The organism is Paraburkholderia sp. SUR17, from assembly GCF_029536165.1.
In the GTDB taxonomy this organism is placed as follows: Bacteria; Pseudomonadota; Gammaproteobacteria; order Burkholderiales; family Burkholderiaceae; genus Paraburkholderia; species Paraburkholderia kururiensis.
The window spans coordinates 2,183,557-2,239,990 of the sequence record NZ_CP120509.1 but is presented as its reverse complement, the minus strand read 5'-3'; the positions used below and the strand labels follow the sequence as shown (position 1 = coordinate 2,239,990).

Annotated in this window: 52 protein-coding genes (2 of these 52 running past the window's edge); 26 read left to right on the top strand and 26 right to left on the bottom strand. The window is 65.5% G+C overall.

Going from position 1 to position 56,434, the window contains the following annotated elements:
* The 3 genes in view from rbbA to P2869_RS27290 are tightly spaced (at most 9 nt apart) and all read right to left on the bottom strand, a layout consistent with a single transcriptional unit that may run on beyond the window.
* Positions 1-2,340: the 5' portion of a ribosome-associated ATPase/putative transporter RbbA gene (gene rbbA / locus P2869_RS27300; RefSeq protein WP_277598543.1), read on the bottom strand. The gene continues 447 nt to the left of window position 1, outside the view; only the first 2,340 of its 2,787 coding nucleotides appear in the window; its start codon is at positions 2,338-2,340; the stop codon falls past the left edge of the window.
* A 9-nt stretch (positions 2,341-2,349) separates the two neighbouring features.
* Positions 2,350-3,423, bottom strand: a complete 1,074-nt coding sequence (locus P2869_RS27295) for an efflux RND transporter periplasmic adaptor subunit (RefSeq protein WP_126879131.1) — start codon at positions 3,421-3,423, stop codon at positions 2,350-2,352.
* On the bottom strand, positions 3,420-5,003 hold the full coding sequence (locus tag P2869_RS27290) for an efflux transporter outer membrane subunit (RefSeq protein ID WP_277598542.1): 1,584 nt from the start codon (positions 5,001-5,003) through the stop codon (positions 3,420-3,422). The genes P2869_RS27295 and P2869_RS27290 overlap by 4 nt, the downstream gene beginning before the upstream one ends.
* Before the next feature lie 218 nt (positions 5,004-5,221).
* Between P2869_RS27290 and P2869_RS27285 the strand changes: the two genes are divergently transcribed.
* From P2869_RS27285 to P2869_RS27270, 4 genes are all read left to right on the top strand, one after another.
* On the top strand, positions 5,222-6,109 hold the full coding sequence (locus P2869_RS27285; protein WP_277598541.1) for an extracellular solute-binding protein: 888 nt from the start codon (positions 5,222-5,224) through the stop codon (positions 6,107-6,109).
* Complete coding sequence (locus P2869_RS27280) at positions 6,106-7,998, top strand: ATP-binding cassette domain-containing protein (protein ID WP_277598540.1); 1,893 nt, start codon at positions 6,106-6,108, stop codon at positions 7,996-7,998. The genes P2869_RS27285 and P2869_RS27280 overlap by 4 nt, the downstream gene beginning before the upstream one ends.
* Positions 7,999-8,141: 143 nt before the next feature.
* On the top strand, positions 8,142-8,468 hold the full coding sequence (locus tag P2869_RS27275; protein ID WP_033351106.1) for a DUF4148 domain-containing protein: 327 nt from the start codon (positions 8,142-8,144) through the stop codon (positions 8,466-8,468).
* 157 nt (positions 8,469-8,625) lie between these two features.
* Complete coding sequence (locus P2869_RS27270) at positions 8,626-9,330, top strand: hypothetical protein (protein WP_277598539.1); 705 nt, start codon at positions 8,626-8,628, stop codon at positions 9,328-9,330.
* A gap of 13 nt (positions 9,331-9,343) precedes the next feature.
* Here the strand turns inward: P2869_RS27270 and P2869_RS27265 are convergent, their stop codons facing one another.
* Positions 9,344-10,378 (bottom strand): LysR substrate-binding domain-containing protein, encoded by a 1,035-nt coding sequence (locus P2869_RS27265; RefSeq protein ID WP_277598538.1) that lies wholly within the window; start codon positions 10,376-10,378, stop codon positions 9,344-9,346.
* A 199-nt stretch (positions 10,379-10,577) separates the two neighbouring features.
* Here P2869_RS27265 and P2869_RS27260 point away from each other — a divergent pair, with 199 nt between their 5' ends.
* From P2869_RS27260 to P2869_RS27215, 10 genes are all read left to right on the top strand, one after another.
* Positions 10,578-11,645 (top strand): ABC transporter substrate-binding protein, encoded by a 1,068-nt coding sequence (locus P2869_RS27260; RefSeq protein ID WP_277598537.1) that lies wholly within the window; start codon positions 10,578-10,580, stop codon positions 11,643-11,645.
* Positions 11,646-11,709: 64 nt separating this feature from the next.
* Complete coding sequence (locus P2869_RS27255; protein ID WP_277598536.1) at positions 11,710-12,795, top strand: ABC transporter ATP-binding protein; 1,086 nt, start codon at positions 11,710-11,712, stop codon at positions 12,793-12,795.
* Positions 12,782-13,654 (top strand): ABC transporter permease, encoded by an 873-nt coding sequence (locus P2869_RS27250; protein WP_277598535.1) that lies wholly within the window; start codon positions 12,782-12,784, stop codon positions 13,652-13,654. Before P2869_RS27255 ends, P2869_RS27250 begins: the two co-directional genes overlap by 14 nt.
* A 15-nt stretch (positions 13,655-13,669) precedes the next feature.
* Positions 13,670-14,467 carry an ABC transporter permease gene (locus P2869_RS27245; protein WP_017775212.1) on the top strand — a complete coding sequence of 266 codons (798 nt, stop codon included), beginning with the start codon at positions 13,670-13,672 and terminating at the stop codon, positions 14,465-14,467.
* Entirely contained in the window at positions 14,464-15,624 is a 1,161-nt protein-coding gene (locus P2869_RS27240; protein WP_277598534.1) for an FAD-dependent oxidoreductase, read from the top strand. Before P2869_RS27245 ends, P2869_RS27240 begins: the two co-directional genes overlap by 4 nt.
* Positions 15,625-15,631: 7 nt before the next feature.
* Positions 15,632-16,000: a (2Fe-2S)-binding protein gene (locus P2869_RS27235; RefSeq protein ID WP_277598533.1), complete on the top strand. Its 369-nt coding sequence runs from the start codon at positions 15,632-15,634 to the stop codon at positions 15,998-16,000.
* The gene (locus tag P2869_RS27230; RefSeq protein ID WP_277598532.1) at positions 15,990-17,396 is read left to right on the top strand and encodes an NAD(P)/FAD-dependent oxidoreductase; all 1,407 of its coding nucleotides are present in this window, start codon (positions 15,990-15,992) and stop codon (positions 17,394-17,396) included. Before P2869_RS27235 ends, P2869_RS27230 begins: the two co-directional genes overlap by 11 nt.
* Positions 17,389-18,585, top strand: coding sequence for an FAD-binding oxidoreductase (locus P2869_RS27225; RefSeq protein WP_277598531.1), 1,197 nt, complete (start codon positions 17,389-17,391; stop codon positions 18,583-18,585). The genes P2869_RS27230 and P2869_RS27225 overlap by 8 nt, the downstream gene beginning before the upstream one ends.
* Positions 18,586-18,761: 176 nt before the next feature.
* Positions 18,762-19,115 carry a RidA family protein gene (locus P2869_RS27220; RefSeq protein ID WP_277598530.1) on the top strand — a complete coding sequence of 118 codons (354 nt, stop codon included), beginning with the start codon at positions 18,762-18,764 and terminating at the stop codon, positions 19,113-19,115.
* Between the two features lie 114 nt (positions 19,116-19,229).
* Positions 19,230-19,907 carry an MgtC/SapB family protein gene (locus P2869_RS27215; RefSeq protein ID WP_277598529.1) on the top strand — a complete coding sequence of 226 codons (678 nt, stop codon included), beginning with the start codon at positions 19,230-19,232 and terminating at the stop codon, positions 19,905-19,907.
* A gap of 26 nt (positions 19,908-19,933) precedes the next feature.
* Here the strand turns inward: P2869_RS27215 and P2869_RS27210 are convergent, their stop codons facing one another.
* Together P2869_RS27210 and P2869_RS27205 are read right to left on the bottom strand one after the other, a co-directional pair.
* Positions 19,934-21,346 (bottom strand): CocE/NonD family hydrolase, encoded by a 1,413-nt coding sequence (locus P2869_RS27210; RefSeq protein ID WP_277598528.1) that lies wholly within the window; start codon positions 21,344-21,346, stop codon positions 19,934-19,936.
* 123 nt (positions 21,347-21,469) lie between these two features.
* Positions 21,470-23,086, bottom strand: coding sequence for a phospholipase D-like domain-containing protein (locus P2869_RS27205; RefSeq protein WP_277598527.1), 1,617 nt, complete (start codon positions 23,084-23,086; stop codon positions 21,470-21,472).
* A gap of 337 nt (positions 23,087-23,423) precedes the next feature.
* On the opposite strand from P2869_RS27205, the gene P2869_RS27200 reads away from it, so the two are divergent.
* Positions 23,424-24,251, top strand: a complete 828-nt coding sequence (locus P2869_RS27200; RefSeq protein ID WP_277598526.1) for a type II CAAX endopeptidase family protein — start codon at positions 23,424-23,426, stop codon at positions 24,249-24,251.
* Positions 24,252-24,648: 397 nt separating this feature from the next.
* On the opposite strand, the gene argC is transcribed toward P2869_RS27200, so the two are convergent.
* Positions 24,649-25,578 carry an N-acetyl-gamma-glutamyl-phosphate reductase gene (gene argC / locus P2869_RS27195; RefSeq protein WP_277598525.1) on the bottom strand — a complete coding sequence of 310 codons (930 nt, stop codon included), beginning with the start codon at positions 25,576-25,578 and terminating at the stop codon, positions 24,649-24,651.
* Between the two features lie 130 nt (positions 25,579-25,708).
* Here argC and P2869_RS27190 point away from each other — a divergent pair, with 130 nt between their 5' ends.
* The 4 genes from P2869_RS27190 (at position 25,709) to P2869_RS27175 (ending at position 30,070) form a co-directional block, all read left to right on the top strand.
* On the top strand, positions 25,709-26,593 hold the full coding sequence (locus P2869_RS27190; RefSeq protein ID WP_277598524.1) for a LysR family transcriptional regulator: 885 nt from the start codon (positions 25,709-25,711) through the stop codon (positions 26,591-26,593).
* 23 nt (positions 26,594-26,616) lie between these two features.
* Entirely contained in the window at positions 26,617-26,889 is a 273-nt protein-coding gene (locus P2869_RS27185; protein ID WP_277598523.1) for a hypothetical protein, read from the top strand.
* Positions 26,890-27,387: 498 nt separating this feature from the next.
* The gene (locus P2869_RS27180) at positions 27,388-29,436 is read left to right on the top strand and encodes a c-type cytochrome (protein WP_277598522.1); all 2,049 of its coding nucleotides are present in this window, start codon (positions 27,388-27,390) and stop codon (positions 29,434-29,436) included.
* A gap of 223 nt (positions 29,437-29,659) precedes the next feature.
* Positions 29,660-30,070 carry a group II truncated hemoglobin gene (locus P2869_RS27175; protein WP_126879180.1) on the top strand — a complete coding sequence of 137 codons (411 nt, stop codon included), beginning with the start codon at positions 29,660-29,662 and terminating at the stop codon, positions 30,068-30,070.
* Positions 30,071-30,156: 86 nt separating this feature from the next.
* Here the strand turns inward: P2869_RS27175 and P2869_RS27170 are convergent, their stop codons facing one another.
* The 15 genes from P2869_RS27170 to P2869_RS27100 form a co-directional block, all read right to left on the bottom strand.
* Positions 30,157-30,708 (bottom strand): hypothetical protein, encoded by a 552-nt coding sequence (locus tag P2869_RS27170; protein WP_156125729.1) that lies wholly within the window; start codon positions 30,706-30,708, stop codon positions 30,157-30,159.
* Positions 30,709-31,080: 372 nt separating this feature from the next.
* A complete protein-coding gene (locus P2869_RS27165; RefSeq protein WP_126879109.1) occupies positions 31,081-32,046 on the bottom strand; it encodes a type II secretion system F family protein in 966 nt (321 codons plus the stop codon).
* A gap of 47 nt (positions 32,047-32,093) precedes the next feature.
* Entirely contained in the window at positions 32,094-33,071 is a 978-nt protein-coding gene (locus P2869_RS27160) for a type II secretion system F family protein (RefSeq protein ID WP_199540751.1), read from the bottom strand.
* 15 nt (positions 33,072-33,086) lie between these two features.
* On the bottom strand, positions 33,087-34,454 hold the full coding sequence (locus P2869_RS27155) for a CpaF family protein (RefSeq protein WP_017775226.1): 1,368 nt from the start codon (positions 34,452-34,454) through the stop codon (positions 33,087-33,089).
* 21 nt (positions 34,455-34,475) lie between these two features.
* Positions 34,476-35,729: an AAA family ATPase gene (locus P2869_RS27150; protein ID WP_277598521.1), complete on the bottom strand. Its 1,254-nt coding sequence runs from the start codon at positions 35,727-35,729 to the stop codon at positions 34,476-34,478.
* Between the two features lie 42 nt (positions 35,730-35,771).
* The gene (locus P2869_RS27145) at positions 35,772-36,245 is read right to left on the bottom strand and encodes a TadE/TadG family type IV pilus assembly protein (protein WP_277598520.1); all 474 of its coding nucleotides are present in this window, start codon (positions 36,243-36,245) and stop codon (positions 35,772-35,774) included.
* On the bottom strand, positions 36,242-36,787 hold the full coding sequence (locus tag P2869_RS27140) for a TadE/TadG family type IV pilus assembly protein (RefSeq protein WP_277598519.1): 546 nt from the start codon (positions 36,785-36,787) through the stop codon (positions 36,242-36,244). Before P2869_RS27140 ends, P2869_RS27145 begins: the two co-directional genes overlap by 4 nt.
* Before the next feature lie 8 nt (positions 36,788-36,795).
* Positions 36,796-38,025 (bottom strand): pilus assembly protein TadG-related protein, encoded by a 1,230-nt coding sequence (locus tag P2869_RS27135; RefSeq protein WP_277598518.1) that lies wholly within the window; start codon positions 38,023-38,025, stop codon positions 36,796-36,798.
* Between the two features lie 42 nt (positions 38,026-38,067).
* Positions 38,068-38,388, bottom strand: a complete 321-nt coding sequence (locus P2869_RS27130) for a hypothetical protein (protein WP_277598517.1) — start codon at positions 38,386-38,388, stop codon at positions 38,068-38,070.
* 26 nt (positions 38,389-38,414) lie between these two features.
* On the bottom strand, positions 38,415-40,370 hold the full coding sequence (locus tag P2869_RS27125; RefSeq protein WP_277598516.1) for a type II and III secretion system protein family protein: 1,956 nt from the start codon (positions 40,368-40,370) through the stop codon (positions 38,415-38,417).
* A 126-nt stretch (positions 40,371-40,496) separates the two neighbouring features.
* Entirely contained in the window at positions 40,497-41,333 is an 837-nt protein-coding gene (gene cpaB, locus P2869_RS27120) for a Flp pilus assembly protein CpaB (RefSeq protein ID WP_126879103.1), read from the bottom strand.
* A 36-nt stretch (positions 41,334-41,369) separates the two neighbouring features.
* A complete protein-coding gene (locus P2869_RS27115; RefSeq protein WP_277598515.1) occupies positions 41,370-42,806 on the bottom strand; it encodes an ATP-binding protein in 1,437 nt (478 codons plus the stop codon).
* A gap of 77 nt (positions 42,807-42,883) precedes the next feature.
* On the bottom strand, positions 42,884-43,432 hold the full coding sequence (locus P2869_RS27110; protein WP_017775235.1) for a prepilin peptidase: 549 nt from the start codon (positions 43,430-43,432) through the stop codon (positions 42,884-42,886).
* A 46-nt stretch (positions 43,433-43,478) separates the two neighbouring features.
* Positions 43,479-43,643: a Flp family type IVb pilin gene (locus P2869_RS27105; protein ID WP_233425742.1), complete on the bottom strand. Its 165-nt coding sequence runs from the start codon at positions 43,641-43,643 to the stop codon at positions 43,479-43,481.
* Positions 43,644-43,850: 207 nt separating this feature from the next.
* Positions 43,851-44,033, bottom strand: a complete 183-nt coding sequence (locus P2869_RS27100; protein WP_017775237.1) for a Flp family type IVb pilin — start codon at positions 44,031-44,033, stop codon at positions 43,851-43,853.
* Between the two features lie 1,283 nt (positions 44,034-45,316).
* Between P2869_RS27100 and P2869_RS27095 the strand changes: the two genes are divergently transcribed.
* The 5 genes from P2869_RS27095 (at position 45,317) to P2869_RS27075 (ending at position 50,269) form a co-directional block, all read left to right on the top strand.
* Positions 45,317-46,561: a glycosyltransferase family 87 protein gene (locus P2869_RS27095; RefSeq protein WP_277598514.1), complete on the top strand. Its 1,245-nt coding sequence runs from the start codon at positions 45,317-45,319 to the stop codon at positions 46,559-46,561.
* A gap of 4 nt (positions 46,562-46,565) precedes the next feature.
* Positions 46,566-47,873: a glycosyltransferase family 87 protein gene (locus P2869_RS27090; protein ID WP_277598513.1), complete on the top strand. Its 1,308-nt coding sequence runs from the start codon at positions 46,566-46,568 to the stop codon at positions 47,871-47,873.
* A gap of 170 nt (positions 47,874-48,043) precedes the next feature.
* Complete coding sequence (locus P2869_RS27085) at positions 48,044-49,123, top strand: glycosyltransferase (protein ID WP_277598512.1); 1,080 nt, start codon at positions 48,044-48,046, stop codon at positions 49,121-49,123.
* A gap of 17 nt (positions 49,124-49,140) precedes the next feature.
* Positions 49,141-49,884, top strand: coding sequence for a class I SAM-dependent methyltransferase (locus P2869_RS27080; RefSeq protein WP_017775241.1), 744 nt, complete (start codon positions 49,141-49,143; stop codon positions 49,882-49,884).
* Positions 49,871-50,269, top strand: a complete 399-nt coding sequence (locus P2869_RS27075) for a GtrA family protein (RefSeq protein WP_277598511.1) — start codon at positions 49,871-49,873, stop codon at positions 50,267-50,269. The genes P2869_RS27080 and P2869_RS27075 overlap by 14 nt, the downstream gene beginning before the upstream one ends.
* Before the next feature lie 10 nt (positions 50,270-50,279).
* Here the strand turns inward: P2869_RS27075 and P2869_RS27070 are convergent, their stop codons facing one another.
* The gene (locus P2869_RS27070; RefSeq protein ID WP_277598510.1) at positions 50,280-50,978 is read right to left on the bottom strand and encodes an endonuclease/exonuclease/phosphatase family protein; all 699 of its coding nucleotides are present in this window, start codon (positions 50,976-50,978) and stop codon (positions 50,280-50,282) included.
* 227 nt (positions 50,979-51,205) lie between these two features.
* Positions 51,206-51,367 (bottom strand): DUF1328 family protein, encoded by a 162-nt coding sequence (locus P2869_RS27065; RefSeq protein WP_017775244.1) that lies wholly within the window; start codon positions 51,365-51,367, stop codon positions 51,206-51,208.
* Positions 51,368-51,804: 437 nt separating this feature from the next.
* On the opposite strand from P2869_RS27065, the gene P2869_RS27060 reads away from it, so the two are divergent.
* Both P2869_RS27060 and P2869_RS27055 read left to right on the top strand, forming a co-directional pair.
* The gene (locus tag P2869_RS27060) at positions 51,805-53,721 is read left to right on the top strand and encodes an AAA family ATPase (RefSeq protein ID WP_277598509.1); all 1,917 of its coding nucleotides are present in this window, start codon (positions 51,805-51,807) and stop codon (positions 53,719-53,721) included.
* 119 nt (positions 53,722-53,840) lie between these two features.
* On the top strand, positions 53,841-54,209 hold the full coding sequence (locus tag P2869_RS27055) for a BON domain-containing protein (RefSeq protein ID WP_017775246.1): 369 nt from the start codon (positions 53,841-53,843) through the stop codon (positions 54,207-54,209).
* Between the two features lie 167 nt (positions 54,210-54,376).
* Here P2869_RS27055 and P2869_RS27050 read toward each other — a convergent pair whose 3' ends face one another.
* Together P2869_RS27050 and P2869_RS27045 are read right to left on the bottom strand one after the other, a co-directional pair.
* Positions 54,377-55,840 (bottom strand): catalase, encoded by a 1,464-nt coding sequence (locus P2869_RS27050; protein ID WP_277598508.1) that lies wholly within the window; start codon positions 55,838-55,840, stop codon positions 54,377-54,379.
* Positions 55,841-56,024: 184 nt separating this feature from the next.
* Positions 56,025-56,434: the 3' end of an alpha/beta hydrolase gene (locus tag P2869_RS27045; protein WP_277598507.1), read on the bottom strand. 412 nt of this gene lie beyond the right edge of the window; the window shows 410 of its 822 coding nt (coding positions 413-822); its start codon lies off the right edge, out of view; the stop codon is at positions 56,025-56,027.

Sequence of the window (56,434 nt, the reverse complement as noted above, 5' to 3'; positions counted from 1 at the left end):
GCCGAGCAGAAATTCGAGCGAGGTGGCGGGCGTCACGTAGAAATTGACGATGGAGCCCAGTTCCTTTTCGCGCACCACGCTCAAGGCCGCGAGCATCGCCGGAATCAGCATGAGCAGCAGCGGAATCATCGCCGGGGCCATGGCCACGAGGCTTTCCACGCCCGGGTTGTAGCGGTAGCGGATTTCCAGCTGGTATTGCCCTGGCATGGCCTGCTTGCCGAGCCGCTCGCGCATCTGCGCCTCGAGCCATTCCGAGTGCAGGCTTTGCACGTAGCCGCGAATGGTTTCGGCACGCTGCGCCATGGCGCCGTCTATCCACGCGGCGATCTGCACGGGGCGGCCGCGCTCGGCGTCGCGCGCGAAGTTGGGCGGAATCTCGATGGCGAGGCTGACGTCGCCGCTGCGCATGCGGCGGTCCATGTCGGCGTAGTCCTTGATGGGCGGCTTCTCCACGAAGTAGCGCGAGCCTTCGATGTTGAGCACGTAGTTCTGGCTCCCCACCGTCTGGTCGCGGTCCAGCACCGCGAACGAAAGATTGTCGACGTCGAGATTCACGCCGTAGGCCATCACGAACATGAGGATGACGCTGCCCAGCAGCGCGGTCGTGAGCCGAATGGGATCGCGCAGCAGTTCGAGCGTTTCGCGCCGCGCGAAGCTCGCCATGCGGCGAATGTCGAACGTGCTGTCAGGCCGGGACGCCGCAATGCGTTCGAGTCCGCGCGGCAACTGCGCTTCGGGTTCGGGCGGCGGCAGCGGCGCCGGTGGCGGCTCGTTGCCCATGGCGTCCTGCAGATAGCGGATGAACGCTTCTTCCAGTGTCGGTGCGTTACGGCTCGCCACGATGTTCGCGGGCGCGTCGCTCACCAGCACCTTGCCCGCATGCATGAGCGAGATGCGGTCGCAGCGTTCCGCCTCGTTCATGAAGTGCGTGGAGATGAAGATGGTGACGTTGTCCTTGCGCGCGAGGTCGATCAGGATCTGCCACAGCGCGTCGCGCGCCACGGGGTCGACGCCCGACGTGGGCTCGTCGAGAATCAGCATCTCCGGCGAATGGATCATCGCGACGCCGAGCGAAAGCCGCTGGCGGATGCCGAGCGGCAGCGCGTCGGGCAGTTCGTCCAGCACGCTCGCCAGATCGAAACGCTGCACCACTTCTTCGATGCGCGCTGCAATGGCCTCGCGCGGCAGCCGGAAAAGGCGCGCGTGAAGGTCCAGGTTCTGTCTGACCGTGAGTTCGGTATAGAGCGAGAACGATTGCGACATGTAGCCCACGCGCCGGCGCACGTCGATGTCGCTCGCGTCCACGGTGCGGCCGAACAGCGTGGCGTGGCCTTCGCTCTGCGCGAGCAGGCCCGTGAGCATCTTCATCGTGGTGGTCTTGCCGCAACCGTTCGACCCCAGAAAGCCGAAGATCTCGCCGCGCGCAATGCGAAAGCTCACGTGGTCCACGGCCACGAAGTTGCCGAAGCGCATGGTGAGGTCGTCGGCTTCGATCGCAATGTCGGCCTCTTTCGACGGATCGCGCGGCGGGATCTGAATGGCGTGATGGCCCCGGCGCTTCTCTTCGGGCAACAGCGCGATGAAGGCGGCGTCGAGCGTCGCGGTGCCCGTGCGCTCCAGCAGCGCAGCCGGGCTGCCCGTGGCCAGCACGCGGCCTGCGTCCATCGCCATCAGCCAGTCGAAGCGCGCGGCTTCTTCCATGTAGGCGGTGGCCACCATCACGCTCATGCCGGGCCGCGCGCGGCGGATCTCGTCGATCAGGTCCCAGAACTGGCGGCGCGAGAGCGGGTCCACGCCCGTGGTGGGCTCGTCGAGAATGAGCAGATCGGGGTCGTGGATCAGCGCGCAGCACAGGCTCAGCTTCTGCTTCATGCCGCCCGAGAGCTTGCCTGCGGGGCGGTCGGCAAACGGCGCGAGGCCGGTGCTTTGCAGGAGGTCGCGAATGCGCCGCTCGCGGTCCGCACGCCGGTGGCCGAACAGCCGGCCGAAGAAGTCCGCGTTCTCGAATACGGAAAGCGTGGGGTAAAGGTTCTTGCCTAGGCCCTGCGGCATGTAGGCGATGCGCGGGCAACTGGTGCGCCGGTGGTGCACGTCGGCCATATCGCCGCCCAGCACGGTCACGTGCCCGGTCTGGATGGCATGCGCGCCGGCGATCAGCGCGAGCAGGCTCGACTTGCCCACGCCGTCCGGCCCGATCAGCCCGACCATGCAGCCCGCGGGAATCTCCACGCTGACCGCATCGAGCGCCCGCACGTCGCCGTAGGTGAGCGAGACGTCGGTGAGGCTCGCGACGCAAGCCGCCTGCGCGGCGCCAACGGGCGTGGGCGAGAGAACGCTCATGAGGCGGCCTTACTGCGGCACGTTGACCGCAAGCTTCGCGGGCCACGCGGCCTTCTGGTCGATCTTGACCCACGCCACGCCGGGCACGCCGGTCTTCACGAGTTCGAGATGCTTGAGCAGCAGCGTGCGGCTGATCTGCGCCTTCACGCGGAACATCAGCTTTTCGCGCTCGCTCGTGGTTTCCACGGTTTTCGGCGTGAACTGCGCTGTGCTCGCGACGAACGTCACGGTGGCGGGTATGACCCAGCCCGGCGCGGCGTCCAGAATCAGGCGCACTTCGGCGCCCATCGCCACCTTGCCCGCCACGGTTTCGGGCAGGAAGAAGGTCATGTAGACGTCGGACAGATCGACCATGTTGAGCACGGTACCGCCTGCCGCGAGCACTTCGCCCGGCTCCGCGACGCGGTATTGCACGCGGCCGTCGCGCGGTGCCGTGAGCTGGCTGTCGTCGATGTCGGCGTTCACGCGGGCCACCGTGGCTTGCGCGGCGGCCACGTCGGAGTGTGCTGCCACCAGTTGTGCGCGCGTCGCGTCCACGGCGGCCTTCGCGGCGGCCACCTGCGCCTTCGCGGCACGCACCGTGGCGTCGGCGCTGCGCATGCGGGCGCGGTCGTCGTCGAGTTCCTGCATGGACGATGCCCCTTCGCGCGAGAGCGTTTCGGAGCGCGCCAGCTTGCGCTGCGCGGCATCGAGTTCCGCTTCGCGCTGCGCGACCACGGCCTGGGCGGCCGCCACGTCGCTTTCGCGTTGTGCGATCAGTTGCTCGACGCTCGCCGCGCTGTTCACCGCGCCGCGCTGCTTTGCCTGCGCCTCGTCGAGCTGGGCGTCGAGCACGTTCACGTCCATCTTCGCGAGCGGCTGGCCCGCTTTCACGAAGTCGCCCTCCTGCACGAAGATGCTCTCCACGCGACCGGCCAGCTTGGTGGCCACGTCGATCTGCGTGGCTTCGATGCGGCCGTTGCCGCTCGCGAAGCCGTCGCCGGGGCCGGCGTCGTGTAGACGCGTCCACGCGTAATAGCCGGCCGTGGCCGCGATCAGCACGAGTGCGGCGGCGGGCAGCAGTTTCCTCGGTTGAAGCTTCATGGCGTGGAACCCTCTTGATTGGAATCTGCGCCGGCCGGCACGCCGCCGCCCAGCGCCGCGAACAAGGCGACGCGGCTCGCCAGCAGCGCGCGGCGCGTCTGCACGAGCTGTTGCTGCGCGGCGAGCAGGTCGCGCTGCGCGTCGAGCACTTCGAGGAAGGGCGTAGCGCCCGTGTCGTAACGCAGCTTCACGAGCCGCGCCCGCTCGCTCTGCGAGGCGAGCGTGGCGCGCGCAATGCGGGTTTGCTGCTCGAGCCAGTCGCGTGCGGAAAGCGCGTCGGCCACGTCGCGAAACGCGGCCTGGATGCTCTTCTCGTATTGCGCCACCGCCTCCTGCTCGCGCGCCTTCGCGAGCTCGAGGTTGCTGCGGTTGCGGCCCGCATCGAAGATGGGCACCGAGAGATTCGGCAGGAACAGCCACGCGCCGTTGGCCGAGCTGAACAGGTCGTGCAGGCCGGTGCTCGTGGTGCCGTAGGAACTCGTGAGCGTGATGCGCGGAAAGAACGCCGCGCGCGCCGCGCCGATGTTCGCGTTGGCCGCGCGCAGCTGATGTTCGGCGGCGGCGATGTCGGGCCGGTTTTCGAGCAGATCGGACGGCAGCCCCGCGCCCAGGTCGGGCCGCACGCTGGCGTCGTTCAACGGCGCGGTGGCCGGCGACAACTGCGCGGGCGCGCCGAGCAGCAGGTCGAGCGCGTGGGCCTCGGTAGCGCGTGCCTGTTCGAGCTGAGCGTCGAGCGTTTCGGCCTGTTGCAGCAGAATTTCCGCCTGCGTGAGATCGAGCCGCGCCACGGCGCCGGTTTCGAAGCGACGGCGGACAATGCGCAGCGACTCCTGGCGGCTCGTCATGGTTTCGCGCGCCAGCGTGATGCGTTCGTCGTATTCGCGCAGGGCGAGGTAGGCGTCGGCCACCTGGGCGATCAGGCTCACGGTGACGGCGCGGCGCGAGGCGTCGCTCGCGAGGAAGTTTTCCAGCGCCGCGTCTTTGAGATTGCGCACGCGGCCCCAGAGGTCCAGCTCCCAGCTGCTTTCCATGACGCTCAGGCTGTAGAAGCTGCCCGTTATCGACGAACTGCCGCCCATGCCCGCGAGAAAGCCCGTGGGCGCGCGAAAGCGGCCATAGGTCGCGCCGGCGTTGACGGTCGGAAACTGGTCCGCGCGCTGGATGCCGTAGCTCGCGCGGGCTTCCTCCACGCGCTGCACGGCCACGCGCAGGTCGCGGTTATGCGTGAGCGCCTCGTCGATCAAGGCCTGCAGCTGTGGGTCGGGAAAGTAGTCGCGCCAGCTGATCTGATTCACCGACGAGCCGCCCGGGGACGACGCAGCCGGGGCCGACGTGTCGGCGGGCCAGGCTGCGGGCACCGGCGGGGCGGGACGTTCGTAGTGCGGCGCGAGCGAGCAGGCCGCGAGTGCGACGGTTAGCGCGGCGGCTAGTGTGGTGGCAAATGAGGTGGAAAGCGCGGGGGAAAACACAGTGGCAAGCGTGCTGGCCACGGCCGATGCCGCGGCCCGGCGCGACAGCGCGCCTGACCGTTGGCGGGTCACGTGCGGCGTTTCGGGGGCGGTGTGCAGGGGTAGTGTCATGACCGGGTCATTGCCGATGGACAGATTCGATCGAGCGCAACAGCGGGCGGCGCAACTGAATTTTTGCCTTGTCTGACTTTTGACCCTTGATCTGCGTCAGTAGCGGCATGATCGACCGTCCGGGCGACGGGCAAGGCGGGCCGGGGCGCGCACGGAATGCGCGACAGAATGTGGAAGCGTCGTAATATATCGCTCTCTATAACGGTACGGGGAAGGCCATGTTGCGCAAGCTCGTTGTTTGCGGCGTGTTGTTGAGTTCAATGTTGGGTCTCGTGGCGCCAAAGAGCGCCCGGGCGGCCGACGAGGGAACCGTCAACGTTCTCTACGCGGGCTCGCTCGTCAATCTCATGGAGCGCAGCGTCGGTCCCGCGTTCGAAAAGGAAACCGGCTTGCGCTTTCGCGGCTACGCGGCGGGGTCGAACAAGATCGCCAACGAAATTCGTGGCAAGCTGCGGCGCGGCGACGTGTTCATCAGCGCGAGCCCGAAGGTCAACGCGAGCCTGACGGGCGCGGCCAACGGCGACCACGTGAGCTGGTACGTGAACTTCGCGGAGTCGCCGCTGCTCGTCGGCTACAACCCGCAGAGCCGCTTTGCCGCGGCCTTCAAGTCGAAGCGCTGGGACCAGGTGTTGCAGGAGCCGGGCATCCGCATTGGCCGCACGGACCCGAAGCTCGACCCCAAGGGCGCGTTCACGGTTGAACTCATGACGAAGGCCGCGCAGCTGTATGGCCAGCCCGACCTCGTCGAAAAGACGCTCGGCGCGCCCGAGAACCCCAATCAGGTGCTGCCCGAAGAGACCCTGGTGGGCCGGCTGCAATCGGGCCAGCTCGATGCCGGCTTCTTCTATTCGACCGAGACCTCTGACCTCAAGATTCCCGCCGTGCACCCAGCGCCTGAATTGCAGATCAAGGCGAGCTACACGCTCACCATTCTGTCCGACGCGCCGAACCAGGCGGGCGCCACGCGCTTCGTCAACTTCCTCTTGAGCGCGCAGGGCCGTGCGCTGCTGCACGAGCATGGCGTCGACGTGATCCGCCCGAAGGTGGTCGGCAACGTGCAGGCCATGCCGTCTTCGGTGCAGGCCGTCATCGACGCCGCCCAATGAAGCGCACGGCAGGGCGGCCGCTCTTCGCGCTCGCCATCCTGCTCGCGGTCTATCTGTGCGCGCCGTTCGTGGCGAGCGTGCCGCAGATCGGGCACGCGGACTGGGCCGGCGTGGACTGGCGGGCAACGTGGTCCGCAGTAGGCGTGTCGGCTGCGAGCGCGAGCGTGGCGGCGCTCGTCATTCTGGTGGGCGGCGTGCCGCTTGGTTACTGGCTTGCGCGTTCGTCGTCGCGCGGCATGGCGCTGCTCGGCTTCGTCGTGCAGTTGCCGCTGGCGCTGCCGCCGCTCACGAGCGGCGTGCTGTTGCTGTTTCTGCTCGGCCCGTATAGCTGGATTGGCCGCCTGACGAACGGCGTGCTCACCGATTCGTTCGCGGGCATCGTGCTCGCGGAAACGTTCGTGGCCGCGCCGTTTCTGATCGTGGCGGCGCGCTCGGCGTTCGCGTCCATCGACCCCGTGTTCGAAGACGTCGCGGCCACGCTGGGGCACCGCGCGGGCAGTCGCTTCTTCCGCGTGGCGCTGCCGGTCGCATGGCCCGCGATTCGGGCGGGGCTCGCGCTCGCCTGGCTGCGCGCGTTCGGCGAATTCGGCGCGACGGTGATGGTCGCGTATCACCCGTACTCGCTGCCCGTGTACACCTACGTCGTCTTCGGTGGACAGGGCTTGCCCGCGATGATGCCGCTGCTGCTGCCCACGCTCGTGATCGCCGTGGCGTGCGCCATGCTCTCTGTGTACAGCCGCGGCGTGCGCGATACGAAGACCCTGGCGCGGCCCGCGAACGGCGACGAGGCGGCATTCGCGCCGGCGTGTTCCGTGGCGGACGCGGCGGCGCAGCGTCTGCCGATGAATCTGACGTTGAGTCTCACGAAGCATCTCGGCCCGTTCAGCCTCGACGTCCACTGGGCGCCCACGACGCGCCGCCTCGCGATCATCGGGCCTTCGGGCTCCGGCAAGTCGCTCACGCTGCGCCTCATTGCGGGCCTCGAACACAACGAAGCGGGCAGCGTGCAACTGGGCGAACGCGACCTGGGCGCGTTGCCGCCGGAGCGCCGGCAGGTGGGCTACATGCCGCAGGACTACGGGCTCTTCCCGCACATGACGGTGGCCCAGCAACTGGCCTTTCCCGTGGATGCCGATGCCGTGGGTGCGCGCTACTGGGTCGAGCATCTCGGTCTTGCCACGCTGCTCGGCAGGCTGCCGCATCAACTCTCGTTCGGCCAGCGCCAGCGCGTGGCGCTTGCGCGCGCCTTGACGCGCCACAGCCACGTGCTGCTGTTCGACGAACCGTTCTCCGCGCTGGATACGCCACGTCGCCGCCGCTTGCAGCGGTCGCTGCGCGAGTTGCAGCGCGAGCTCTCGGCGGTCACGGTGATCGTCACGCACGATCCCGACGAGGCCGCGCTGCTCGCCGACGAAGTGCTCGTGCTGGAACGTGGCCGCGTGCTCCAGGCGGGCACGGTGGAGCACGTCTTCAGCCGGCCGGCGAACATGCGCGTGGCGGACCTGCTGGGGCTGCGCAACGTGGGCAGCGGCGTGATGCGTGCGCCGGGCGTGATCGAGGTGAACGAACGGCTCGCCATCGAAACGTCGGACCGATCCATCGCGGTGGGCGAGCACGTGATGTGGCGTGTGACGTCGCGCGCCGTGCGGCTCGAAGAGGGGTCGTGTGGGTTCGACGCGCGGGTGGAATCCGTTGAACTGCGCAACGGGGAGCGCTTTGCGCGCGTGGAGGTGGCGGGCGTGTCGTTCGATTTCGCGGCGGGCGAGACGGCGCTCGTGGAGCAGGCGCCTTGCCGGGTGGTGGTCGAGGCCGAAGGGGTGGGGGTGTGGAGGCAGGAAGGGCACGCAGGCGTGACGGCGCAGTCTTGCACGTCGCTAGCGCCGGTTTAGATAACAAACTTGTAATCCACGGGTCAGCTTCCGGACAGTGCGGGAACACCAGAATGGGTACAACTCTTCACCGACCACAGCGTGGAGAGCCCGAAGGCCGGTCCATGGTGGACACGGCCGCTATGCTCCCGGAGGTGAATACCATGAAGACCCTGATCCGTGCCCTGCTGCTCTCCTGCGCCCTGAGCGCGCCCGTCCTTGCTTTCGCGCAGACCGCGAATGCGCCCGTCACGCGTGCCGAAGTGCGTGCCGATCTGATTCAGGTGGAAAAGGCCGGCTATCGGCCTGGCAACAACGACGTGCACTACCCGTCCGACATCCAGGCCGCCGAAGCGAAGGTGGCCGCGCAGGACGACAGCACGCTCGCCATGCAGTCGATGGGCGGCATGGCGGCGGGTAGCGCGCAATCCGGCGTGGCCGCCGCATCCTCCACGACCACCAGCACGCCGTCGCTCTTCCTGCACCATTGAGCCGCGACCGCGCGCCACGCCGTGTTTCGTCAGAGAAGCGCGTGGCGCGCCACCCAGGCCATGCACCACACATCCCGCATGGCGCCTAAAATCAGGAACACCGCCGGTCCGTATCTGGCATCCGGCACGCGGGTTCTTCTCCTGAGGACAGGCAGCCATGAATGCTCGAGACGTCCGTTTAGTTCGACCTCTCGCCGCGGCGTTGTCCGCGGCTGCTCTCGTTACGTCCGTCTCGCTCGCCTCATGCAACGGCACGGCGTGCTTCGGCATGGATAGCTGCGGCGGCGGCACAGGCCCGCTGCCGAGCGTCGGCGTTTCGGGCACGGCCGCGACGGGCCGGGCGCTCGCCGGCGCCGCGGTGAGTTTCGGTTGCGCGGACGGTTCCGCCTCCACCACATCGGACAGCGGCGGGCGTTACAGCGTCACGTTCAATGCCTCGCTTCCCTGCATTCTGGCCGCAAGCTCGGCCGGCACGACGCTGCATTCGGTGGTCTTCGCAGGCGGCACGATCAACACGACGCCGGAGACCGAACTCATGCTCGTCTACCTCGCGGCGCAACTCGGCACATCGGTGAGCGGTCTTGTCGCCAGCTTGCCGAACAATACGCACTTCCAGCAGGCGCTTTCGAACGGGACTAACGTGCTGGCGGCGCAGTCCGCCGTGGTCGCGAACCTTCAGCAGCGCTACACCGTGACGCTTGCGCAGCCGTCGTTTCTCACGACGCCGTTCGTCGTGGGGCAGCCTGGCGTGGATAGCGACCTCGATGCGCTCGCGAAGGCGGGCGCGATCGATTCCAATGGCCTGCCCGATGCCGCGGCCGTTTCGTTGCTGGCCCAGGCGGGCAGTGCGCATCCGCTGTAGCTAGCGGCAGCACTCAGCCCGCGGACCGCAGACGCCGCGCGGGCGCCGATTTAACCGCACGGCTGCCATTGCGGTTGCCACTGCGGTCGTTGCTGCGGTTATCACTGCCGCTGCCGCGTGGCTGACCCGCTCGGCCTTCCGTCACCTTCATCTTCATTTCATCCAGCAATTCCTCGTGCAACTCGCGCAGCACCTTGACGAACGCAGAGGCCAGCCTGTCGCGCGGACGGTTCGGCGGAAACAGCAGATAGGTGGGAAACAGCACCGCGGGCGAGAACGGACGAATTGCGATATCCGGCCCCGCGAAGTCGCGCGCCACGATGGGATGCGCGAGCGTGACACCCAGTCCGCAGCGCACCAGCTCGCAACAGATCGCGGTGTACTGCGCCTCGATGGCGAGCACCCGTTCCACGCCCGCACGCAGAAACACCTCGTCCATCTGCGTGCGCGTGCCGTCCCCCTGGCATAGCGAAATGAACGACTCGCCTTGCAGATCCGCGGGGCGAATCACGGCCTTCTTCGCGAGCCGGTGGTTGGCGGGCAGCACGCACAGTGCGGGCACTTTCGAGAGCGGCTCCACTTCGCAGTTCGATGCTTCGCTAATGTAGACCGCTACGCCCAGGTCGCAGAACTGCGAGGCCGTCCAGTGATTCACGGTGCCCGACGTGTTCACATGCAGCGACACCGTGACCTCCGGATAAAGCTTCTGAAACCGCTTGATGGCATGCGGCACGAGCGTGAGCCCGGCCGAGGGCATGGCCGCAATGCGCAGGCGCCCCGTGCCCAGGTTGCGGATCTGCGCCGCCGCATTCGTGAGCCCTTGCAGGCCCACATACGCGCGCTCCACTTCGCGGAAGAACGCGGTGCCTTCGCTCGTCGGAATGAGGCGGGCGCCCGTGCGCTGAAACAGCGTGAGCCCGGTCTCGCGTTCCAGCTGCGAAATCAGGCGGCTCACGTTCGGCTGCGAGGTGAAGAGCGCCTTGGCTGCCGCGGTCATGGACCCTGCCACCATCACCGCCCGAAATGCCTCGATGTGCTTGAGATTCAACGTTGGTTCTCCTGTTTCCGTGCGACCGCACGCCCGTATTCACATGCGTCGGGGCAAACCCTGGGGTATATCAACCCTGCATAGGTCGGTATTTTATTCGTATTGGACGATATGGGTTGCTGCGCGCGAGACTTCGATGCATCGGCGGGAGGTACACAGCCGAACCACCGCTCCCCACATACGAATGGAGATCGCCGTCATGAACAAAGCGTTGCGCCACCGTTCCCTTTCATTGCCGCACGTGCTTGCCGCCGCGCTGGCCGTCGCCGGCGTCTTCGCCACGACGCTTGCCGCGCAGGCCGAAACCACGCTGTACGTCGCCAACGTCGGCGGCTCCAACGAGCAGCTCTATCGCCAGAAGATCATTCCGCCGTTCGAGAAAGCGCATGACGTGAAGATCGTCTACGTCGCGGGCAACTCCAGCGACACGCTCGCGAAACTGCAGGCGCAAAAGGGCCACCAGCAGATCAACGTCGCCGTGATGGATGACGGCCCCATGTACCAGGCTATGCAACTCGGCCTGTGCGCGAAGGTGGACGACGCGCCCGTCATGAAAGACCTCTATCCGCTCGCACGCCTGGGCGCGACGGCGGTGGGCGTGGGCATGGTGGCAACGGGCATCGGCTACAACGAACAGGCGTTCAAGAAGCTGGGCCTGCCCGCGCCGGATTCGTGGAAGGTGCTGGAAGACCCGCATGTGAAGGGCAAGCTCGGCGTGCCGCCCATCACGAACACCTACGGTCTGCACACGCTCGTGATGCTCGCGCGCATGAACGGCGGCGGCGAAAAGAACATCGACCCCGGCTTCACCGCGATGACGAAGCAGGTCGCGCCCAACGTGCTTTCGTGGGCGCCCACGCCCGGCGAAATGGACGGACTCATGCAGTCCGGCGACGTGATCGTCGCGCCCTACGGCAGCGGTCGCGCGGTGGCGCTGCAAAACACGGGCTTCCCGCTCAAGTTCATTTACCCGAAGGAAGGCGGCGTCGCGCTGCAGGTGGCCGCCTGCGTGCTCGCGGAAAACGCGCAGCCGCAGCTTTCGCAGCAGTTCGTGCAGTACCTGCTGAGCCCCGAAGTGCAGGTGTTGCAGGCGCAGGGCATTGGCCTCGGTCCCGTGAACAAGACCGTGAAGCTTTCGCCCGACGTTGCCGCACGTGTGCCGTATGGCCCCGATCAGATCGCGAAGCTCACGACAATGGATTGGACCACGATCAATCAGCATCGCACCGAGTGGACCGAACGCTGGAACCGTTCGGTCGAGCGGTGAGCGGCACATCGCATGCAAACGCGCGCCGCGTGCGCGCCCGTGCTTCCGGCAAGGATGAACGTTGATGAGCTTCCTGACCCTGCAAGGCATTTCCAAACGCTACGGCGACTTCACGGCGATCGAGCACATCGATCTTTCGGTTGAGCGCGGCGAGTTTCTCTCGCTGCTCGGGCCGTCGGGCTGTGGCAAGACGACGACGCTGCAGATGGTGGCGGGCTTCGTCTCGCCCACGACGGGCCGCATCACGCTCGATGGCCGCGACATTACGCATGAGCGCCCCGAAAGGCGCGGCATCGGCGTGGTGTTCCAGAGCTACGCGCTGTTTCCGCACATGACGGTGGCGGGCAACGTCGGCTTCGGCCTGGAAATGCGCAAGATGAAGCGCGCGCAGCGCGAGGAGCGCATTGCCGAGGCACTCGAACTCGTGCGGCTGCGCGGGCTCGACGCGCGCTATCCGAAGGAGCTGTCGGGCGGCCAGCGGCAGCGCGTGGCGATTGCGCGCGCCATCGCGATGCAGCCCGAACTGCTGTTGCTCGACGAACCGATGTCGAACCTCGATGCGAAGCTGCGCGAGGAGATGCACATCGAACTGCGTGCCATCCAGAAGCGGCTCGGCATTACCACGATCCTCGTCACGCACGATCAGGTGGAAGCGATGACGATGAGCGACCGCATCGCCGTGATGCACGGCGGCAAGATTGCGCAACTCAGCACGCCATTCGATGCCTACGAGCGGCCCGCCACGCCGTTCGCGTCCACGTTCCTTGGCCGCACCAACACGCTGCAAGGCGAGGTGCTGCGCCGCAATCCGCGCTGCGCTGAAGTGGCGGTGGCGGGCACCACGCTGCACGTGCCGCACGAAGGGCGTCACGTGGATGGCGCGGTGAACGTCTATATCCGGCCCGAAAAGGTGCGGCTCGTGAACGGCGATGCGCGTGCGGGCGATGGACGGTTGATCGGCCGCGTCGTGACGCGTGTGTTCGTCGGCAATCAATGGTTGCTTGTGGTGGACACGGCGCTGGGCCGCATGCACGTGGCGCAGCCCAACTACGGCGCACCGCCGCCGGACGAAGGCCACGAAGTCGCACTCGCCTGGACCGACGACGACCTGCGCGTGCTGGGCCGGGAGGACACGCATGGCCACGCTTGACGACCCGCGCGGCGGTGCCGCGCCCTGGCTGCTCTCCGCGCCCGCGCTGCTGCTTTTTGTGGGACTGCTGTTCGTGCCGCTGCTGCTCACGTTCATGCTCTCGTTTCACGTGTTCAGCGACGTGGCCGGCGTGCAGCCCGGCTATACGTGGAGCAATTACCTCGAAGTCGTGACGGACCCGTACTACGGCACGATCTTCCTGCGCACGGCCGGTCTCGCGTTTGCCGTGACGCTGCTCTCCATCGTGCTCGGCGTGCCGGAAACCATCGTGCTCGCGCGCATGCGCCGGCCGTGGCAGTCCATCTGTCTGCTGATCGTGCTGGGGCCGCTGCTCATTTCAGTCGTGGTGCGCACGCTGGGCTGGCAGATCCTGCTCGGCAACAACGGTGTGATCAACAGCGTGCTGCGCGCGCTCGACGTGACCGACGAACCTATCCGCTTCGTCTTCACGATGACCGGCGTGATCATCGCGCTTACGCACGTGCTGGTGCCGTTCATGGTGATGTCAGTGTGGGCCACGCTGCAAAAGCTCGATCCGCAGGTGGAATGGGCAGGGCGTTCGCTGGGGGCATCGCCGCTGCGCGTGTTTCGTCGCGTGGTGCTGCCGCAGATTCTGCCGGGTGTGCTCTCGGGTTCCATCATCGTGTTCGCACTGTCGGCCTCGGCGTTTGCCACGCCCGCGCTGATCGGCGGGCGGCGCCTGAAAGTGGTGGCCACGGCCGCCTACGACGAATTTCTCGGCACGCTGAACTGGCCGCTCGGCGCGAGCATCGCGGTGCTGCTGCTGATGGCGAACGTGGCGATCGTGATGGGGTGCAGCCGCCTCGCCGAACGTCGTTTCAAGCACATCTTCGACTAGCGCCACGGAGACGCCATGAAACAGAACGGATTCCTGGGCCTTGCCTACAACGCGTTGTTTCTCACGTTCATTCTTGCGCCGCTCGTCGTCGTGATGCTGGTCGCGTTCACGGACAAGGGCTATATCTCGATGCCTTTTGACGGCGCCTCGCTGCGCTGGTTTCGCGCGATCCTGGAAAACGGCGACATCGTCTCGGCCTTCTGGCTTTCGGTGCGGCTCGCGTTCGCGGCGGCCACCATCGGCGTGGTGCTCGCGGTGCCCGCGGCGCTCGCGATTGCGCGCTACCGCTTTCCGGGCCGCGGCGCGCTGATGGGCTTCTTCCTCTCGCCCATGATGATTCCCGCTGTCGTGCTCGGCATCGCGTTTCTGCGCTTTCTTTCGCTGCTGAAGCTGGGCGGCTCGTTCTGGGCGCTCGTCGCCACGCACGTGGTGATCGTGCTGCCGTATGCACTGCGGCTGGCGCTTTCGTCTGCGGTGGGGCTTGACCGCGACGCGGAGCGTGCCGCGCTTTCGTGCGGCGCAAGCCGCTTCACCGCGTTTCGCCGCGTCGTGCTGCCGATGATCCGCACGGGCGTGGCGGGCGGCTGGCTGCTCTCGTTCATCCAGAGCTTCGACGAACTCACGATGACCATTTTCGTCGCGACGCCGGGCACCACGACACTGCCCGTCGCCATGTACAACCAGATCGCGCAGACCATCGATCCGCTCGTCACGTCGGTGTCGGCGGTGCTGATCGTGGGCACCGTCGTGCTGATGGTGGTGCTTGACCGGCTGGTGGGCCTCGATCGCATCCTGATTGGAGAAGTTCGATGACGTCTGCTGTGCAAACCAGCGTCAGCACAAGCGCCGACGTGCTCGTCGTGGGCGGCGGTCTCGTCGGCTCCGCCGTGGCCTATGGCCTTGCCCGCGAAGGCGCACGCGTGACCGTGCTCGATGAAGACGACGGCGGCTTTCGCGCGTCGCGTGGCAACTTCGGCCTCGTGTGGATTCAGGGCAAGGGCTACGGGCTTTCGCCGTATGCGCGCTGGTCGCGCAGTTCGGCGACGCGCTGGCCGTCGCTGGCGGCGGCGTTGCTCGAAGAAAGCGGCGTGGACGTTGCGTTGCGCCAGCCCGGCGGCTTCCACTTCTGCTTTTCCGACGACGAACTCGCCGAGCGCGAGCGGCGCCTTGCCACCTTGCGCGACGAACTGGGCGAGTACCCGTTCGAAATGCTCGATCACCGCGAAGTGCGCGAGCGGTTGCCCGACGTAGGCCCCGCCGTGCTGGGCGCGAGCTACACGCCGATGGACGGCCACGTGAATCCGCTCAAGCTGCTGCGCGCACTGCACGTGAGCATGCAGCGGCGCGGCGTGCGGCTCGTGTCGGGCGAGCACGTTGCGCGCATCGATGCGGCGCCAGGCACGCAGGGCGGCTTCGTCGTGCACGGCCGGCATGGCACGTATCGCGCGGCGCGCCTCGTGCTGGCCGCGGGGCTCGGCAATCGCGCGCTCGCACCGCTGGTCGGACTCCATGCACCCGTGGCGCCGAATCGCGGCCAGGTGCTGGTCAGCGAACGCGTCGCACCGTTCCTTCACTACCCGACGCTGAACGTGCGGCAGACCGACGAAGGCACCGTGCAATTCGGCGATTCGATGGAAGAGGTCGGCTTCAACGACTTCACGACCACGCGCGTGCTGAGCGACATCGCACAACGCGGCGTGCGTGCGTTTCCGATGCTGCGTCACGTGCGCCTCGTGCGCATGTGGGCCGCGCTGCGCGTCTACAGCCCCGACGGTTTTCCGATCTACGACCAGTCCGAAGCGCATCCGGGCGCGTTCGTCGTGACGTGCCACAGCGGCGTGACGCTCGCGGCCGCCCACGCGCTGCGCATTGCCCCGTGGATTGCCGGGGCACATCCCATGCCCGACGAACTGCCGGCTTTCTCCGCGCGCCGCTTCGAAGACGCAGCTGAACCGATCCTCGCTCACTGAAACCGACATGACTTCTCAAACTGCTTATCCGCTGTTCAAGCCGCTGCCGGCCGAAGGCGCAACGCACGAAACCGCGCTCGCGCGCATCTGGTTCAACGACCAGCCGCTTGCCGTGCCCACGGGTCGGTCCGTGGCCGCCGCGCTGCTCGCGGCGGGCGTGTCGCGGTTTCGCGCGACGCCTGTCTCGGGTTCGCCGCGTGCGCCGTACTGCATGATGGGCGCGTGCTTCGAATGCCTCGTGGAAATAGACGGCGTGCCCAGCCGCCAAAGCTGCATGGTGGAAGTGAAGGACGGCATGCGCATCCGCTCCCAGGAAGGCGCGCGCGATTTGCCGCCCGTGAATGCCGACTTGCCGGAGACCGTTCATGGCCGCTGATTTCGCTTCGGAAAACGTCGACGTCGTCGTAGTGGGCGCCGGTCCCGCGGGCATGAGCGCGGCCACGCGCGCGGCGCGTGCGGGCCTTTCGGTGGTGCTGCTCGACGAGCAAGACGCCGTGGGCGGCCAGATCTATCGCGCCATTGGCCGCGCCGACGCGCAGCGCAAAGAGATTCTGGGCCCCGACTACGCAGCCGGTGCGTCGATTGCCGATGCGTTTGCGCAATCGGGCGCGCGGCACGTGGCGAATGCGTCGGTGTGGCAGGTCACGCGCGAGCACGCGGTCCACTACTTGAAGGACGGCAAGGTGGGCAGCTTCGAGGCGAAGCGCGTGATTCTCGCGAGCGGTGCGCTGGAGCGGCCGTTTCCCATTCCGGGCTGGACGCTGCCCGGCGTCATGACGGCGGGCGCGGCGCAGATCCTGCTGAAGAGCGCGGGCGAGGTGCCTGCTTCGGCGCCTGTGCTTGCGGGCTGCGGACCGCTGCTGTACCTGCTCGGCTGGCAGTACGTACGTGCAGGCGTGCCCATTCGCGCGCTCGTCGATACGACGCGGCACGAGGACCGTTGGCGCGCGAAGCGGCATCTGCTCTCGGCGCTGCGCGCGTGGCCGTTTCTCAGCAAGGGCCTGCACCTGATCCGCACGCTGCGCGAGGCGCGCGTGCCCATCTACGAAGCTGCGGACAACCTCAGCGTGGAGGGCAAAGCGGACAGTAACGGCGTGCAGCGTGCCACAGCGCTTTCGTTCACGAGCCAGGGGCACACGCATCGCATCGAAGCCGACGTGATTCTGCTGCATCAGGGCGTGGTGCCCAATACGCAATTCACGCAGGCGTTGCGAGCAACGCATCGCTGGAACGACGCGCAACTCTGCTTCACCCCGCAGGTGGACGCATGGGGCGAACTCGACGTGCCCGGCATCTTCGTGGCGGGCGACGGCGCCGGCATTGGCGGCGCGCAGGCCGCGGCGGAGCAGGGCACGCTCGCGGCGCTTGCCGCTACGGCGCAACTGGGTGCCATCGATACCGCTACGCGCGACCGCGAGGCCGCCGTGCATCGCGCGGCGCTGGAACGTGTGATGCGCATTCGTCCGTTCCTCGACAGCCTCTACCGGCCACGCGACGCGAACCGCATTCCCGCGGACAGCACCGTGGTCTGCCGCTGCGAGGAAGTGACGGCGGGCGAGCTGCGCGGCTTCGTGGCGCTGGGCTGCGTGGGCCCGAACCAGGCGAAGTCGTTCGGCCGCTGCGGCATGGGGCCGTGCCAGGGGCGCATGTGCGGGCTCACCGTGACCGAGGTCATCGCGGATGCGCGCAAGGTGTCGCCCGAGGAAGTGGGCTACTACCGCATTCGTCCGCCTATCAAGCCGCTTACGCTGGGAGAGCTTGCCGGTGAATGACGCCATTGCTCTTGCTGCGAACGTCGTGGAGGAAGCCGACGTCCTCGTGATCGGCGGCGGCTTGCACGGCACGAGCAGCGCGTTTCACCTCGCACGACGCGGTGCGAGTGTGATCGTGCTGGAAGCCGACTACGTGGCACGCCATTCGTCGGGCGTGAATGCGGGTGGCGTGCGTACCTTGGGCCGGCCGTTGCCCGAGATTCCGCTTGCGCTCATGTCGCGCGAGATCTGGCATGCGCTGCGCGACACCGTGGGCGACGACGGCGGCTTCGTTCCCTCAGGGCAACTGAAGATTGCCGAGACCGACGCCGAACTCGATGAATGCCGCGAGCGCGTGGCCTTGCTCGAAGCGCACGGCTTCACGCACGAGAAGATCGTGGATCGCGAGACTGTGCTCGCCTTGGAGCCCGCGCTCGCAAAGCACGTGACGGGCGGCATCTGGGTGGAGCGCGACGGTTACGCGTTGCCGTTTCGCACCACAACCGCGTTTCGTCTCGCGGCGCAACGCCACGGCGTGCGCTTTCACGAAGGCACGCCCGTGACGCGCATCGAGCCGCGCGGATCGCGCTGGATGGCTCACACCGCGCGCGGTGTGTTCGCGGCGCAGAAGCTGCTGGTGGCGGCCGGTGCGTGGTCGGGCGAACTGGCGCGGCAGGCGGGCGAGCCAGTGCCCGTGCATCCCGAAGGGCTCATGCTGATGGTCACGCATCGCGTGGCGCCGTTCTGCCGCGCGACGCTGGGCGCCACAGGCCGGCCGCTGTCGTTCAAGCAGTTCGACAACGGTACCGTGGTGATTGGCGGCAAGCTGATCGGTATCGCAGATCTGCCGGGGCGCCACGGCGAAGTGGACTTTCTGAGGCTCGTGAAGAGCGCGCAGACCGTGGTGGACCTGTTTCCGCACTTGAGGCATCTGGGCATCAACCGCGCGTGGGCCGGCGTGGAAGCGTTCACGGACGATTCGCTGCCGGTCATCTCGGCAAGCCGTACCGCGTCGAACCTCTACTACTCGTTCGGCTATTGCGGCAGCGGCTTTCAGCTGGGGCCGGGCTGCGGACGTCTGGTGTCCGAACTGATGCTGGACGGCGAGGCGTCGTTGCCGCTGGACGCGTTCAGGATCGATCGCTTCGATGCGGCGGCGCCTGCGTCTGCAGAGGTTGAAGGTGCCAATGCCCACGTCGCCGCGCATTGAGCGGTAGACGGGTCGCCTTTTCAATCCTCTTTCAATCCTTTCTCATGCGTGCTGCGCCGCGCTCCTTTGCGACGCAGCACGCTACTGTTCGCCGCGCCACCGCTTCACCTCGTATTCCCGGCGCGGCTTCGTTCAACCTCTCGTCTCGCCGTCACGGCGAAGGAGCGCACAAGCGTATGTCCGATATCGTTCGTATCGAAACCAATCAGCGTATGAGCCGCGTGGTGAAGGCCGCGGGGCTCGTGTTCATCGGCGGCCAGACGTCGGCCGATCCCGCGCCTGACGTCAAGGTCCAGACCGCGAAGGTGCTGGAGAAAATCGACGGCTTTCTCGCCAAAGCCCGCATCGACAAGACGCAGCTCGTTTCCGCGCAGGTGTGGCTCGCCAACATCGAGCGCGACTTCGCGGGCATGAATGAAGTGTGGGACGCATGGGTGCCCGAAGGTTGTGCACCCACGCGCGCCACGGTGGAGGCGAAGCTGGCCGCGCCGCATCTGCTCGTGGAGATTGCGGTGGTCGCGCTCGCGTAACCGTATGGGCGCCCGCATGCTGCGGTGCAGAGGCCATGCAGCATGTAAATGGCCTGCAAGGTAGGGCTTGCTGCCGTACCATGCCCCCATTGCCATGACCTGGGGTGTCCGCACATGATCGGCAACATCGAACTGTTATCGCGCCTGCTGCTTGCGGCGCTGCTCGGCAGTGTCATCGGCTTCGAGCGCGAACGACTCAACTGGGCCGCGGGCCTGCGCACGCACATGCTGGTGTGCGTGGGCTCCGCGTTGATCATGCTGGTGTCGGCGTTCGGTTTTGCCGACGTACTCGGCCAGAAGGACGTCGTGCTCGACCCGTCGCGGGTCGCCGCGCAGGTGGTTTCCGGCATCGGCTTTCTGGGCGCCGGGTCCATTCTGCTGCGTGGCGAGATCGTGCGCGGGCTCACGACGGCGGCGAGCTTGTGGTCCGTTGCGGGCATCGGGCTCGCGGTGGGCGGCGGCATGTACACCGCCTCGGTGGGCGCGACGGTCATCATCCTTGCCATTCTCGCGGGCGTCAAACCGTTGGAACGACGCTTCATTTCGGTGCGGCAGCGACGCAGCATCGAACTGGTGGTGGAGCGCGGCAGCATTTCGCTCGATACCATTCACAGCGTGCTCGACACGGGCAGCGTGCGGGTCAAGCAGTTCATCGTCCAGCAGTCGGAAGACGACCCCGATCTCGATGACGTATCCATCGCTTTTTCGCGCGTTACCGAAGGCGAATTCCAGGCCGTGTGCGAGCGGCTCGAAGCGATTGCTGGCGTGAAGTCGTGCAGGCATTCCGAGTGAGAGGCATCGCGTTCAACGATCCATGCTCAGCGGTTCGTGCTCCAGACCACATCGCTATCCACGGCGTAGAGGCGGCAGCCGGTATGGCCCGCCGCGCACTGCACGAGCGCGGACGAGAGCGCATCGAGCCCCGACGCCGTGCCCCATGCGCCATCGGGCGCAATCGCAAACGCACGTGGCCGGCGTGCCTTGAGAAAGTCCGCGTAGGCGGCGCGCCCTTTGGCGGAGAGATACGGCACCGCGTTCGCATTGGCGAGCGCAGCGAAGTTCGTGCGCGGCGGGGCGGACACGTCGCGCGGCCACACCACTGCGTTGTCCACGGCGTAGAGCCGGCAATACTGCGTGACGGCCCAGCATCGCTTCATCGCGGCCTCGCTGGCATCGAAACCGCCCGACGCCCATGCGCCGCTGGTGATGCCAATGGCGATCGCGCGCGGCAACGGCGCCGCGAGAAAGCCGCGATAGAGCGTCTCCTTCTGCGCGTCGTCCAGATAGGGCACCGCGCTGAGATCGCCGATGTCGGCGTAGGACGTGGCGTGCGGACCACGCCCCGGAAGATACTCGGGGTTCACCTCGCGGCCCGGCATGCCGATGCTCGCAAGAAACGCGTCGGCCTTTTGCACCCATAGCGGCAAGCCCGCGCCGGAAGCCGTCATTGCGTGCGCGTCTTTCTGGAAGGGGCCGTAGTCCACCAGTTGCGCGCGGCCGCCGTTCGCCGTGTATTGGCGGAACATGGCCTGCCATGTGGGCGTGGCGAAGGTCTGATCGTTGTCGCCGTAGAACCACATGGAAGGCAGTTTCGTGCGTGCTCCCAGTTGCGCTGCGGCGGCGACGAGGCTTGCATCCGGCGAGCGGCAGTCGGACTCCTTCACGCCGCCCGCGAAGTTGAGCAGGCCCTTCACGTCAGGCGGATTCAGCGAGCCGAACGCGAGCGTGTTCCAGCCGCCCATGCTCTTGCCAGCCACGACGATGCGTGACGCGTCGATGCCGGGCAGGTCTTTCACGTCGTCGAGCACCTTGCAGATGTCGCGCGCGGCGTCGAGCCCGATCGCCGTCACGTCGCAGCCGTGCGGCACCAACTGGCCTTCGGAGCCCGCGTAGCCGCGCATCATCGGCATGGCAACGGCATAGCCGCGCGAGAGGAAGTAATACGGGATGAATTCGTCGGCGACGCGCGGCGCATTGGCCGGGTCGTGCGAAGCGCCGTGATTGACGAGCGCGAGCGGAAACGGGCCGCCCCGCCCGGGCATGTACAGCGTGACCTGCAGCCGCACAGGCGGCGACGACTGCACCGGCACCATGACGATGCGCTCGTTGAGCGGGGCGCCGGGTTGCGTCGAAGACCCTGGCTCCGACACGGCGGCGGCGCCGCGCACGGGCAGCAGTGCACCGCAGAGCGCGAACAGCAGCGAAACGAGAACTGAGGGGGAAGGCGTCATCCGGCGTGGCGGTGCTCTGCCTCGCTGCTTGCCATGCGAGGCCGTATCCGTACGAATGCTGATGCACGGTTAACGGCCGCAGCCGGAAAAACATGAGGGTTGACGTTTCGCTCGCCAGATCCGTCAGCTTGCCACCGGCGAGGCGAGGTTGGCCCAGTCGTGCAGGAAGATCTGCTGGAAATAGGCGGCAGCCTCGGCGTGGTGGATGATGAGCCCCGCGTCGCGGTTTCTCAGCGTGCCGTCCGCGGACCAGTTCTGGCTGCTCACCATGACCGTGCTGCCGTCCACCACGATGCCCTTGTTGTGCACATTCGCCTGACGTCGCAGCACGGAGGGGGGCACGCCGGCATTCGCGAGCTTTTCCACCCAGGCGTCGGTCTGGTACTGGCTCGTGATGAGGCGCACGTCGAGCCCTTTATCTACGAGTGTTTTGACTGCCGCGATCAGCGCGTCGTGGTCTTCGTCCCCGGCGTGGCCGCTCGGGTGGATGTACTGCGTCTGCATATAGAACGTCTGTTGCGCGGAGTCGATGAGCGCCTTGACGTGCGCGTGGTAGTTGTCCGGCGTGAGCAGCGGCTGGATGCGGACGGTGTCCGCGAGCGTGCGCGGCGCGAAGAATTCGCGCGGAGCCTTGCCGGCGGCGAACATCTCGAGCATCCCGGGCGGAACGCCTTCGTTGAGCATCGCCATGCGTGCCGCTACGCCGGCGCTTGTCGTTGCGGCCTGCGCGATGGCTTCGCTCGCCACGTCGTAGTCGTGCTGTAAAAACGCGCGGAACGTGGCGGCCAGTTTGTCGCTGGTGGCAATGACGTGCCAGTCGCGATCGCTATTCGCGGCGATCTTGCGGGCTGCGGCCGGGTCCGAGAGATCAATCTCCGGCTGGTTGCTGTTGTTCCAGTTGCCCGACGAGAGCCAGAACGTGTCGTCTTCGCGCACCGCGACCTTGATGTGATACGCGTTCGGATAGATCCACACAGGCGCCTTCGGGTCCGAATTCGTGAGCGCCCAGGTGCCGTTGAAATGGTCGCCGAGCGACTCGTGCAGGTCGGCTTGCGTCTCTTCGTCGGTCTGATCCGCCGTGTGATTTTTCGCAGGGTGGTCGAGCGTGAGCGTCATCGTCTTGCCGCCCGCGAGTGCGGCTTCGACGGCCGAGAGCACGTGTGCGGACGTGAAGTCGTACATGCCCACCACGAGATTCTCGCGAACGCCCGCGAGGAAATTCGAGAGCTGCGCCCAGCCGGCGTCGGGGCTCGCGTGCAGCACGAGCGTGACGGGCGCCGTCACTTCATCGAGACTCGCGCCTGGCGCAGGGGTGTAGGGCTCTTGCGGCTTGTGAGCGCGCGCGGCGAAGAACGCCGTGAGCGGGGCGGGGTGCTGCGGCGCGGCGTTGCCTTTGCCGTCGAAGAAAATCTCGCCGTCAAAGTCGGGTTGCCGAAGCTCCTGGCGCGCTTCCGCGAGGGCCAGATAACGCGCGGGGTCGAGCGCGCGCATTTGTTCCATCGGATTGGCCGCGCGCACGTCGACGGGGATGTTGTCGAGCGTGGCGGGCAAGTGCGCGCGCAGGGCGGCGACGTGATCGGGCTGGGCCGTGACGACGATGGCGTGCTGGGCCGGCGCCGCGGCGGTACGCCAGCTGAGGCCGGTGCGCACTGAAAGCACGCCTGCCTTCGCGAAGGTGCTCTGGTTTTTGTGTAGCGCGTTGAGTGCGTCTTGTGCGTTCGGTGAGTTCGATGCGGGCATGGCAGCCTCCTCCGTGGACGATGTAAGGCCCTTGCAAGCGCGCTGGCGTGCGGGCGTGCGGTGCGGCCAGCCCGTTCCTGCGCGTATCAACGCTTTCCATCGTGCAGGGCGCCTGTGGCAGCGGCGTGACGGGATTCGGTGTGGGAGGAAGTGGCGTTGCTGGCGTGCTGTTTTATGCGATGCGGAGCAATGCGATGCCGAGTGCTGCCCGAGCCGCCGCTCGCGGCCCGAAGTGCGACGCACTAAGGTTTTGCAGCCGTATTGACGATAACCCCGACGGGGACGCGCATTTCGCGCGTAGCGCGCAACAGCTTCGAACATCACGGACCATGAAGCCATGAAGCCGCCACAACACCAATATTGCTTTCCGAACCTGCTGGAAGCGTTCTTTGTGCTGGTCGCGTTGTACTTCGGGGAGATGCTGGTCAACGCGATCATCGCGCAGCCGGGCCGCAGCGCGGGGCTACAACCCATGGCGATCTACAGCATCGGCCGCGTGCTCGCCTATGGAATGGGCTTCACTGTGCTGCTGCATCACAGCAAGGCGACCTACCGTGAATTGCTGCACGAGAACGGCAGTTCGTGGACGGCCACGTTTGCGCTCTTCACACTGCCCATCCTGCTGCTCGCGCCGGGTCTGCTGCTCGTGTGCAACCTGCTGCAGATGCTGGTCGTATTGCTGTTTCCGATGAGCCCAACCATGCAGGCGGGCAGCGAGCAATTCATGAAAGGCGGACTCGGCACGCTGGCGCTGGTCTGCGTGATTGCGCCCATCGTCGAGGAGATGCTGTTTCGCGGCATCATCCTGCGCAGCTTCCTGCGGCAATACCCGCCTGGCGTCGCTATCGTGCATTCGGCTGCCGTGTTCGGACTTGCGCACCTCAACGTGTACCAGTTCATGGTGGGCTTCGTGCTGGGCTGCGTGAACGGCGCGCTCTACCGACGCACGCGTTCGCTGCTGCCCTGCATGCTGTTGCACGCGTTTTACAACGTCGCGGTGGTGACGTCTGCCGTGTATCTCGGGGCGCGCGAATGGAACGCGGCCACGGCGGACTGGATGGCGCCATGGCGGCTGTGGGCGCTGGCGAGCGGGGCGCTGGGGGTGTGGATGCTGTATCGGATGTTGTGGGGATCGGTGCGGGTGGGGGCGAGGGAAGGGGCGTGATTTTTGGAGGCGTTTGGCTGTCCACAAGGGACGCTCGTCTTCGCCGGAAGCGGACATGCATCCGTGAACAACCTGGCTGGGTTGATCGTCTGCCTGACCGAATTGCCTCACGATGAAGGACGAATACGAACACTAGCCCAATCCAACCGGCGGTCGCCCGTCGAGATAGCAGGGCACCATGGTCGGTGCTGCGTCGAAATCCAGCGTAAGCGGTCCGAGAGCGAAGGAATACATCGAGGCGCGCGATTTGCGTTGTAAGAGGTTGCCTCGCAACGCCACCGATTGCCGACGACTTCGGCGATGCTGTCGAGCGGATCTTTGCTTGCGGCCGACCTCTGCCCGATACGATCGGCTTGCATCGACCCCTAGCCAGCCAGTTAGCGCGAACCATCGGCCACTATTGCTGCGTGAGCATGAGGTTGAGGTTCTGAACCGCGGCACCGGATGCTCCCTTGCCGAGATTGTCGAACACCGCGGACAGGAGGACATGCCCGTGCTCCATGTTGGGAAACACGCCCAGGTGCATGTCGTTCGTACCGTTCAGCGCTTGCGGATCCAGGGGCGCCAGGCCGCCCGATTCGTGCAGCGGCAAGACACGCACGTGGGCCGCCTCGGCATAGTGACGTGCGAGACAGGCGTGTAACGTGGCCCCCTCCACGCCGGGCGCCAGCAGCCGCAGCGCCAGCGGCACCGTCAGCACGATGCCCTGGCGGAACGCTCCATACGCAGGGACGAAAATGGGACGTTGCGCAAGCAAGGCGTGCTGCTGGATCTCCGGCGCGTGCTTGTGCGCGAGTTCCAGACCATAGACCTGGTATGAAGGCGCGTTGGCCGCGCCCGGCCCCTCGTGTTCCTCCACGCCTGCACGTCCCCGTCCGGAATAGCCGGATACCGCGTGGATGCTGATCGGGTAATTGCCCGGTATGAGCCCTGCCTGCATCAATGGGCGCAGCAGACCAACTGCACCAGTCGGATAGCAACCGGGATTGGTGACCCGACGTGCGCTCGCAATGTGCCCAGCCTGCTCCGGCGACATTTCCGGGAAACCGTAAGTCCAGTCCGGCTGCGTGCGATGGGCGGAGCTTGCGTCGATAACGCGGACGGCAGGATTGACGATGGCGGCCACTGCCTCGCGCGCGGCGGCATCGGGCAAACAAAGCATGGCGATGTCGCAGGCGTTGATGGCTTCTGCGCGGCGCCGCGAGTCTTTGCGCTCCGCAGCGGCAAGTGTGAGCAATCTGATGTCGGTGCGGTCGCGCAGCCGGTCATGGATTTGCAGCCCGGTGGTGCCCTGGTCGCCGTCGATGAAAACTATGGGGGCGCTCATACGTGGGTGACTCCGCTGACTGTGGGTTATAAAAAGGCAAATCGAGCCCCTATGTTGCGCGGACGTCTAGAATAGGGAAAGTTGAATTTCATGACGTGAACATTCAGTTCCTCTGAATCTGGACGGCAACATGCGAGAAATCAGCCTGGACCGTTTGCGCACCCTGATTGCCGTTGCCGATCGGGGTTCATTTGTCGATGCGGCGCGTGCATTGAACCTGGCGCCGCCCACAGTCAGCCTCCACATCGCTGAACTCGAAGACCGCATTGGCGCGCCACTCCTGTTACGCAAGCGCGGACAGGTGGGGCCGACGCCCATAGGCGAGGTGCTGGTAGAGCGCGCGCGCCGACTGCTGGCCGACGCGGAGCAGGCGTTAGACGATATTCAACGCCAGGTAGCGGGACTCGAAGGGCGTGCGCGTCTCGGCGCGTCGACAGGCGTGATCGCCCACCTGCTGCCGCAAGCGCTCGAGGTCCTGCGCGAGCACCATCCCGCCATCGACATTCAGATTGCAGTGCTCACTTCGCAGGAAACCCTGTCCCGGCTGGTGGATGGAACGCTGGATGTCGGGTTGATCGCGTTGCCTCAGCCACCCGTGGCTGGACTCGTGATAAAGCCCTGGCGCCGCGACCCTGTGATGGCCTTTGTGCCAGCGCAGTGGCGGTGTCCGGCCCGTATCACCCCTGAGTGGCTCGCCGCTCGACCTCTCATTCTCAATGACGCGACCACGCGCCTTTCGCGTCTGACGGTGGAGTGGTTCGCGACCGCAGGGCACCATCCTGCGCCGCGCATCCAGCTCAACTACAACGATGCGATCAAGAGTCTGGTAGCGGCAGGTTACGGCGCAGCGCTGTTGCCCCACGAGGCCACTACGCCCATGCCCGACGAGCGCATTGCCATGCGTCCGCTGCGCCCGGCGTTGTGGCGTCGGCTCGGTATTGCGCACCGTGCGGGGCACGTTGAGCGTTCCACGCAACACGTACTTGATGTGTTGTGGGATTTGCGATTGGCGTAGGCGTTGTCATTCACGCATGGTGGATGCAACGACGAACCGCGGGCCACGTGCCATCGCAGCGCGTGGCCGATGTTATGGCGAACATCCCCAGAGCGTTGCTGCCACGAGTACATCGTGGACCTGATACGGACGCGCTCGCCCAGCTCGCGAAGATCCGCAAGCTCCGGATTCTCTCAGGGAGAATCGTGGGCAAAAGAATCGTCTGTCTCGACATCCCCGACAAATACGCCTTCATGCAGCCCGAACTGATTGCGCTGCTGGAGCGCAAGGCCGGGAGCTTCCTGCGACATTCCTGATGATGTGCGCCCCGCACACGGCGTCGCTCACAAAACACGGCGTAGTCGGCATAGGCGCGACGTGCCGTCGTTTGCGTCGATCCGCAACGGAGATGCGACGAAATGCCACGAGCGTGGCGACGCCAACCACAACCGCTGCGACCCGTCAGCCCTGCCTGAGACCTTGAGCGCGCATCCGGCGCCTCCGCATTCGCGAGTGACCGAACACCACCCGCAGTCAAGGAGACCGGCATACGTCATGTGCACTGCCCGTCTGCATTGACACAGCCGGAATGGGCGTCCTATATTTCCCGCCGAAATTTGCTTATTCAACTATGGAATAAGCGAAGGCGTCCTGCGGCCGACAAATCACCGTTCGAACACCGCAGCGGCTGGACTCGCGTGAAGCGGCTGTAAAGACGCGAGCCTCCACGCCGGTGCATCGAAGCCGCGTAGCGCTCCGGACAAGAACGACGGGCACAGCCGTCACACGCGGTGCGACCAGGGAACCCGTACAAGATGAAACAACGAAAATTTTCGCGCTGGATCGTCGCCGCCCTGGCGATGGGCGTCCACTACGCGCTCGCCGCCCAGGCCGATGCACCGAAGGGGCCGGACGCAGACCTCGTCGCACGCGGCGCGTACGTCGCGCGCCTCGGCGATTGCGTTGCCTGTCATACGGCCCCGAACGGGAAACCCCTGGCCGGAGGGTTGCCGCTGATGACCCCGCTGGGTGCCGTGTATTCGACCAACATCACGCCCGACGACGCGACCGGCATAGGCCGCTACACCTTTGCCCAATTCGAGCGGGTCATGCGAAAAGGCATCGCCGCCGACAACCATTACCTCTACCCTGCGATGCCCTATCCGTCGTACGCGAGGATGAACGACGAGGATATGCATGCGCTGTTTGCCTACCTGAAGCAGGGCGTCGAGCCGGTCAGCCAGCCCAACCGGCCAACCGGCATCCCCTGGCCGTTCAACATGCGCTGGACACTCGCCGCATGGAACTGGCTGTTCCTGGACAGCGCGCCCTACGTGCCCGACCCGCAGCGCAGCACCGAATGGAACCGGGGGGCGTATCTCGTGCAGGGCGCCGGCCATTGCGGCGCGTGTCATACGCCGCGTGGCATCGGGTTTCAGGAAAAGGCGCTATCCGACGCGGGTAGCAACGGCAGCGCATTCCTGTCCGGCGCGACGGTCGACTCGTGGCATGCCGTCAATCTGCGTAACCTGTGGACGACCCGCGATCTCGTCACCTTGCTCAAGACCGGCCAGAACCGCTACGGTGACGCAGCGGGCGGCATGGGTGACGTCGTTCATCACAGCACGCAATACATGAGCGATGCGGATCTGAACGCCATCGCAACGTATCTCGTGTCGCTGTCCGGCAAACCGGCGGCCGGACGCGCAGACGGCGGCCCCGTAGCGCAGACGGCGCACGCGCAACCGGCCGGGCTTCTGACCACCCGAGGCGGCCTCGGATACCTGCAGTTCTGCGCCTCCTGCCATCAGACCGATGGCCGCGGCTTCGCGCCGGTGTTCCCGCCACTGTCCCGCAACACGGCACTGCTTTCCGCCGACCCGGTTTCCTCCATTCACGTGGTACTGACCGGATGGCAGACGCCGCAGACGGCAGCCCATCCACGGGTCTATACGATGCCGGCGTTCGACAGGCTCTCCGACGAGGAACTGGCGGACATCCTGACGTTCGCGCGCACGACCTGGGGAGGACAGCGCGTTCCCGTGAGCGCGTCCGCCGTCGGGAAGCTTCGCCGCGAACTGGCGTTGAAGACCGACACGCCGGCGACCTTCCAGACACCGCGTTTCGCCGCGATGCTCGACCAGCAGAACGCCGCACAGCTCGCGCGCGGAATGCAGCTGATGGTCGACACGAAAGCGCAGCTGCCACGCAACGTCGGCAACTCGCTCAACTGTGCGAGCTGCCACCTCAACGCGGGCACGGTTGCGGATGCCTCGCCGTTCGTGGGTCTTTCCGCCCAGTTTCCCAGCTATGCCGCGCGTGCCGGCAAGGTCATTACGCTGGCCGACCGTATCAACGGCTGCATGCTGCGCTCGATGAACGGCAAACCGCTGCCTCTTGATTCGGCGGACATGAAGGCCATGCTGGCGTGGTTCGACTGGATGAAGGGCGCAGCCCAGCCAAAGGAAAAGATACCCGGACGCGGCGTGGGCGAGTTCAACCGGAACCTGAAGCCCAACATGGTTCACGGCAAGGAAGTGTATTCGGCGCAATGCGCGTCGTGTCACGGCGCAAACGGCGAAGGAACAAAGGCGCCCGATGGCCGCGACGTCTATCCCCCGCTATGGGGCGACGCGTCGTTCAACATCGGGGCCGGCATGGCGAGGCTCTACACCGCCGCCGCGTTCGTCCGGCACAACATGCCGATCGGGACACGCAACGAATTCCCCTTGGGGCAAGGCGGCCTGAGTGATCAGGACGCGCTCGACGTGGCTGCGTATTTCACGCAACAGCCCCGTCCCGACTTTGCTGCCAAGGTTCATGACTGGCCTCAAGGAGGCAAGCCGGCGGACGCCAGATACTGACGTGCGGCGGGGGAGATGCTGCGGAGCTCACGTGTTCGCCTCACGGAAACGCCGCGAAGTCGGTTCAACCACTGTCCCGACTTCGCGGCTCAGCGTCGCCATAGAGGCGGACGTACTGCGTGATCGAGCGGGGCGCGCCGCGATGGTCGACATCAATAGCGTTGCCGCCGGCATGCACGAAGCCCGCTCCATCGCTTCTGCCTTTTCCACATGGATTTCGCAAATGACAGACATATCGGACAAAGACCCACGACAGATAACGGCCTTCGATCTTGCTGGAGGCGAGGCGCGTGTGCGCCAACTTGTCGACCGGTTCTATGACCTGATGGACCTTGAACCCGAGTTCGCAGAGCTTCGCGCCATGCATCCGCCCACGCTCGACGACACGCGGGACAAGCTGTTCTGGTTCCTGTGCGGCTGGCTCGGCGGCCCGGACCATTACGTTAGCCGTTTCGGCCATCCATGCCTGCGGTCACAGCATCTACCCTATGCCATTGCGTCGGCAGACCGCGATCAATGGGTCAAATGCATGGCGATGGCGATGGAACAAACCGGCCTGCCGGGGATGCTGCGAGAGCGGTTGCATCAATCGTTCTTCGAAATCGCGGACTGGATGCGTAATCGGGCAGATTGACTCGTGGGAGTTCGTATGCTTCCTGGCGGCCCTCGTGTTTGCCATTATCGGAAAGCTGCCGGTTCCCGGAAGAAAGACCTCCACAGCTAACGGCAATCGGGCGCCGACGAGACAGCGACCGGCGTAGTGGTCACCGCTCCGCCCCCGTCATGCAGTTGCCGGACCTGCACCTGCGGGGTATTCGCGCTTCCGTCGACCAGTACCTCGTAATCGCGGCCCGCTGCCGGCACAAATGTGCCGGCGCCGTCGGGCGTGGTGCTGACGTACATCGTGTTGCCCATCACCGACTGCGAGGAGAAGCGGGCCGTGATGGTCAGCGGCTGGTTCGCGGGGACAACATATTCCTTGTAATAGCGCCCCGCATCCGGCGGCAGGGGCATGCCGACGGTCTTGTTTCTTAGTGCGGACAGGCCCGGCTTCGAGACCAGCACGGTCTTGCCCTTGCGTCCCGGCGCATTGTCGGAAGGCACGCATGCCGTATCGAAGTGGAAGTAGACGACCGGCCCCCAGTAGACGCGCACCCGTGCGTCCGTTTCAGGATGGTAGGCCCGCTCGCCTCCTGACGTGGCACATGCCGCCAGCAACACGGCGGGAAGCAGCATGCCAGCAGCGCGCATGTAACGGTTCAGTACAGTCATTGTTGTGCTCTCGCTTTCGTCCCGCGAACGGTCGCGGGATGCCCGGGAGCGTATTCTACGGCGTCGCGTCGCGCGGGTTCCGGGCCGTCAGCAGGTCAGCCGGCCTTCGCGTACGTCATATAGCGTTGCAGGCGCAGCGGCGTCTGCATCGAAGGAGCGGTCACCTTCGGGCAGCCAGGCCACAGTCTGCCGTCGCACCAGGACGGCATCACGGGGTGCGCCATGGGATGACCAGCAACACGGGCAACGCCATCCAGGCGGCATAGCGGTCATCAACGGCAGACAAGCTTCTCCCGGACCGGATCGAAGGCGCCCCAGACCGCCCACTCAACGGCATAGTCAAGGTCAGGTCGCCATCCCCAATCGTGCCCCTCACTGCCCCGTCAACGTAGGCAACAACACACGATAAATATTGATAAACGCCGGCCCCAACAGCACCGTCAGCAGCGCCGGAAAAATGCAGAAGATCAGCGGAAACAGCAGCTTCAGCGCGATCTTCGCCGCACGTTCCTCGGCGCGCATGCGGCGGCGCGTGCGCAGCATGTCGGAGAGCACGCGAAGCGAATCCGCCACGCTCGTGCCGAAGCGTTCGGCCTGAATCAGCATTGTGCAGAACGAATCGATGTCTTCCACACCCGTGCGCAGCGCGAGATTGCGCAGCGCCGTTTCGCGCGTGAAGCCCGAACGCATTTCAAGCAGCGTGAGTTCCAGTTCGTCCGCCACCACCTTGCTGCGGTGGCGCAGTTCCTCGGCCACCTTGATGAGCGCGGCATCCAGGCCCAGGCCCGCTTCCACGCATACGGTCAGCAGATCGAGCGCGTCGGGGAAGTCTTCGAAGATCACACGCTGCCGCGCTGCGACGCGCCGCGACAGCACGCCGTTCGGCAGGTAATAGCCGAACGCGCCGAGCACTACAAGCATCGCCGAGAGCCCATAGGGCTTTTGCGCGAGGGGCGTGTGGATCAGCACGAGCGTGGCGATGGTGGGCAGGGCCAACGCGAGCAGCGTTTTGGCGGCAAGGTAGATGCCCGCGGCGTGCGGCGTGCGCCATCCCGCGTTCATGAGCTTGAGCCGCAGCGGCGAATTCTCCCAGCCGTCTTTGGGTAGCGAAAGCCTGGAGACCGGCTGCGCGATCTCGGCAAGCTTCGCGACCCAGTCCGGCGTGCCCGACGGCATATCGGCCGCGGGCGCCCCACCTTGCGGCGCCGCGCCCGCCTGAGCAAGCCGCCGCTCCATGCTGCGCGGCGCGAATACGAGCATGGCGCCGAACGCGGCGGCGAACACGAGAACGAACACGCCGCCCAGCAAGAGCAGGTGCGTGGAATTGAGGGTTTGCATGGCGACTCCTTGAGCAAGCGGTTACGGCAAACGCGCAGCGAAACGCGCTAGACACGGATACGGATGATGCGGCGCATCCACAGCACGCCGGAGACCATCGAAAGCAGCACCGTTTCAACGAGCTTCAGCCCCGCCGGATCCTTCCAGAGAATTTCGAGGAAGGAAGGGTTCACCAGCATCATCAGCGCCGCCGTGCCGAACGGCAGCAGGCCCAGTATCCAGGCGGAAAGCCGGCCTTCCGCGGAAAGCACGCGAATCTTGTCGAACAGCTTGAAGCGCTCGCGAATCAGGCTACCAATGCTGTCGAGCAGTTCGGCCAGATTGCCGCCGGTCTCGCGTTGAATCAGCACCGCGATCACGAAGTAGCGCAGGTCGCGAACCGGCACGCGTGCGGCGAGATTCAAGAGCGCTTCCTGAAGCGAGACGCCGTAATTGATCTCGTCGAACGTGATGCGGAATTCACCGCCCATCGGCTCGGCGAACTCGCTGCTCACCATGCCGATCGCGCTCGTGAAGGCGTGGCCTGAGCGCAGCGCGCGCGCAATCATGTCGCACACTTCGGGCAACTGACGTTCGAGTTTCGCGAGCCGCTTCGTGCGCTTGCGCATCACGAAGAGCGACGGCAGAAACGCGGCGCCTGCCGCTGCGAGCACGGCATAGAGCATCGGCACGGGCAGGATCGACGTCACGGCCAGCGCCACGGAAGCCATGGCGACCGACACGCCCGCGAGTTTGGCCACGGACCACCCGAGCCCCGACTGCTGGAGCACGAGGTCGAGCGAGTGGATGCGCGGCACGCGCAGCAGCAGACGGTCGAACGGACGCGCCTCGTTCAGCATGCGGTCCTTGAGGATGGAAAGCTGCTCCTTGTGCACCTGCCCGCCGGCGGACATCGCGCGAATACGCGCTTCGATGCGCCGCGCGGCCGGACCGTGACGGCTGTTCCACCATTGATAGAGGCCTTCGAACGCGAGCACTACCGCGACGAACAGCAGGATGACGAAAGCGTAGAAGGTCGGGTCCATGCGAAGCTCCTTCGGTCACGCGGTTTCGAAATGGCGCGACGGATCGTAGATCGCATCGGGCAAGTTGATGCCGAACGCCTGCAGCCGCTCGGTGAATTTCGGCCGTACGCCCGTTGCGCAGAAGTAGCCCCGCACGTTTCCGTTCGCGTCGAGCCCCGTGCGTTTGAACGTGAAAATTTCCTGCATGTTGATCATGTCGCCTTCCATGCCGGTGATCTCCTGAATGCTGACGATCTTGCGGCGCCCGTCGGTGAGGCGCGCGGCCTGTACGACCACGGAGATGGCCGAAGCGATCTGCTGGCGCATAGTCTTCGGCGGCAGCGCGAGGCCCACCAGGCCGATCATGTTTTCGAGGCGCGTCAGTGCATCGCGCGGGGTGTTCGCGTGAATGGTGGCGAGCGACCCTTCGTGACCCGTGTTCATTGCGTTGAGCATGTCGAGTGCTTCGGCGCCGCGCACTTCGCCCAGGATGATGCGGTCCGGACGCATACGCAACGCGTTGCGCACCAGCGTGCGCTGCGTGATTTCGCCCTTACCTTCAATGTTGGGCGGCCGCGTTTCGAGCCGCAGCACATGCTGCTGACGCAGTTGCAGTTCCGCCGCGTCTTCGATCGTCACGATACGTTCGGATTCCGGAATGAATCCCGAAAGGATATTGAGCAGCGTGGTCTTGCCGCTGCCCGTGCCGCCCGAAACGAGAATGTTGACCTTCGCGCGCGCAAGGGCTTCGAGCACCTCGGCAATGGGCGGCGTGAGGCTTTGCAGCCGCACGAGGTCGGACACCTGCAGCGGATTGACCGAAAAACGCCGGATGGAAAGCAGCGGTCCGTCCACTGCGGAAGGCGGAATGATGGCATTGACGCGCGAGCCGTCCGGCAGGCGCGCGTCCACCATCGGGCTCGATTCGTCGATGCGCCGGCCCACGCGCGAGACGATCTTCTCGATCACCTTCATGAGGTGCGCGTCGTCGTAGAACGTGACATCTGTGAGTTCGAGCCGGCCGTTGCGCTCCACGTAGGTGTGCTGATACGTGTTCACCAGGATGTCCGAAATGCTCGGGTCGCGCAGCAGCGTTTCGAGCGGACCGAAGCCGAACATCTCGTCGTACACGTCGATGGCAAGCTGCTTGCGCTCGAGGTCGTTGGTGGGCAGCTTCTGTTCGTCCAGAATGCGGCTCACCAGCGTCGCAATTTCCTGGCGCACCTGGTCCGCAGGCAGACGCGAAAGACGTTCCAGCTCCACGCGGTCCAGTACCGCGAGGTGAATCTCGCGGCGCAGTTTCTGCCACGCTTCACGGGCGGCACCGTTGTGGGGGCGCGGCGCGTCGGCCAACCCTGCAACGGGTGCCACACGCTGGAGCGAAATATGGTCACGCAATGACATGGCGGTCTCCTCGATTCGGGCTTACATGGTTCTGAGTTTCGGCGTCGCCTTCGGCGGCAAGCTGGTTGCTGCCCTGGGCGACGCGCCGCGGCCGAGCAGGCGCGCAAAAAGCGGTTCGCCTCGCGCCGCGGCTTGGTTGCCGGGTCGCGCGGCTTCCACGATCTGGTTGGCGTACCGTTGCAGGCTGCGCGCCACGTTGCTGCTGCGCGCGAGTTTCGAGACGGGCAGTCCCTGGTTGATGGCCTCGGTCACCACGCTCTCATCGTCGGGAATGGTCTGCCACGCGCGCAGGCCCAGCACTTCTTCCAGTGCCGCGCGGGCGCGCTCGCCCGAACGCGCGTAGCGGTTGAGGATCAGCCGCATGCGGTCCACGGGGTAGCCGAGCGAGACGAGAATTTCCTGCAGGCGGCGCGCAGCCCGCACGTGAGGCATGTTTGCCTGCAGGACGAGATGGATCTGCTCGCTGAGATCGAGCGCGATCATGGAGAGGCGGTTGATGGACACGCCCAGATCCAGAATCACGAAGTCATAGCGTGGCGCGGCCACGCCAAGAATCCATTCGAGTCCGTCTTCGCGAATTTCGGCGGACTTGACCGGGTCGCCCGCGCCCGCGAGTACGTGGAAGTTTTCCGAAAGGCGCAGCACGCTTGCGTCGAAAAAGGCGCCGTCCATGCGCTCCACCTGTGCGCACATCTGCGGCAGCGTGGAGGGCGGTGTTTCGTCGGTGACGAGAAACGCGGCGTCGCCGAACTGCTGGTTGAGGTCCACGAGCAGCACGCGCTTGTCGCGCATCTGCGCGATTTCCCAGGCGACGTTGCCCGCTATCAGGCTCGTGCCCGTACCGCCTTTGCAGGAAATAAACGAGAGGAACTGCGTGTCGTGCGCGTCGCCTGCACTGCGTGCCGGACGTTGTGCCGCGGCACGTTCGAGCGCTTCGGCAAGCGTCTGCCGTTCGAGCGGCCAGCCGAGCACGTCGCGCACGCCGGCGCGCATGGCTTCGATCAACGTCTGCGGCGAAGCATCGGCTGTAATCAGAATGCAGGTGAGGCCCGGATGCTCGCGGCAAAGCCGCTCGATGACGGCGAGTTCCGCGGCTTGCAGTGCGCCTGCGTCCACGAGCAGGGCGTCGAAGGCGTCGAGCCCCTCGGCCCGGCCTTCCAGCTGCGAAGGCTTGCCCGCTGCGCGCGTGATGCGGTACAAGCCGCAGTCGCCGGCGAGCCGTGCGATCTGCGCGAGACGCGCGGCGTCTTCGGAGGTAACGAGGATATTCATCATGATGGTGGACCTCGCCGGTGGCGTTGGTAGCGTTGAAGGCATTTATTGACAGACGGTGCCGCCCGTTGAACTCGCAAGACTCTCGCGCGGCAGCGTCGTGGTGAGCGGCGGCATGGAGAGCGTCAACGGAACGAACGGAATCATGGTTTGCACGCTGAGGTTGGTCACGCTCACGGTGACCATCGTGCAGCTGTTGCGCGCGCTGGACGGGTCGGAGTCGCAGCCGGACGGCGCATAGGCAACGTTGACCTTGGAGCTGGCGAGCAGCGGCAGCAGCGACTGAATGCGCGTCTTCACGACGGTTGCGCCCGCATCGCAGACCACGGCCGTGCGCGCGCCGAGCCGCACGGCTTCACTCGCGGTGTTCCAGTAGAACAGCACGCGCCCGAACTCGCAGATGCCGATAAGCAGCGTGAAGAGAATCGCGCAGATCAACGCGAACTCGACGCTCGTAGCCCCGCGCTGTTTCGCGCAGCGCATGGCGGAAAGCGTGATGTAAGGGGCGCGCGTTTTCATGACACCTGCCTCATGATCGTGACGATGTTGCTGAACGTGATAGGCGGCAGCGTGAAGAACGCCGGCGTGGGTTGGTACGGGTAGCCCTTGATCTTCACTTCCACGAGGTTGATGCTGCCCGACAGATACGACGGGTTCGCCGTGCCGTTGTTCGTGTCGTAGGTGGGCACGTTCGCGAACTGCGCGGGGTCCGACGCATCGCTGCAATTCGCGGTGTGCGCCGCGTCGCAGATCACCACCATCGACGTGGTGAGCCCCGGCGCGAGTTCCGTGCCCTGCGAGCCGCAGGTCGTGCTGCCGTACACCGCGAGGCACTGGGCAGCCGCAACCGGGTAAGCGGGGTCCGTGGGCAGATGGGTGGACAGGTAGCGTGCCGCGTCGCGCGTTGCCTTGGTGAGCGCCTCGTACTGATAGATGGCGCGGCCGAATTCGGCAATGCCCGTCACGATGATGAGCAGCGGAATCAGCACGAGCGCGAACTCGACCGTGGCGACACCACGCGTGCGGCGCCGGCGGGAAACACGAAGAGCGGGGCGGTTCATGGTTGCCTCTACTGGAGTAACACCGGAACCTGCGGGCCTACGGCGCTGCCGTTGCCCGGTACGCCCTGCGTGGCGCACGGGCTGCCGGCGGCGGAAGACGAGCCGCGGTATTCGAGATGCACCGGGCCCGCGCTGCCGCCCGACTGCATGGGGTCGAGCATCAATACGCAGTCCCAGGAGGTGACGGCGGCGCTGTGGCCCGAGAGGAACTGCGTGCAGTCCACTTCCGGCGCGAGGGCGAGGCGGCGGTCAGCGCCTGCGGAATAGCTGGTCTGCGCATACGAACCGCTAGTGTTGAGTTGCGCGGCGGAGTCACCCTGATACGCGGTGAAGGTTTGCCGCTTGCTCACGAAGTCGCTGTACGCGTTGCCCGTGGTGGCGTTCCAATTCGTGGACGTATAGGCGTAGCCCGTGAAGTCGGGCGTGCCGGCCGCTTGCGAATACGGGTTCGCGTAGATGCCGAAGCGCGTGTTATATGCCGCCGAGTCGGCCACCTTGTTGCCGGGCGAGCCGAGGCTCGTGCCGGTGGCAGGCAGCGAGCAGTAGTTGCCCGTGAGTTCGCTCTTGATTTCGGACGCGCTGTTGCTGCCGTCCAGCGCCGCCCAGCCGAAGTCGCCGGAACCGTAAGTGGGCGGTGAGCCGGTTTTGGCCGTGAGCCACTGCCCGATGGTGTACGCCGAAGGACTCGACGGGCCTGCTGTGCCCGGCTTGCAGATGAACACCGGAATCGCACAGGTGGTTTGCGCTGCGCCCACCGTGGCCACTGCCATGGCAGAGACCGAGGATGCGTTCGCCACCGTCGAGCCGGGCATCATGTTGAGCGTCTGGATGAACCAGTTCGCAATGCCCGTGAGCTGCGTGGTGCACTTCACGTACTTGATGTTGGCGGGCGCCGCCACCGAACTCTTCGGCATGAACGCGTTGTTCAGCGAGTCGCTGAAGGTGACGTTGCTGTCGGTGGAAAGCTGCACGGCGTTCTGCTGGAACAGCGCGAAGTTGAGGTGGCCGGCGGTAATGCCGGCCGCTTCGGACACCGACAGATTGATGGCTCCCGTCAGGTCGCGCGCGGCGGCGAGGGCACACGCGTCGGCGCTGTTCTGCAGCTCGCTGCGGACCACGTACAGCTTGCCGAGATCGAGCGCGAGGCCGAGAAAGCCGATCAGCACGGCGATGGCCAGCGCGACGACGATGGCCACCGCTCCGCGCTCCTTGCGATGCGCGGCACGCCGCGCGCTCATTGAAGATCTCCGACGCATGACAGTCTCCCGCACACGTTGACGTTACTGGCCCGCGCCGCCGCCCGAACCGCTACCCACGCCGATCACGAATGCGTTCGGCGAGGGCGTGGGCGCCTCGAAGCTCTTTTGATAGACGTCCACCGCGGAGACGGCGGCCCGGCCGTCCATGTCGTGCGAGGCCTGGGCGTGCTCGGCTGCGTGCGGGTCGATGATCTGGGCCTGCGTGACGGCGCGTACGGCCTCGCCGAAATGCGCGTCCCAGATCGGCGTGCTGGTCATGCAGCCGCCCAGCGCGAGGAGGGCGGCCCCGGCGGCCACGGCCGCCGTGGTGCGAGACGCGAAAGCGAAGAATGCGAGTTTCATGACGTTCCCCTTGAACAGTGCATGCATCAGTGGTCGGCCGGCTGGCCCGGCGTGCCGGCTTCGCGCTTGGCGATGCGTGCGGCTTCGTTTTCGATGCGCGAGACCTGGACTTCGGTGCTGGCATCGGACGGTGCAGCGGGCGCCGTTGTTGCGGCCGGCGCAGCGGCCGCCGGGCCTGGCTCCGGCGCGGCCGGCTGGCTGGTTGCCTGTGCGCTGGCTGTCGTGCCTGCCTGCGGCTTTGCTTGCGGGCTTGTTTGCGGGTTTGTTTGGACCGTCGCCTGCGTGCCTGCCGCCGAGTCGCTGCGCGAGACCGGGCCAGGTGCTGTATCGCCTGCGTTGCCGGGTTGCGGCTGCGGCGGCGTGTTCGGCGAGGCCGGCATGCCATGCAGCTTGCGGGCGCCGCCGCGGCCTTCCATCACGCCGGTAGCGTAGACGTCGGCCTCGTTGGGCTTGGTGAAGCTGTCCGTGGGCAGCGGTACGTTGCTCGTCTGAAGCGGCTTCACGAGGTGCGGCGTGATGATGAACACGAGCTCCGTGCGGTCCTGCTGGAAAGCCGTGCTGCGGAACAGCGCGCCCAGCACCGGCACTTCGCCCACGCCGGGCAGCGCCTTCAACGTGCCGGACACGTTGTCCTTGATAAGCCCGCCAATCGCGAAGGTTTCGCCGTCGCCCATCTGCACCGTGGTGGACGCACGCCGCGTGGTGATGAGCGGCAGGATCGATACGTTCGAGACATTGGTGGCCGAAAGCGTCACGCCCGTGGCCGAAAGTTCGGATACCTCAGGAGCGACCTTCAGGTTGATGCGGCCGCTCGACAGCACGGTGGGCGTGAATTTGAGAGCCACGCCGAATTCCTCGGCCTGCAACGTGATGGTGGTGGCGCCCGTGCTGCTGCTTTGCGGTACGGGAATGAAGATCTTGCCGCCGGCAAGGAAGGTGGCTTCCTGACCGCTGATGGTGACGAGATTCGGCTCGGCGAGAATCTTCACGGGTTGGTCCGTGTTCTGCGCATCGATCGCTACGCGAAACGGCCGGTTGTTTGCCTTGTTCGCAACGAAAGCGCTGGAAACGCCCGCGAGCAGGTCGCTCACTACCGCGCCGGTCCATGAACCGAAGCCGCCCTGAATGTTGAGCGCAGAGCCCATCTGGTTCATGAGCGTCTTCGATACTTCGGCCACCTTGACTTCGAGCATCACCTGTTGCGGCGAGTCGATGGTCATCATGTTGATGACTTCGGACGGCTTGCTCGTGCTCGACATCTGCTGGCTCGCCGTGAACGCGCCGTTACCCGAACTGGACGTGGCCGATTGCGACTGCTGCGTGGGCTGGGCGCCCGCGAAGGCCTGCGCGATGTGCATGGCCTGCTGGGCCGCCGCCGCGCTCGACACACGCCCGGCGAGCACGAGGTTGCCCGCAGCCGTCGCCACACGAATGTTGGGCTCTTCGGGCATCAGCTGTGCGAGCGACTGCTGCAAACCCGAGGGGTCGATATTGACCACCACGTTGATCATCTGGCACGCACCGCTTTTGCCCTGCACGATCATGTTCGTGGTCCCAACCGACATGCCGACCACGTACAACGTGCGCGGCGAAACCAGCGTGGCCTGCACGACGCTGGGGTTGCCGAGCGTGCGGTTGCGCGTGGGCTCGGCGAGCGGCACGAGCGTGGACTTGCCGACCGGCACCACCACGTTGGACTCGTCGTGCAGGGTGCCCGTGCAGTTCGGGCCGCGCAGCGGCGCGGCGGCTTCTGCGGCGGCTGCTGCGCCCGCCGGCATGGCGGCCATGCTGACCAGCATCGGTACGGCGCCGCGTGTCGCGGGAAGCGGGGCGGCCGCCATCTTCGAAGGCAGGGCGGCTTCCTGTGCGATGCCGGCCTGTGCGGTGAGCAGTGCGGCAAAGAGTGCCGCGGCGAGCGCCGTACCGCGAATCACGCAAGCGTGCGTGCGGCGCCGCGATTCAAATACCCGTGTGGTGTCCATTGACGTGATCCCCCGTGTGCCCGGTGACTCGCACCAGGATTCGACTTCATTGAGTTCGTTTGCTGCTTCGTTCGACGGCGGCGCGTAGTCGTGCGCGTCCATGTCTTACGTCGCCATTGCTTCGTACTAGAAACATTCCACGCTGCCGGCAACGCCCGACAGCACGCCCACGCAATCGCGCTTCACCGGCGCGTGAGCGACGTAGCGCACGCGGGCCGGATGCACGGGCGCTGCGACCGGCGCCGAAGCCGGCGCGGCCGGTGCTGCGCCGAGCAGCGTGATCTTCGTGGCGCCCTTCGTGTCCAGCGTCTGGCGGTCCACCTGATTGCGCAGCACGAGCGAGAGCGTGCCCACGCTGCGTGCGAGATCGAGCTTCTCGGCCTGATCCGGCGTCACTTCCAGCGTCACCGCGTTGACCACCTTCGGCTGCGTGTCGTCGCGGCTCACCTGCTGCGCGACGGCGAGCACGAGAATCTTTTCGAGCACGATCTTCGAGATGCTCTGCGGCGAATCGGGCTTGCCGGGTTCCTGCGTGTTCACGATCACGTCCACGTAGTTGCCCGGCAGCGCAAAGCCCGCCACGCCCACCACGTCGTTCACGCGGACCGTGATGGCGCGCCGTCCAGCACCGATCACGGCGGAGAGGCCGCCCTTCGTGCCGATGGGCGCGAGCTTCGATTCGAGCACCGGCTCGCCGCGTTCGAGGCTCGTGCGTACCACGCGCCCTTCCAGCGACTTCGCATCCGTGAACGCACCCGGCGGCACGCTGGCGCTGGGCCAGTTCACGACGCGAATCTGGCTCGGGCCCAGCGGCTCGCCCAGGTTGACCTCGGCTGTGGCCACGGCCACGGGCGTCACGGCGCTGGACGAGCTCTGCACGAGCCAGCGCGACGCGAACAGGACGGCGGCGAGACCCGCCAGAATTGCGACGGCAAGCATCGCAAGGGCACGGCTGTTTTTCATGGCAAGACTCCTCGACAGATCATGGTTAGGTGCGGATCAACCCGACGCCAGCTTGCGAGCGGCGCGTTCTTCGTCGCTCGGGTGGATGCCGTCGTGGTCAGGAAGAACTCCGAAATAACTGCACCACGCGTCGCGCAGCGCGGCCTGTGTGGCGACTTTCGGTTCGCCGCGGTAGTACGCGGCGGCGGCGACGAGGCGCAGCAGATCGTTCGGGTAGCACGCAAGGAACGGCTTGCCGGACGGAATGTGCAGGCGATGCACCAGGTAGGCGAAAGCGTCTTCCGGAGCCTCGACGCCGAGCGTGGCGCAACAGGATTCGAACACCGCGCGGTAGTCGTCGATGGCGAGCGGGCCCACGTAGATCTTCGAACCCAGCCGGCGCAGAAACGCTTCGTCTTCGAGTTCGGCCGGCTCCAGGTTGCTCGAGAACACGGGCCACACATCGAAAGGCACGGAAAAACGCGAACCGTTCTGCAACGTGAACAGATCGAAGTTACGGTCGAGCGGCATGAGCCAGCGGTTGAGCAGATCGCGCGGCGCGATGCGCTGGCGGCCCAGGTCGTCCACGATGTAGATGCCCATGTTGGCTTTCATGTGCGGCGGCGCCTGGTAGAAACCGGTGGAAGCGTCGCGGCGCAGGTCGAGCATGTCGAGCGTGAGTTCGCCGCCCGAGATCACCACGGGCCGGCGGCACAGGCGCCAGCGGCGGTCGCCGGGCTGCGCGGGCGCTTCGCCTGCAGCGTCTTCATGCACGAGCGGGTCGTACAGCTGCACGATTTCGCCGCCCGCGTAGATGGCGTACGGCACCGGCACATCGCCGCGCAACAGACGGCCGAGCCGCTCGGCAAGGAACGTCTTGCCGCTGCCCGCGGGGCCGTACAACAGCAGCGGACGGCCCGCGTTCAGCGAAGCGGCGGCGGCATCGAGCACCGTGGGGTCGATCGCGATGTTGTGGAACGCGGCCTGCACGTCGTTGCGCACGATCCGCAGCGAGCGAACCGAATGGTTCGCGATGCCATCGATATAGCTTTCCAGCGTGACCGGCGCGGGGCCGAAATAGGCGCACCGGGCGAGTTCGTCGTGCGCGGCGGCGCGGCCCGCGTCCGTGAGGCGCAGGTGCACGTCTACGTCGCTTGCGCCGCGATGGCTGATTTCGGCAAGGCGTTCGCGCACCAGGTGGGCCAGCACGTCGTCGAGCACGCTGATGGGCAGGCGGTGCCGTTCGGAGAGATCGGCGAAGCACGACTTGCCGTGCACGTGTGTCGACTTCAGCACGAGGGCCGCGACGAAGGTGGCGGGCAGGCCCGTGTCCGCGAGCGTGCGCGGCGCGCGCAGAGTACGCGCTGCATCGGCTGCCGTGTGATCTGTGTGGCCGTTCGCGCGACTGTCGGCAGCGGGCGTGCTGTCTCGCGCAGCGTCACGCATCGAGGTCGCGCCGCCTCTCGTTTCGTATCCGATGTTGTCCGTATCCATCGCGTTACCCCGCTTGCTTGTTCTGTTCTTGCCTGGTTGAGTCAGTCTTGCTGTTGTGTTGGTGTTCGCGTGCTTCGCTATGCGACCGTCGCGAACAGCATCCCCAGTGTTCCCGCTGCGATGGCGACGCCGTAGGGCATCGTGCCCACCGAGCCGGGCAGTTGCCGCGGGCCTGTGGCGCCGTCTTGCACTGCCTGCGATGTGTTGCGCGCAATGGCGCGCAGATTGCTGGCCAGCTGCCGTGCCCGACCGCGATACACGACGAGTGCAACCGACCCGATGCCGCCCGCAATGAACGCCGCGAGCGCGATATGGAATGCGAGTGCGGGGCCAACCCAGGCGCCGACGGTCATCATCAGCTTGACGTCGCCTGCGGCCATGCCGCGCAACAGATAGAAGGGCAGCAGCAGCGCGAAGCCGGTTGCGGCCCCCGTGAGCCAGAGCAGCGCACCCGCTGCTGCACCGTGAATTGCGCACTGAACGAGGAGCGCCACCGCGAGGCCCGTTGCCACGACGATGTTCGGAATGCGTCTGGCCGTGATGTCCGTGCTCGCCGCAACGATCACGAGCAGCGCCACACACAGCGGAATCGGCTGGGCGGGCAGAGGCGGCAAGGGCAGGTACATGGCGTTCTCCGTGGCGCGTTCGTCGTGCTTTCGTGGTACGTGTCGCTCAGAGATCCGAAGCGACGGTGTTGAAGACCGACTGCAGATCGGTGCCGATCGTCGTGACCGCACCAATGATCACGATGGCGATCAGCGCACCGATCAATGCGTATTCGATGGAGGTCACGCCTTCGTCGGCGGATGCGAGGCGCGCTGCGAGGCCGCGGCTCACAAGCGTTGCGAGGCGCGAACGCATCTGGCTTGCGGTGCGTGACGCGGCAGGCGTCCTGTTGATCGAGCGTTCCATGACGGTTCTCTCCTGGTCTACGGATTCACATCCACGTATGGCGACAAGCGGCGATGACCATGTGATGTCGAGGACGATTCGCGAGAAAACGAGCCAGGGAAACCCGCGAATCGCCCATCGACATGCACATCCTCAGGTTGCTGCCGTCAGATCGGTGCCGATCGAGGTGAACACGTTCTTCAGGTCGGTACCGACCGTGGAAACGGCGCCCATGATCACGACGGCGATCAGCGCGGCGATCAGGCCGTACTCGATGGCGGTAACGCCTTCTTCGTCGCGAACGATTTGCTTGACGAGGTTGATGATCTTCGACATGACTTTCTCCTTTTGGATAACTAAATAAACACCATTGAGCTCAATGGTTTGCGGGTTGAAACGACTGGCACTACAGGTTTACTGCGCGTTACAGCGGTACAGCGGAAGAAACGACGCCGGTCATGCGGAGCTCAGGCGATCCGCAAGGGCATAGGTGCACGCATGCACATGCCTTTGCGGGCCGTCTGGGCGACCGTCACTGTCTGACTGGCAAGCGGGTGCGAAACCACCAGCCGCACGCGACGCCCAGGGGCGCTCGCGCAGAAGCGGCGAGGCAGTTCGCTCAAGGAAGGAAAGGAAGCAGCGGGGCGCCGATGGGCGGTCTCGCTGCGGTGGCGGCTGGAAAGCCTTGTAGTGACATGCTTGTTCATTTTCTTCATCCCCCGACTTGCAATCGTATGTGGCGTCCGGCCGGCACCGGCGCCTTGCTGCAAGACTACGACTACCCACCATCGCTTCACGCGGGAGATTGCCTTCATGGTGGCAGGCTCCGCATGAGCGAATGTCCCCGAGGGCGACGCCTTTGCGATTCTGTGTTGTATCTCTGTTGAACTGGTGAATCGCGGTTCGTCACGTCGTCGACTTGCGCGACCAACCTATTGCAAACAGTGGGCCAGATTTCCCAAAAACCAGGAATGACGGGGCTGTTCAGGCATGCGACGAAAAATCGAGGTGGGCGGGGCGTTACAAAAGGTAACGATTTTGAAAAATGGTGCGCTGCGTGCGGCATCCCGAATCGGCCGGAAAGCCTTGCCTGGCAAGGCACAAAAAATATGCCAGGGACTTTCCCTGAGGCAGCGGCGACGTAGCGCGGAGATAGCTATCCGGTTTTGCAAAGCGCGAAGCGAACGGAATTGTTTCAAGGTTGCAACGCTAGCCAGGTTGATGGTCTTCAACGCCACAAAACCCCTCAATTTCTAGCCTTTTCAGGTCAGAGGAAACCCGATCGTGTAAACCCCGCAGGCTTGCAAGTCGCTCATTTTTTTTCTAACAATGGAGTACCGCGCGTCATGCACGAAAGATGGAGACGTGAGGTTGCGTAGTAATCCGTAGTGAAATGCGAGGGCACACAGTGCCACGTGAAGCCACGCAAAAACACGCACTATCACGGAGCAAAACGCAGCGCTATGCCTTTATGTTCGGCAGCGCACACAGCAACACAAAAGTGACACACAGGTAGCACGAAAAGCAAAAACAGAACGCAAGGGATGTCTGCGTCGCGGACGTGAAATGCGAAATGCCGGTGTGACCAACCGGTCGTCAAACGAAGAATGCGGGGAATCATGTACGTCGCGAATCGGGGAGCGCGAAACGGCGGAAGCCGTTACGACGGAAGCGGGTGGTTGAACCGCGAGCGCGTGGTGTTGTACGGGGGCGCAACCCTCGCGCTCGCCGTCATCTGGCTTCTGGTATGGGCGTACATCAGCGGCGGCTTCACGCAGGAGGACGCGCCGCGTCCCGGCATCGACTACTCCGTCTTCTGGACCGCGTCCTGGCTGATGCTGCACGGCACGCCGGCCTCGGTCTATCACTATCCGTCGTTTGCGCAGGCGCAGACCGCGCTGCTCGGCGGTTACATGAACCACGGCTTTCTTCCGTGGCTTTATCCACCCACGTTGCTCATGCTGGTGACGCCCGTTGCGCTGTTGCCCTATGCGGCGTCGCTCCTGCTGTTCACCGTGCTGGGCTGCGCCGCGTTTGTCGCCGCCGTGCTGGAGGTTTCGTCGTTCAAGGTGCATCTGGGACGGCCCGGGTTTGCCGCGTTGATCGTGCTCGCGTTTCCAGGCGTGCTCGTGGCGGCCATGTTGGGGCAGAACTCGCTCGTTACGGCGGCGCTCGCGGCCTATGCAATGGGCGTGATGGCGCGCAGCCCGGTGCGGGCCGGCGTATGCATCGGTCTGCTGGCCATCAAGCCGCAAATGGCCGTGCTGTTTCCGCTGGTACTTATTGCCGTGCGTGACTGGCGCGTATTCGCGAGTGCGGCTGTGAGCGCGCTCGTGCTGGTGGCGGCGAGCCTCGTTGCGTGCGGCACGGCGTCGGTACCTGCGTTCGCGGCCGGGACCGCTATCGTGCGCGAGCTGGTGCTTCAACATAGTGTGTCGTACTGGACTGTGTCGCCTTCGGCCTTTGCGACGATGCGTCTCGCAGGGCTTTCGCTATTCGCTTCCTACGGTGTCCAGATCTTCGTCGCACTTGTGGCAGCCATCGGCACCTTGCGTGTCTGGATGACGAGCCGCGATATGCGTTTGCGCGCAGCCGCGCTTGCGGTATCCACGCTGCTGGTGACGCCCTACGTGTGGCACTACGAACTGGCGTGGCTGGGCATCGCGGTTTTCTGCCTCGCGGTTTGCGGTTTCGAAAAAGGCTGGCTGCGTGGCGAGCAAACCGTGCTTGCACTCTGCTGGCTGCTGCCGGTCTACGAGAGCGCCAACCGGTTGCTCAAGTTTCCGCAGATCGGTCCCGTCGTACTCCTGCTCATGCTGCTGATGACGATGCGGCGGGCGCGGTTCGAGTCGCGTGGGAGGTAATGCCATGAGACCGCTCGCCCGTCACGCGCTGTCGCCTACGTGGAACCGGCCATTGGCCGAGTTGCCCGTAGCGGGCCCGAGGCGACGCCCGCACTGGCTGGGCCGGCGGCGCGTGCGCATCTACGCGGCCGCAGTGCTTGCCTGCCAGTTGCTGTTCGCGGGCATTTATCTGTACCGCCTGTATGTGTTGCGCCATCCTGGCCTCAGTCCGCTGGCGCTGGACTTTCTGCCCACGTGGAGCGCGTCGTGGCTTGCGTTGCACGGGCACGGCGGCGAGGCATGGCAACTGGATCGGCTCGCCGCTATCGAGCAGAGCATCGTGCCGTCGCTGCGCGAGACCGGCGGCCAGTTGCCCTGGTTGTACCCGCCTTTTGCGCTGCTGCTCATGCAGCCGGTAGCGCTCTTGCCGTATCCGCTGGCGGCCATGATCTGGAGTGGCGGCACCTGGCTGTGTTTCGTCGCCGCCATCAAGGCGGTCGTGCCGCGTGGCGACGCCGTCTTTCTTGCGGCCGCTTTTCCCGCCGCGCTGCTTGCCGCCGCAATGGGCCAGAGCAGCCTGCTGACCGCGGCGCTTGCAGCAACAGGATTGATGTTGCTGCGTCGGCATCCGGTTGCGGCCGGCGTTTGCTTCGGGCTGCTATTTATCAAGCCACATCTGGCGGTGTTGTTTCCGCTGGCGCTTCTATGCGGCCGTGCGTGGCGTGCGCTTGCCGCATTGCTTGTCACCGTGGCCACGCTGCTCGCGCTGAGCGCGATCGCTTTCGGTGCGGATGCACTGGTGTCGTTCGTAGCCAACGTCGGCATGATGGCCCGCTACGTGGAGAACGGGCCGGCGCCGTTAGCCCGCATGCCGACGTTCTTCGCCATGGCGAAACTGTCGCACGCACCGGTTGCGCTCGCCTATGCCCTGCAGGGAGCCTCTGCGTTGCTGGCCGCAGGCATCGTCGTTCTTGCATGGACGCGCGAGGCTGCTTATGCATTGCGAGCCGCCGCATTGATCGGCGCCAGTCTGCTCGTGAGCCCCTACCTGTACGACTACGACCTCACCTGGTACGCGGTATTCGCGGCGTGGCTTGCGAGGCATGCGCTGGCGCGCGGGTGGCGAGCGGGCGAGCGCCAATGTCTCGCCGCGCTCTGGTTGATGCCGCTCGCGGGGCTGCTCGTGGTGAGCCGTGTGCCGTTGCAGTTCATGGCGCTTGCCACACTCGTCGCGCTCGGGTTCGTGATGGTGCGGATGAGCCATGAGCGACGCGAGTCGCCATGCCTGCCCATCGCGGACGAAGCCGATCTGCGCGGGCGACGCTGGCCGTGAAGCATTGAACAGGACGAACCATAACGATCGAACCTTGCCGGGTGCGTGAACCATAAAGCGCAAGAACAAACGGCGAAGTACGCACAACGAAGCGCCTGGAAAGAACAACGCCGCCGCGCCCAAAGCGCGGCGACACCACACGCAATACAAGCAATACGGGGAGCAGCATCATGTCGAACCATAACCACACACCGCTCGTTTCACTGGTGGTTCCGTTCTACAACGAGGGCGAAGCGGTCGAAAAGTTCTTTTCTGGCGTTATGCCGGTACTCGAAGACATAGAAGGCATCCGCTTCGAGATTGTCTGCATCAACGACGGTAGCCACGACAGCACACTGGATCAACTCGTCGCGGCGAGTGCACGCGATGCGCGCGTGCGCGTGATCGATCTCACACGCAACTTCGGCAAGGAAGCGGCGCTTACGGCGGGCCTCGACGAAGCAAACGGCGACGCGGTGATTCCGATCGATGCCGACCTGCAAGATCCGCCGGGTTTGATTCCCGTGATGATCGCGCACTGGCGCGAGGGCGCCGAGGTGGTGGTGGCGAAGCGCAGCAATCGCGCCTGCGATTCGTTTGCGAAGCGCACCGCAGCCGGGCTCTATTACCGCGTGCACAACCTGCTGTCAGAAGTGAAGCTGCCCGAGAACGTGGGCGACTACCGGCTCATGGACCGCCAGGTGGTCAACGCGCTGCGCAGTCTGCCCGAACGTCGGCGCTTCATGAAAGGGCTCTTCGCGTGGGTGGGCTATCGCACCGTGGTGGTGGAGTACGAGCGCGAGGCGCGCTCCGCGGGGCACTCGAAATTCTCGGGCTGGCGGCTCTGGAATTTCGCGCTCGAAGGCATCACGAGTTTCAGCACGGTGCCGCTGCGCACATGGACCTACGTGGGGCTCGTCATCGCGCTGCTCGCGTTCGTGTACGGCGGGTTCATCATCGGTCGCACGTTGCTGTTCGGCAATCCTGTGCCGGGCTACGCGTCCGTGATCTCGGTGTTGCTTTTCATGGGCGGCATCGAACTCATCGGAATCGGCGTGGTGGGTGAGTACATCGGGCGCATCTATTACGAGTCGAAAGAACGTCCCGTGTATCTGATTCGCCGCCGTTATCAGACCCACAGCAAGGTCACGCCGCTGCCTGTTGGACGCGTGAACCGCGCCGGACGCAGCGATTTTCGCACCGCTCAAGCCCTGCGCCCCGACTTCGCTCGCCGCCGCGCGGGTGTGCGGACGCGCGCGGCGGGCCATTAAAAATAGAGGAGACCGACATGTCACCCGAAGCCTACCTCGAGATGGCCGAGACGGAAGCCGAACACTGGTGGTTCAAAGGGCGCCGCGACGTGCTGCTCGCCGTGCTGGAACGCCTTGCCTTGCCGGAACAGGCGCGCGTGCTCGAAGTGGGGTCGGGCACGGGCGGCAATCTCGCGCTGCTCGAACAGTTCGGGCATGTGAGCGGCCTGGAGATGGACGAGACGGCACGCCGGCTCACGGACCGCAAGACCGGTGGCCGCTTCGACATCCGCGCCGGCCGTTGCCCGGACGACGTGCCGTTCAATGGCCAGCAGTTCGATCTGATCTGCTTCTTCGATTGCCTCGAACACATTCCCGATGACGTCGGATCGCTCGCGCAGATGCGCAAGTTGCTCGCGCCTGGCGGCGCGATGGTGGTGACGGTGCCCGCGTATCAATGGCTCTGGAGTCCGCACGACGTGTTTCTGCATCACTGCCGGCGCTACAGCCGCAGAGCACTCGCAGACTGCGCACGTGCTGCAGGGTGCAAGACGCAGCACGTGACCTACTTCAACACGCTGCTGTTTCCGCTTGCGGTGGCCGCGCGCTGGGCCGACCGGCTATTGCGCCGCGAACGATCGACAGGCGACGCCGTTCCGGTGCCGCCCGTGAACGCGCTGCTTTATCAAGCCATGCACGCGGAAAGCCGCTGGCTGACGCGACATACGTTGCCATTCGGCGTCTCGCTGCTTGCCGTACTGACCGCCGATGAAGCAGCCTGAAATCGTGGCGTGGACTGCGCGCGACATCGTGAAGCTGCTGCGTTTCGGGGTCTCCGGCGTCATGGCCACCGCAGTGCACGCGATAGTGGCCATGATGCTGATCGTGAAGGCAGAGGCGCCCCCCATGCTCGCGAACGTGCTCGCGTTCCTCTGCGCGACAGGCGTCTCTTATCTGATGAATACGCTCTGGAGTTTCTCCGCGCCGGTTGACGTGCGCAACGCGTGGCGCTTCGCCGTGGTCTCGGCGCTGGGGCTTGGGCTGACGGCGCTCGTCTCGGGCAGCGTTCAACTCGCAGGCGGTGCGCCGTGGTCGGGCATCGCGGCGGTGGCCTGCGTCGTGCCGCCGGCCACCTTCCTCGTTCATCGCGCATGGACGTACCGCTGATTCGCGTGCCTCAGTACGTGAACAGCTGCGGGTAGTGGTCCGACGCGCCCGCCAGTTGGGTCTGCTGTTGATACGCAAAGCCGATGGCGTTGGTGACTGCGTAATCCAGAATGCCGCCGCTTTGCTGCGTCGCCCGATTGCCGCGCACGATGTTGCCCACCGGAGGGGCCACGAATCCCGGCACGGTCGGGTCCGCGTTGAAGTCGCCCACGCAGGCCCATGTGCCGCCAATCGCGTTGATCTGTGCGAGCTGCGTGTTGTTCCAGGCGCAGGTTTGCTGAAGCGTGGTGTGGAGGCCATCCACGGGCGGGCTATGAATCGAGTAGACGGAGATGACGTTGCCGTTCCACGGGTCGCGCACGGTAATCCACGGCATGGCGCGCGGGTTCGTGGGTACGTAGCCATGCACGGCGGCGGGCGGCAGGATGCCGTAGTTGTTGATGCCGATGTTGCTCAGTACGGCAAGCCCGCCCTGCGCCCACACGTTCTCCCAGTAGACGCACTGCATGAAGCCATACCCCACGCGGAAGTTGCCCGTGTAGCCGATGATCGCGCCCATGCCGTTGAGGATGGGCGCACGTCCTTGCAGATGTTCCGCAAGGTTGCCGCATTCCTGCAGACACAGCACGTTCGCGCCGGTTTGCTGCACGACCTGATTGATGTACGGCGTGTTGACGCCGCCCTGCATGTTCCATGTAGCCACGATCATGTTGTCTCTCCTTTGAACAGCGGTTCGATACGCGCCACCGCACGAAGCCGGTCGGCAATGCGTATGAACGTACGAGGCCCGCGCTTGTGAATGCGTCGCGATGTGCGATGCGCAGGGAATGCGCGGGCAGGAGAGAGCCGGACGAAAAAAAACCACGCCCCCGGCAGGTCGCGGCGTGGGCCGCGCGCTGCCGGGGGCGCGCAAGGGAAGTCAAACGTGAGCTGTGCCTAACGCCTGACGAGGCCCATGATCAACGTCACGATGAAGATGACGAGGAAAATGAAGAACAGCAGTTTGGCAATACTTGCCGCGCCCGCTGCAATTCCGCCGAAGCCGAATGCGGCGGCAATAATCGCGATGATGAAAAAGACCAGAGCGTAGTAGAGCATGAGTGACCTCCTTATGGTTTCCTCTTCCGCGGCCGGTGCACGGACGGTCCAGTGGTAGAGCAAGCGGTGTGCCTCGGTGGGGCGTGGCAAGCATGCGCCAGTAGTCCGTAATAAATGCCGAATACGGAAATAGCGGGGAAAAATTCGCTTTTTTGGGCCTTATGAAGCCCTGCGATAGCAGGCATAATGCCTATGGTGCACTGCGATTAATGAGGGTCGTAATCGCGATGTTCCTTTGCTGAGACCCAGGCGGCCTGCACGCGGGCCGGGATTCGATCTGCGCGGCGGTTCACGCATCCCCTGCATGAACGGCCTGCCGTACCGGGCATGAACCGGGCGAGTAAAACGCCTGCGCGCGCCGGCCACACCTTCGCACATCTCTTCTCCCCGGGTTCCACGCTCATGTTCGACATGCGGCCCCTATCTGGAATCGATTGATGAAACCCGCACGGAATTCGCTGTGGTCACGTATTGGCCGGCACGTCATGCTTGCCGTCGCCGCAACGGCGATCGTCGCCACCGCGACGTTTGCGTACTGGCGGCACGAGCAGCAGGGCGCAGCCACGCAGGCCGCGCTGACAGGCATTGCAAGCCAGATGCGCAGCGACGCATCGGCATGGACGCGCCGCGAGAAAGACGCCTCCGCCATGCTGAGCGACATTCGCGAACAGCACGTGGCGGCAATCGGCGTGGGCCGCAATGCGATTCTGGTTTCCACCACGGCGGGCGAGCAGTATTTCGTGGCGGACCATAACGGCGCGTTTTCGAACGCGCTGCTGCTGGGTGAACTGAAGGACGCAACGCGCTCGCCGTATCAACTGGTGTGGCTGCCGGACGCGGACGTTCGCACCGGCGCCGCGCGCTGGACCAGCGTCGTGGACCGCACGCGCGACATGCTGAGCCTCTTTCTGCCGCTCGTCATGATCGGCGGGCTCGCGTGGTTCATGCGGCGCGAAATGCGCGGCGGCGCGCAACTGCTCGAACGTTCGCCCGCGCTGCGCTTTGGCGACGTGATTGGCGCAGGCGAAGCCAAGGCAGCGCTCGCCGACGTGCAGGCTTATCTCGCGGCGCCCGCGCAGTTCACGAGCATGGGCGTGCGTGCCCCGTGCGGCGTGCTGATGACGGGCGGCCCGGGCGTCGGCAAGACGCGTCTTGCGCAGGCGCTGGCTGGCGAGTGCGGCGCGAATTTCATCTCCATCACGGGCAGCTATTTCAGTGCGAAGTACTACGGCGTGGGCATCCAGAAGGTTCGGCACCTCTTTGAACTCGCGCGCAAGAACGCACCCACGGTGATCTTCATCGACGAAGCCGACGGCCTCGGCAAGCGCACCGACGCGGGCGGTGGGTCGGTGGAAGCGGAGAGCAACCGCATCATCAATCAACTGCTCGCGGAGATGGACGGCTTCGAGTCCAACGAAGGCGTGATCGTGGTGGCCGCGACGAACCATCCGGACAATCTCGACGAAGCCCTGCGCCGGCCAGGGCGTTTCGATCGCACGGTCAACGTGCGATTGCCTGACCTCGAAGACCGCGCGCAGATTCTGCGGTTTTACGCGACGAAGCTGAAAACGAAGATCGACCGCATCGACTTCTATCAGCTCGCGCGGCTCACCACAGGTTTGTCGCCGGCTACGCTTTCGATGATCGTGAACCAGGCCGGGCTGCTCGCACGCAAGGCCGGCGACCACGAAGTGATGTCGGCACACTTCATCGAGGCCATCAAGATTGCGCGCATTGGCGACGTGAACGGCACGGAGCGGGCGCTTTCCGAAGAGGAACGCATGCGCATTGCCGTGCATGAGGCCGGGCATGGCCTTGTGGCCGCGCTGCTCGGCACCGGCGTGCTGGAAGAGGTGACCATTCTGCCGCGCGGCGGCGCGTTGGGCGTGGCGCTCATCACGAAGACGCAGGACAAGCACCTGTACCGCGAAACGGAAATGCGCAACGAGATTCAGGTGCTGCTGGGCGGCCGTAACGCGGAACTGCTGGTGTTCGGCGAAGCGTCGAGCGGCGCGGCGCAGGACCTGCAGGAGGCCTCGCGCATCGGGCTCGACATGGTTTCGAAGTTCGGCTTCAACGCGGACGGCAACCTGTTCAGCCTCGCGGCGCTTCCACAGCAGGTGGCGGGCTTGCAACTCAAAGGCGCGATTGGCCACGCGAACGTGCTGCTCGCGGAATTGAACGACGCGTGCCACGCGCTGCTGCAAGCGAATGAACCGGTGCTGCGCGAGATTGCGGACCGGCTGCTCGAAGTGGAGACCGTGCCGGGCGAGACGGTGTACCGGCTCATTCAGGAACACGCGGCTACGGGTAGCGGTGCCGTGCGGCTCGCCCAGGAAGCGGCCGCAGCCTGAAAACCCACGCTGCAATCAGGCGTCGGAACAACGATTAAGCCGCATCCAAGGACTTTTAAGCCTCGGTGAACTAACGTTCGACATGCCGTTCAACGACTGTTCACTCGAGGAGAAAAGCAATGAAGAAGTTCTGGATGACGCTTGCCGCGACTGCCGTGGCCACCGCAGGCATTGCTGCCCACGCGGACGAAACGGGTTACGCGCCTCCCGTGGAAAACCACGCCGCGCACCCGTCCAGCGCAGCGGTGGCACGCAAGGCGATGCGCTCCGCGGACCGCAAGCTCTCGAGTGCCGTGCGCAAGGCGATCGTGAAGGGCGGCGGCGTCGACACAGCCCACCTCACGGTGCTCGCACGCAGCGGTAAGGTCACGCTTACCGGTACGGTGCCGGAAGAAGGGCAGATCGCGCTGGCCACGCAGCGCGCGCAAGGCGTGAGCGGCGTCGCGGACGTGACGAACCGGCTCGCTCTCGCCTCGCCGGGCCACTGAGGACGGCTGGCTTGCAGGCCTGAATTTGCCGACCTGAATTGAACCAGGACTGCGGACCACGAACCAGGAACCTGCGAGCCAACGCAGCGCACATCGCCTGAACCCCACGGCGAACCGATAAGGCGGCGAACGGCGCAGGCGCCGTTCAGCCCCGCCGTTCAGGTCTCTTACGCCTTCCTTTCTTCTGCCTGCGCAGCCATTGCCGCAATCACGCCTTCGGCATACGCCGCATCGGCACGGCGGAAATGCTCGACCTGCCGTTCCACGATTTCCTTCGGCACACCGTCGATGGCCGCTGCGATGTTCGCGAACAGACGCTCACGCTGAGCCGCGTCGAACAGACGAAACAGCGCGCCCGGCTGGCTGTAGTAGTCGCCGTCTTCACGATGGTCGTAGTGGTCCACGGTGCCGCCCGCAAGCGGCGGCTCTGCCGCGTTGCGGTCCTGCGTGAAGTCGCCGAAGCGGTTCGGCTCGTAGTTCACCGTGCCGCCCAGGTTGCCGTCGGTGCGCATCGCGCCGTCGCGGTGGAACGCGTGGTGGAACGGACACTTCGGCGCATTCACCGGAATCTGGTGGTGGTTCACGCCCAGCCGGTAGCGCTGCGTGTCGCCGTACGAGAACAGCCGCCCCTGCAGCAGACGGTCTGGCGAGAAGCCGATGCCCGGCACCACGTTGGCCGGCGTGAACGCGGCCTGCTCCACGTCCGCGAAATAGTTCTGCGCGTTGCGGTTCAGTTCGATCACGCCCACGTCGATCAGCGGGTAATCCTTGTGCGGCCAGACCTTCGTGATGTCGAACGGGTTGTAGGGCACCTTCGCCGCATCGGCCTCGGGCATCACCTGGATGCGGAACGCCCAGCGCGGGAAGTTGCCCTGGTCGATGTGCTCCACGAGGTCGCGCTGCGCGCTTTCGCGGTCGGCGGCGATCACCTGCGCGGCTTCCTCGTTGGTGTAGTTCTCGATGCCGTTGAGCGACTTGAAGTGGAACTTGACCCAGAAGCGCTCGTTACTGGCGTTGATGAACGAATACGTGTGCGAGCCGAAGCCGTGCATCTGGCGGTAGTTCTTCGGAATGCCGCGGTCGCTCATGAGGATGGTGACCTGATGCAGCGACTCGGGATGACGCGACCAGAAGTCCCACGCGGCCACGTTGTTGCGCAGGTTGGTGTACGGGTCACGCTTCTGCGTGTGGATGAAGTCGGGGAACTTGAGCGGGTCGCGGATGAAAAACACGGGCGTGTTGTTGCCCACCACGTCCCAGTTGCCTTCCTCGGTATAGAACTTGATGGAGAAACCGCGCACGTCGCGCTCGGCGTCGGCGGCGCCGCGTTCGCCGGCTACCGTCGAGAAGCGCATGAAGAGCGGGGTTTCCTTGCCGGGCTGGGCGAAGACCCCGGCTTTCGTGTACTGCGTGATGTCGTGGGTGACCTTGAGCGTGCCGAAGGCGCCGGAGCCCTTGGCGTGCACGCGGCGTTCGGGGATGACCTCACGGTCGAAGTGGGCGAGCTTTTCGAGCAGCCACACGTCCTGGAGCACGACCGGGCCACGCGGGCCCGCGGTCATCGAGTTCTGGTTGTCGGCAACGGGCGCGCCGGCGGCCGAGGTGAGATGGGTGAGGGTGTTGGAAGTCATGGCCTTGGGTCGACGCGAGGTCGAAGAAACGGGATGGAGCGCGGCGCAATCCGCCGCGTGCAGCGGACGCAACGCGCAGGACATGCGCCGCCTCTGCGGCACGTGGCGTCGACCCTCAGCCCGCGGAAGACGCCCTGAAAACGGGCGGCCTCACCGCGCGCTGAAGGCCGGCGCACCGCGTGCTTTACGACTGCAGGAACGCGAGCAGGTCCGCATTGACCTCGTCCGCGTTCACCACGCACATGCCGTGCGAGGCCCCGGCATAGACCTTCAGCGTGGCGTTCTTCACGATCTTCGCGGAGAGGCGGCCGGCATTGTCGATGGGCACGATCTGGTCGTCGTCGCCATGCAGGATCAGCGTGGGCACGTCGATCTTCTTCAGGTCTTCCGTGTAGTCCACTTCCGAAAACTCGTGGATGCACTGGTACTGGCCGTAGATGCTGCCCGCCATGCCCTGGATCACGAACGCGTCGATAGCCGCCTGCGAAACCTTGGCGCCCGGCCGGTTGAAACCGAAGAACGGCGTTGCCAGATCCTTGTAGAACTGCGGACGGTTTTCGGCCACGCCCTTGCGGATGCCGTCGAACACGTCGA

What these genes read in the sequence shown, in the direction of transcription:
- P2869_RS27295 (WP_126879131.1), bottom strand. Translation starts at nt 3,423, where the DNA reads ATGAAGCTTCAACCGAGGAAACTGCTGCCCGCCGCCGCACTCGTGCTG.
- P2869_RS27290 (WP_277598542.1), bottom strand. Translation starts at nt 5,003, where the DNA reads ATGACACTACCCCTGCACACCGCCCCCGAAACGCCGCACGTGACCCGC.
- P2869_RS27285 (WP_277598541.1), top strand. Translation starts at nt 5,222, where the DNA reads ATGTTGCGCAAGCTCGTTGTTTGCGGCGTGTTGTTGAGTTCAATGTTG.
- P2869_RS27280 (WP_277598540.1), top strand. Translation starts at nt 6,106, where the DNA reads ATGAAGCGCACGGCAGGGCGGCCGCTCTTCGCGCTCGCCATCCTGCTC.
- P2869_RS27275 (WP_033351106.1), top strand. Translation starts at nt 8,142, where the DNA reads ATGAAGACCCTGATCCGTGCCCTGCTGCTCTCCTGCGCCCTGAGCGCG.
- P2869_RS27270 (WP_277598539.1), top strand. Translation starts at nt 8,626, where the DNA reads ATGAATGCTCGAGACGTCCGTTTAGTTCGACCTCTCGCCGCGGCGTTG.
- P2869_RS27260 (WP_277598537.1), top strand. Translation starts at nt 10,578, where the DNA reads ATGAACAAAGCGTTGCGCCACCGTTCCCTTTCATTGCCGCACGTGCTT.
- P2869_RS27255 (WP_277598536.1), top strand. Translation starts at nt 11,710, where the DNA reads ATGAGCTTCCTGACCCTGCAAGGCATTTCCAAACGCTACGGCGACTTC.
- P2869_RS27250 (WP_277598535.1), top strand. Translation starts at nt 12,782, where the DNA reads ATGGCCACGCTTGACGACCCGCGCGGCGGTGCCGCGCCCTGGCTGCTC.
- P2869_RS27245 (WP_017775212.1), top strand. Translation starts at nt 13,670, where the DNA reads ATGAAACAGAACGGATTCCTGGGCCTTGCCTACAACGCGTTGTTTCTC.
- P2869_RS27240 (WP_277598534.1), top strand. Translation starts at nt 14,464, where the DNA reads ATGACGTCTGCTGTGCAAACCAGCGTCAGCACAAGCGCCGACGTGCTC.
- P2869_RS27235 (WP_277598533.1), top strand. Translation starts at nt 15,632, where the DNA reads ATGACTTCTCAAACTGCTTATCCGCTGTTCAAGCCGCTGCCGGCCGAA.
- P2869_RS27230 (WP_277598532.1), top strand. Translation starts at nt 15,990, where the DNA reads ATGGCCGCTGATTTCGCTTCGGAAAACGTCGACGTCGTCGTAGTGGGC.
- P2869_RS27220 (WP_277598530.1), top strand. Translation starts at nt 18,762, where the DNA reads ATGTCCGATATCGTTCGTATCGAAACCAATCAGCGTATGAGCCGCGTG.
- P2869_RS27215 (WP_277598529.1), top strand. Translation starts at nt 19,230, where the DNA reads ATGATCGGCAACATCGAACTGTTATCGCGCCTGCTGCTTGCGGCGCTG.
- P2869_RS27210 (WP_277598528.1), bottom strand. Translation starts at nt 21,346, where the DNA reads ATGACGCCTTCCCCCTCAGTTCTCGTTTCGCTGCTGTTCGCGCTCTGC.
- P2869_RS27205 (WP_277598527.1), bottom strand. Translation starts at nt 23,086, where the DNA reads ATGCCCGCATCGAACTCACCGAACGCACAAGACGCACTCAACGCGCTA.
- P2869_RS27200 (WP_277598526.1), top strand. Translation starts at nt 23,424, where the DNA reads ATGAAGCCGCCACAACACCAATATTGCTTTCCGAACCTGCTGGAAGCG.
- argC (WP_277598525.1), bottom strand. Translation starts at nt 25,578, where the DNA reads ATGAGCGCCCCCATAGTTTTCATCGACGGCGACCAGGGCACCACCGGG.
- P2869_RS27190 (WP_277598524.1), top strand. Translation starts at nt 25,709, where the DNA reads ATGCGAGAAATCAGCCTGGACCGTTTGCGCACCCTGATTGCCGTTGCC.
- P2869_RS27185 (WP_277598523.1), top strand. Translation starts at nt 26,617, where the DNA reads ATGCAACGACGAACCGCGGGCCACGTGCCATCGCAGCGCGTGGCCGAT.
- P2869_RS27180 (WP_277598522.1), top strand. Translation starts at nt 27,388, where the DNA reads ATGAAACAACGAAAATTTTCGCGCTGGATCGTCGCCGCCCTGGCGATG.
- P2869_RS27175 (WP_126879180.1), top strand. Translation starts at nt 29,660, where the DNA reads ATGACAGACATATCGGACAAAGACCCACGACAGATAACGGCCTTCGAT.
- P2869_RS27170 (WP_156125729.1), bottom strand. Translation starts at nt 30,708, where the DNA reads ATGACTGTACTGAACCGTTACATGCGCGCTGCTGGCATGCTGCTTCCC.
- P2869_RS27165 (WP_126879109.1), bottom strand. Translation starts at nt 32,046, where the DNA reads ATGCAAACCCTCAATTCCACGCACCTGCTCTTGCTGGGCGGCGTGTTC.
- P2869_RS27160 (WP_199540751.1), bottom strand. Translation starts at nt 33,071, where the DNA reads ATGGACCCGACCTTCTACGCTTTCGTCATCCTGCTGTTCGTCGCGGTA.
- P2869_RS27155 (WP_017775226.1), bottom strand. Translation starts at nt 34,454, where the DNA reads ATGTCATTGCGTGACCATATTTCGCTCCAGCGTGTGGCACCCGTTGCA.
- P2869_RS27150 (WP_277598521.1), bottom strand. Translation starts at nt 35,729, where the DNA reads ATGATGAATATCCTCGTTACCTCCGAAGACGCCGCGCGTCTCGCGCAG.
- P2869_RS27145 (WP_277598520.1), bottom strand. Translation starts at nt 36,245, where the DNA reads ATGAAAACGCGCGCCCCTTACATCACGCTTTCCGCCATGCGCTGCGCG.
- P2869_RS27140 (WP_277598519.1), bottom strand. Translation starts at nt 36,787, where the DNA reads ATGAACCGCCCCGCTCTTCGTGTTTCCCGCCGGCGCCGCACGCGTGGT.
- P2869_RS27135 (WP_277598518.1), bottom strand. Translation starts at nt 38,025, where the DNA reads ATGAGCGCGCGGCGTGCCGCGCATCGCAAGGAGCGCGGAGCGGTGGCC.
- P2869_RS27130 (WP_277598517.1), bottom strand. Translation starts at nt 38,388, where the DNA reads ATGAAACTCGCATTCTTCGCTTTCGCGTCTCGCACCACGGCGGCCGTG.
- P2869_RS27125 (WP_277598516.1), bottom strand. Translation starts at nt 40,370, where the DNA reads ATGGACACCACACGGGTATTTGAATCGCGGCGCCGCACGCACGCTTGC.
- cpaB (WP_126879103.1), bottom strand. Translation starts at nt 41,333, where the DNA reads ATGAAAAACAGCCGTGCCCTTGCGATGCTTGCCGTCGCAATTCTGGCG.
- P2869_RS27115 (WP_277598515.1), bottom strand. Translation starts at nt 42,806, where the DNA reads ATGGATACGGACAACATCGGATACGAAACGAGAGGCGGCGCGACCTCG.
- P2869_RS27110 (WP_017775235.1), bottom strand. Translation starts at nt 43,432, where the DNA reads ATGTACCTGCCCTTGCCGCCTCTGCCCGCCCAGCCGATTCCGCTGTGT.
- P2869_RS27100 (WP_017775237.1), bottom strand. Translation starts at nt 44,033, where the DNA reads ATGTCGAAGATCATCAACCTCGTCAAGCAAATCGTTCGCGACGAAGAA.
- P2869_RS27095 (WP_277598514.1), top strand. Translation starts at nt 45,317, where the DNA reads ATGTACGTCGCGAATCGGGGAGCGCGAAACGGCGGAAGCCGTTACGAC.
- P2869_RS27090 (WP_277598513.1), top strand. Translation starts at nt 46,566, where the DNA reads ATGAGACCGCTCGCCCGTCACGCGCTGTCGCCTACGTGGAACCGGCCA.
- P2869_RS27085 (WP_277598512.1), top strand. Translation starts at nt 48,044, where the DNA reads ATGTCGAACCATAACCACACACCGCTCGTTTCACTGGTGGTTCCGTTC.
- P2869_RS27080 (WP_017775241.1), top strand. Translation starts at nt 49,141, where the DNA reads ATGTCACCCGAAGCCTACCTCGAGATGGCCGAGACGGAAGCCGAACAC.
- P2869_RS27075 (WP_277598511.1), top strand. Translation starts at nt 49,871, where the DNA reads ATGAAGCAGCCTGAAATCGTGGCGTGGACTGCGCGCGACATCGTGAAG.
- P2869_RS27070 (WP_277598510.1), bottom strand. Translation starts at nt 50,978, where the DNA reads ATGATCGTGGCTACATGGAACATGCAGGGCGGCGTCAACACGCCGTAC.
- P2869_RS27065 (WP_017775244.1), bottom strand. Translation starts at nt 51,367, where the DNA reads ATGCTCTACTACGCTCTGGTCTTTTTCATCATCGCGATTATTGCCGCC.
- P2869_RS27060 (WP_277598509.1), top strand. Translation starts at nt 51,805, where the DNA reads ATGAAACCCGCACGGAATTCGCTGTGGTCACGTATTGGCCGGCACGTC.
- P2869_RS27055 (WP_017775246.1), top strand. Translation starts at nt 53,841, where the DNA reads ATGAAGAAGTTCTGGATGACGCTTGCCGCGACTGCCGTGGCCACCGCA.
- P2869_RS27050 (WP_277598508.1), bottom strand. Translation starts at nt 55,840, where the DNA reads ATGACTTCCAACACCCTCACCCATCTCACCTCGGCCGCCGGCGCGCCC.